General features: G+C 34.0%; 63 protein-coding genes, 1 tRNA gene and 6 pseudogenes (1 of these 70 running past the window's edge). 47 read left to right on the top strand and 23 right to left on the bottom strand.

Translation table 11 applies throughout. The annotated features are described in order from the left end of the window. Positions 1–291, top strand: a pseudogene (locus tag wTKK_RS01840) (5'/3'-nucleotidase SurE); the annotation flags it as partial. On the opposite strand, the gene hisS reads toward wTKK_RS01840, so the two are convergent. Both hisS and wTKK_RS01850 read right to left on the bottom strand, forming a co-directional pair. Then, complete coding sequence (gene hisS, locus wTKK_RS01845) at positions 288–1,511, bottom strand: histidine--tRNA ligase (RefSeq protein ID WP_407511743.1); 1,224 nt, start codon at positions 1,509–1,511, stop codon at positions 288–290. The pseudogene wTKK_RS01840 and the gene hisS sit on opposite strands and share 4 nt — an antisense overlap. Further along, complete coding sequence (locus wTKK_RS01850) at positions 1,508–2,080, bottom strand: NifU family protein (protein ID WP_407512203.1); 573 nt, start codon at positions 2,078–2,080, stop codon at positions 1,508–1,510. Before wTKK_RS01850 ends, hisS begins: the two co-directional genes overlap by 4 nt. An 85-nt stretch (positions 2,081–2,165) precedes the next feature. Here wTKK_RS01850 and wTKK_RS01855 point away from each other — a divergent pair, with 85 nt between their 5' ends. The 12 genes and pseudogenes from wTKK_RS01855 to wTKK_RS01910 all read left to right on the top strand — a co-directional run bounded on the left by wTKK_RS01855 (position 2,166) and on the right by wTKK_RS01910 (position 15,078). Further along, the gene (locus wTKK_RS01855; protein WP_407511744.1) at positions 2,166–2,501 is read left to right on the top strand and encodes a J domain-containing protein; all 336 of its coding nucleotides are present in this window, start codon (positions 2,166–2,168) and stop codon (positions 2,499–2,501) included. Between the two features lie 109 nt (positions 2,502–2,610). After that, positions 2,611–3,609, top strand: a pseudogene (locus tag wTKK_RS01860) (ankyrin repeat domain-containing protein). A 275-nt stretch (positions 3,610–3,884) separates the two neighbouring features. Beyond that, the gene (locus wTKK_RS01865) at positions 3,885–5,057 is read left to right on the top strand and encodes an ankyrin repeat domain-containing protein (RefSeq protein WP_407511745.1); all 1,173 of its coding nucleotides are present in this window, start codon (positions 3,885–3,887) and stop codon (positions 5,055–5,057) included. A gap of 30 nt (positions 5,058–5,087) precedes the next feature. Beyond that, a complete protein-coding gene (locus wTKK_RS01870) occupies positions 5,088–6,314 on the top strand; it encodes a cytochrome b (protein ID WP_407511746.1) in 1,227 nt (408 codons plus the stop codon). Continuing rightward, positions 6,314–7,075: a cytochrome c1 gene (locus tag wTKK_RS01875; protein ID WP_211907501.1), complete on the top strand. Its 762-nt coding sequence runs from the start codon at positions 6,314–6,316 to the stop codon at positions 7,073–7,075. Before wTKK_RS01870 ends, wTKK_RS01875 begins: the two co-directional genes overlap by 1 nt. Positions 7,076–7,161: 86 nt before the next feature. After that, positions 7,162–9,096: an excinuclease ABC subunit UvrB gene (uvrB, locus tag wTKK_RS01880; RefSeq protein ID WP_407511747.1), complete on the top strand. Its 1,935-nt coding sequence runs from the start codon at positions 7,162–7,164 to the stop codon at positions 9,094–9,096. A 305-nt stretch (positions 9,097–9,401) separates the two neighbouring features. Continuing rightward, positions 9,402–10,595 carry an MFS transporter gene (locus wTKK_RS01885; RefSeq protein ID WP_407511748.1) on the top strand — a complete coding sequence of 398 codons (1,194 nt, stop codon included), beginning with the start codon at positions 9,402–9,404 and terminating at the stop codon, positions 10,593–10,595. A 38-nt stretch (positions 10,596–10,633) separates the two neighbouring features. After that, on the top strand, positions 10,634–10,933 hold the full coding sequence (locus tag wTKK_RS01890; protein WP_407511749.1) for an integration host factor subunit alpha: 300 nt from the start codon (positions 10,634–10,636) through the stop codon (positions 10,931–10,933). Continuing rightward, positions 10,930–11,256, top strand: coding sequence for a MerR family transcriptional regulator (locus wTKK_RS01895; RefSeq protein WP_407511750.1), 327 nt, complete (start codon positions 10,930–10,932; stop codon positions 11,254–11,256). The genes wTKK_RS01890 and wTKK_RS01895 overlap by 4 nt, the downstream gene beginning before the upstream one ends. Before the next feature lie 52 nt (positions 11,257–11,308). After that, the gene (locus tag wTKK_RS01900) at positions 11,309–11,899 is read left to right on the top strand and encodes a murein hydrolase activator EnvC family protein (protein ID WP_407512204.1); all 591 of its coding nucleotides are present in this window, start codon (positions 11,309–11,311) and stop codon (positions 11,897–11,899) included. Between the two features lie 4 nt (positions 11,900–11,903). Then, entirely contained in the window at positions 11,904–14,363 is a 2,460-nt protein-coding gene (leuS, locus tag wTKK_RS01905) for a leucine--tRNA ligase (protein WP_407511751.1), read from the top strand. 109 nt (positions 14,364–14,472) lie between these two features. After that, positions 14,473–15,078 (top strand): hypothetical protein, encoded by a 606-nt coding sequence (locus wTKK_RS01910; protein ID WP_407511752.1) that lies wholly within the window; start codon positions 14,473–14,475, stop codon positions 15,076–15,078. 99 nt (positions 15,079–15,177) lie between these two features. Here the strand turns inward: wTKK_RS01910 and folD are convergent, their stop codons facing one another. From folD to ndk, 6 genes are all read right to left on the bottom strand, one after another. After that, on the bottom strand, positions 15,178–16,065 hold the full coding sequence (folD, locus tag wTKK_RS01915) for a bifunctional methylenetetrahydrofolate dehydrogenase/methenyltetrahydrofolate cyclohydrolase FolD (protein ID WP_407511753.1): 888 nt from the start codon (positions 16,063–16,065) through the stop codon (positions 15,178–15,180). Continuing rightward, positions 16,049–16,624, bottom strand: coding sequence for a UbiX family flavin prenyltransferase (locus tag wTKK_RS01920; protein WP_407511754.1), 576 nt, complete (start codon positions 16,622–16,624; stop codon positions 16,049–16,051). The genes folD and wTKK_RS01920 overlap by 17 nt, the downstream gene beginning before the upstream one ends. Next, complete coding sequence (locus tag wTKK_RS01925; protein WP_407511755.1) at positions 16,617–16,874, bottom strand: DUF2312 domain-containing protein; 258 nt, start codon at positions 16,872–16,874, stop codon at positions 16,617–16,619. Before wTKK_RS01925 ends, wTKK_RS01920 begins: the two co-directional genes overlap by 8 nt. 9 nt (positions 16,875–16,883) lie before the next feature. Continuing rightward, the gene (locus wTKK_RS01930; protein ID WP_029237684.1) at positions 16,884–18,161 is read right to left on the bottom strand and encodes an HlyC/CorC family transporter; all 1,278 of its coding nucleotides are present in this window, start codon (positions 18,159–18,161) and stop codon (positions 16,884–16,886) included. A gap of 68 nt (positions 18,162–18,229) precedes the next feature. Beyond that, positions 18,230–19,408 (bottom strand): aspartate aminotransferase family protein, encoded by a 1,179-nt coding sequence (locus tag wTKK_RS01935; RefSeq protein WP_407512205.1) that lies wholly within the window; start codon positions 19,406–19,408, stop codon positions 18,230–18,232. Between the two features lie 129 nt (positions 19,409–19,537). Further along, positions 19,538–19,957 (bottom strand): nucleoside-diphosphate kinase, encoded by a 420-nt coding sequence (gene ndk / locus wTKK_RS01940; protein WP_407511756.1) that lies wholly within the window; start codon positions 19,955–19,957, stop codon positions 19,538–19,540. A gap of 114 nt (positions 19,958–20,071) precedes the next feature. Here ndk and wTKK_RS01945 point away from each other — a divergent pair, with 114 nt between their 5' ends. From wTKK_RS01945 to wTKK_RS01955, 3 genes are all read left to right on the top strand, one after another. Then, positions 20,072–20,890, top strand: coding sequence for a hypothetical protein (locus tag wTKK_RS01945; protein WP_407511757.1), 819 nt, complete (start codon positions 20,072–20,074; stop codon positions 20,888–20,890). After that, complete coding sequence (gene hemH, locus wTKK_RS01950; RefSeq protein WP_407511758.1) at positions 20,887–21,840, top strand: ferrochelatase; 954 nt, start codon at positions 20,887–20,889, stop codon at positions 21,838–21,840. The genes wTKK_RS01945 and hemH overlap by 4 nt, the downstream gene beginning before the upstream one ends. Before the next feature lie 61 nt (positions 21,841–21,901). Further along, positions 21,902–22,702 (top strand): hypothetical protein, encoded by an 801-nt coding sequence (locus tag wTKK_RS01955; RefSeq protein ID WP_407511759.1) that lies wholly within the window; start codon positions 21,902–21,904, stop codon positions 22,700–22,702. On the opposite strand, the gene gshA is transcribed toward wTKK_RS01955, so the two are convergent. Then, positions 22,699–23,853, bottom strand: coding sequence for a glutamate--cysteine ligase (gshA, locus tag wTKK_RS01960; RefSeq protein ID WP_407511760.1), 1,155 nt, complete (start codon positions 23,851–23,853; stop codon positions 22,699–22,701). The two genes, wTKK_RS01955 and gshA, sit on opposite strands and share 4 nt — an antisense overlap. Positions 23,854–23,938: 85 nt before the next feature. Here gshA and hslV point away from each other — a divergent pair, with 85 nt between their 5' ends. After that, complete coding sequence (hslV, locus tag wTKK_RS01965) at positions 23,939–24,493, top strand: ATP-dependent protease subunit HslV (protein WP_407511761.1); 555 nt, start codon at positions 23,939–23,941, stop codon at positions 24,491–24,493. Between the two features lies 1 nt (position 24,494). Continuing rightward, on the top strand, positions 24,495–25,946 hold the full coding sequence (gene hslU, locus wTKK_RS01970; protein ID WP_407511763.1) for an ATP-dependent protease ATPase subunit HslU: 1,452 nt from the start codon (positions 24,495–24,497) through the stop codon (positions 25,944–25,946). A gap of 70 nt (positions 25,947–26,016) precedes the next feature. On the opposite strand, the gene wTKK_RS01975 is transcribed toward hslU, so the two are convergent. Further along, positions 26,017–26,889, bottom strand: a complete 873-nt coding sequence (locus wTKK_RS01975; protein WP_407511764.1) for an FKBP-type peptidyl-prolyl cis-trans isomerase — start codon at positions 26,887–26,889, stop codon at positions 26,017–26,019. Further along, positions 26,882–27,664 (bottom strand): polyprenyl synthetase family protein, encoded by a 783-nt coding sequence (locus wTKK_RS01980; protein WP_407511765.1) that lies wholly within the window; start codon positions 27,662–27,664, stop codon positions 26,882–26,884. Before wTKK_RS01980 ends, wTKK_RS01975 begins: the two co-directional genes overlap by 8 nt. Before the next feature lie 127 nt (positions 27,665–27,791). On the opposite strand from wTKK_RS01980, the gene acpP reads away from it, so the two are divergent. From acpP to thyX, 4 genes are all read left to right on the top strand, one after another. After that, positions 27,792–28,052 carry an acyl carrier protein gene (gene acpP / locus wTKK_RS01985; RefSeq protein WP_407511766.1) on the top strand — a complete coding sequence of 87 codons (261 nt, stop codon included), beginning with the start codon at positions 27,792–27,794 and terminating at the stop codon, positions 28,050–28,052. A 6-nt stretch (positions 28,053–28,058) separates the two neighbouring features. Continuing rightward, positions 28,059–29,330 (top strand): beta-ketoacyl-ACP synthase II, encoded by a 1,272-nt coding sequence (gene fabF, locus wTKK_RS01990; RefSeq protein WP_407511767.1) that lies wholly within the window; start codon positions 28,059–28,061, stop codon positions 29,328–29,330. A gap of 228 nt (positions 29,331–29,558) precedes the next feature. Then, positions 29,559–30,845, top strand: a complete 1,287-nt coding sequence (gene murA, locus wTKK_RS01995) for a UDP-N-acetylglucosamine 1-carboxyvinyltransferase (protein ID WP_407511768.1) — start codon at positions 29,559–29,561, stop codon at positions 30,843–30,845. Beyond that, a complete protein-coding gene (gene thyX / locus wTKK_RS02000; RefSeq protein ID WP_407511769.1) occupies positions 30,838–31,671 on the top strand; it encodes an FAD-dependent thymidylate synthase in 834 nt (277 codons plus the stop codon). The genes murA and thyX overlap by 8 nt, the downstream gene beginning before the upstream one ends. Positions 31,672–31,695: 24 nt before the next feature. Here thyX and wTKK_RS02005 read toward each other — a convergent pair whose 3' ends face one another. From wTKK_RS02005 to wTKK_RS06225, 4 genes and pseudogenes are all read right to left on the bottom strand, one after another. After that, on the bottom strand, positions 31,696–32,028 hold the full coding sequence (locus wTKK_RS02005) for a hypothetical protein (protein ID WP_407511770.1): 333 nt from the start codon (positions 32,026–32,028) through the stop codon (positions 31,696–31,698). Positions 32,029–32,154: 126 nt separating this feature from the next. Beyond that, positions 32,155–32,334 (bottom strand): hypothetical protein, encoded by a 180-nt coding sequence (locus wTKK_RS02010; protein ID WP_407511771.1) that lies wholly within the window; start codon positions 32,332–32,334, stop codon positions 32,155–32,157. 192 nt (positions 32,335–32,526) lie between these two features. After that, entirely contained in the window at positions 32,527–32,868 is a 342-nt protein-coding gene (locus tag wTKK_RS02015) for a hypothetical protein (protein WP_407511773.1), read from the bottom strand. 113 nt (positions 32,869–32,981) lie between these two features. After that, positions 32,982–33,931: pseudogene (locus tag wTKK_RS06225) on the bottom strand (IS5 family transposase). Between the two features lie 114 nt (positions 33,932–34,045). Here wTKK_RS06225 and wTKK_RS02035 point away from each other — a divergent pair. From wTKK_RS02035 to wTKK_RS02070, 8 genes and pseudogenes are all read left to right on the top strand, one after another. Further along, a complete protein-coding gene (locus tag wTKK_RS02035; RefSeq protein ID WP_407511774.1) occupies positions 34,046–34,453 on the top strand; it encodes a hypothetical protein in 408 nt (135 codons plus the stop codon). A 98-nt stretch (positions 34,454–34,551) separates the two neighbouring features. Beyond that, entirely contained in the window at positions 34,552–34,740 is a 189-nt protein-coding gene (locus tag wTKK_RS02040) for a hypothetical protein (protein WP_407511775.1), read from the top strand. Between the two features lie 323 nt (positions 34,741–35,063). Next, positions 35,064–35,624: a hypothetical protein gene (locus wTKK_RS02045; protein ID WP_407511777.1), complete on the top strand. Its 561-nt coding sequence runs from the start codon at positions 35,064–35,066 to the stop codon at positions 35,622–35,624. Between the two features lie 127 nt (positions 35,625–35,751). Then, on the top strand, positions 35,752–35,994 hold the full coding sequence (locus wTKK_RS02050) for a hypothetical protein (protein WP_407511779.1): 243 nt from the start codon (positions 35,752–35,754) through the stop codon (positions 35,992–35,994). 79 nt (positions 35,995–36,073) lie between these two features. Then, positions 36,074–36,340, top strand: a complete 267-nt coding sequence (locus tag wTKK_RS02055; protein WP_407511781.1) for a hypothetical protein — start codon at positions 36,074–36,076, stop codon at positions 36,338–36,340. Positions 36,341–36,966: 626 nt separating this feature from the next. Beyond that, positions 36,967–38,095 (top strand): annotated as a pseudogene (locus wTKK_RS02060) (IS481 family transposase). A gap of 66 nt (positions 38,096–38,161) precedes the next feature. After that, the gene (locus wTKK_RS02065) at positions 38,162–38,296 is read left to right on the top strand and encodes a hypothetical protein (protein WP_407511782.1); all 135 of its coding nucleotides are present in this window, start codon (positions 38,162–38,164) and stop codon (positions 38,294–38,296) included. A 172-nt stretch (positions 38,297–38,468) separates the two neighbouring features. Further along, positions 38,469–39,716 (top strand): IscS subfamily cysteine desulfurase, encoded by a 1,248-nt coding sequence (locus wTKK_RS02070; RefSeq protein ID WP_407511783.1) that lies wholly within the window; start codon positions 38,469–38,471, stop codon positions 39,714–39,716. Between the two features lie 48 nt (positions 39,717–39,764). Here the strand turns inward: wTKK_RS02070 and rodA are convergent, their stop codons facing one another. Both rodA and wTKK_RS02080 read right to left on the bottom strand, forming a co-directional pair. Beyond that, entirely contained in the window at positions 39,765–40,868 is a 1,104-nt protein-coding gene (gene rodA, locus wTKK_RS02075) for a rod shape-determining protein RodA (RefSeq protein WP_407511784.1), read from the bottom strand. 45 nt (positions 40,869–40,913) lie between these two features. Next, positions 40,914–42,362, bottom strand: a complete 1,449-nt coding sequence (locus wTKK_RS02080) for a proton-conducting transporter transmembrane domain-containing protein (protein ID WP_407511786.1) — start codon at positions 42,360–42,362, stop codon at positions 40,914–40,916. A 64-nt stretch (positions 42,363–42,426) separates the two neighbouring features. Here wTKK_RS02080 and wTKK_RS02085 point away from each other — a divergent pair, with 64 nt between their 5' ends. The 13 genes and pseudogenes from wTKK_RS02085 to wTKK_RS02145 all read left to right on the top strand — a co-directional run bounded on the left by wTKK_RS02085 (position 42,427) and on the right by wTKK_RS02145 (position 50,550). After that, complete coding sequence (locus tag wTKK_RS02085) at positions 42,427–42,732, top strand: NADH-ubiquinone oxidoreductase subunit NDUFA12 family protein (RefSeq protein ID WP_407511788.1); 306 nt, start codon at positions 42,427–42,429, stop codon at positions 42,730–42,732. A gap of 2 nt (positions 42,733–42,734) precedes the next feature. Next, positions 42,735–43,190, top strand: coding sequence for an outer membrane lipid asymmetry maintenance protein MlaD (mlaD, locus tag wTKK_RS02090; protein WP_407511789.1), 456 nt, complete (start codon positions 42,735–42,737; stop codon positions 43,188–43,190). A 239-nt stretch (positions 43,191–43,429) separates the two neighbouring features. Further along, on the top strand, positions 43,430–43,630 hold the full coding sequence (locus wTKK_RS02095) for a hypothetical protein (protein ID WP_407511790.1): 201 nt from the start codon (positions 43,430–43,432) through the stop codon (positions 43,628–43,630). A 45-nt stretch (positions 43,631–43,675) separates the two neighbouring features. After that, on the top strand, positions 43,676–43,759 hold the full coding sequence (locus wTKK_RS02100) for a hypothetical protein (protein ID WP_407512209.1): 84 nt from the start codon (positions 43,676–43,678) through the stop codon (positions 43,757–43,759). Positions 43,760–43,836: 77 nt separating this feature from the next. Then, positions 43,837–43,908 (top strand): hypothetical protein, encoded by a 72-nt coding sequence (locus wTKK_RS02105; RefSeq protein WP_407512210.1) that lies wholly within the window; start codon positions 43,837–43,839, stop codon positions 43,906–43,908. A gap of 119 nt (positions 43,909–44,027) precedes the next feature. After that, a pseudogene (locus wTKK_RS02110) lies at positions 44,028–44,498 on the top strand (transposase). 225 nt (positions 44,499–44,723) lie between these two features. Continuing rightward, positions 44,724–46,052 (top strand): annotated as a pseudogene (locus tag wTKK_RS02115) (IS4 family transposase). Positions 46,053–46,263: 211 nt separating this feature from the next. Further along, the gene (locus wTKK_RS02120) at positions 46,264–46,506 is read left to right on the top strand and encodes a hypothetical protein (RefSeq protein ID WP_407511791.1); all 243 of its coding nucleotides are present in this window, start codon (positions 46,264–46,266) and stop codon (positions 46,504–46,506) included. Between the two features lie 10 nt (positions 46,507–46,516). Next, positions 46,517–46,678, top strand: coding sequence for a hypothetical protein (locus wTKK_RS02125; protein ID WP_407511793.1), 162 nt, complete (start codon positions 46,517–46,519; stop codon positions 46,676–46,678). A gap of 124 nt (positions 46,679–46,802) precedes the next feature. Then, a complete protein-coding gene (locus tag wTKK_RS02130) occupies positions 46,803–48,329 on the top strand; it encodes an acyl-CoA carboxylase subunit beta (protein ID WP_407511794.1) in 1,527 nt (508 codons plus the stop codon). Positions 48,330–49,556: 1,227 nt separating this feature from the next. Next, complete coding sequence (locus wTKK_RS02135; protein ID WP_407511795.1) at positions 49,557–49,811, top strand: hypothetical protein; 255 nt, start codon at positions 49,557–49,559, stop codon at positions 49,809–49,811. 268 nt (positions 49,812–50,079) lie between these two features. Beyond that, positions 50,080–50,238, top strand: coding sequence for a hypothetical protein (locus wTKK_RS02140; protein ID WP_407511797.1), 159 nt, complete (start codon positions 50,080–50,082; stop codon positions 50,236–50,238). Between the two features lie 81 nt (positions 50,239–50,319). Continuing rightward, positions 50,320–50,550: a hypothetical protein gene (locus wTKK_RS02145; protein WP_407511798.1), complete on the top strand. Its 231-nt coding sequence runs from the start codon at positions 50,320–50,322 to the stop codon at positions 50,548–50,550. 689 nt (positions 50,551–51,239) lie between these two features. Here the strand turns inward: wTKK_RS02145 and wTKK_RS02150 are convergent. After that, a tRNA-Thr gene (locus tag wTKK_RS02150) sits at positions 51,240–51,312 on the bottom strand. 19 nt (positions 51,313–51,331) lie between these two features. Between wTKK_RS02150 and wTKK_RS02155 the strand changes: the two genes are divergently transcribed. From wTKK_RS02155 to pdxH, 3 genes are read left to right on the top strand one after another with little or no spacing between them, the layout of a single operon-like run. After that, positions 51,332–51,475, top strand: a complete 144-nt coding sequence (locus wTKK_RS02155) for a hypothetical protein (RefSeq protein WP_407511800.1) — start codon at positions 51,332–51,334, stop codon at positions 51,473–51,475. After that, positions 51,441–52,256 carry a bifunctional DNA-formamidopyrimidine glycosylase/DNA-(apurinic or apyrimidinic site) lyase gene (gene mutM / locus wTKK_RS02160; protein WP_407511802.1) on the top strand — a complete coding sequence of 272 codons (816 nt, stop codon included), beginning with the start codon at positions 51,441–51,443 and terminating at the stop codon, positions 52,254–52,256. Before wTKK_RS02155 ends, mutM begins: the two co-directional genes overlap by 35 nt. Positions 52,257–52,271: 15 nt before the next feature. Further along, positions 52,272–52,865 (top strand): pyridoxamine 5'-phosphate oxidase, encoded by a 594-nt coding sequence (gene pdxH, locus wTKK_RS02165; protein WP_407511804.1) that lies wholly within the window; start codon positions 52,272–52,274, stop codon positions 52,863–52,865. Positions 52,866–52,978: 113 nt separating this feature from the next. On the opposite strand, the gene wTKK_RS02170 is transcribed toward pdxH, so the two are convergent. From wTKK_RS02170 to trmD, 4 genes are all read right to left on the bottom strand, one after another. Further along, positions 52,979–53,776, bottom strand: coding sequence for a phosphoribosylformylglycinamidine synthase subunit PurQ (locus tag wTKK_RS02170; RefSeq protein ID WP_407511805.1), 798 nt, complete (start codon positions 53,774–53,776; stop codon positions 52,979–52,981). Then, positions 53,773–55,026 carry a phosphate ABC transporter permease PstA gene (gene pstA / locus wTKK_RS02175; RefSeq protein ID WP_407511807.1) on the bottom strand — a complete coding sequence of 418 codons (1,254 nt, stop codon included), beginning with the start codon at positions 55,024–55,026 and terminating at the stop codon, positions 53,773–53,775. The genes wTKK_RS02170 and pstA overlap by 4 nt, the downstream gene beginning before the upstream one ends. A gap of 252 nt (positions 55,027–55,278) precedes the next feature. Next, positions 55,279–55,656 (bottom strand): 50S ribosomal protein L19, encoded by a 378-nt coding sequence (rplS, locus tag wTKK_RS02180; RefSeq protein ID WP_407511808.1) that lies wholly within the window; start codon positions 55,654–55,656, stop codon positions 55,279–55,281. Further along, positions 55,653–56,351, bottom strand: a complete 699-nt coding sequence (gene trmD, locus wTKK_RS02185; protein ID WP_407511810.1) for a tRNA (guanosine(37)-N1)-methyltransferase TrmD — start codon at positions 56,349–56,351, stop codon at positions 55,653–55,655. Before trmD ends, rplS begins: the two co-directional genes overlap by 4 nt. Before the next feature lie 65 nt (positions 56,352–56,416). On the opposite strand from trmD, the gene purC reads away from it, so the two are divergent. Further along, positions 56,417–57,139, top strand: a complete 723-nt coding sequence (gene purC / locus wTKK_RS02190; protein WP_407511811.1) for a phosphoribosylaminoimidazolesuccinocarboxamide synthase — start codon at positions 56,417–56,419, stop codon at positions 57,137–57,139. Here the strand turns inward: purC and purM are convergent. Next, a protein-coding gene (gene purM, locus wTKK_RS02195) for a phosphoribosylformylglycinamidine cyclo-ligase (protein ID WP_407511813.1) crosses the window boundary here: on the bottom strand, positions 57,136–57,671 show its 3' portion. It continues 502 nt past the right edge of the window; the window shows 536 of its 1,038 coding nt (coding positions 503–1,038); its start codon lies beyond the right edge, outside the window; its stop codon occupies positions 57,136–57,138. The two genes, purC and purM, sit on opposite strands and share 4 nt — an antisense overlap.

The raw sequence follows: 57,671 nt of genomic DNA on the forward strand, positions 1-57,671 counted from the left end.
AGTATAAATTTTCCTGCTACAGAAAAAGTGAAAGGGGTAGAGTTTGCTGAACAAGGTGAATATAACATTGATGGTGATTTAACTTTTACTGAAAACTTGAATGGTTCTTTGAGCTTAAATTGGTCTCGAGAGCACTCAGGCAGTGGTAGTATAAGTAAAATAAAAGGAGGTTTTATTACTATTACACCAATAAAATTAGATTTTACAGATTATGATATATTAAATGCTATGAAAAATTCTTGTGCAGAGGAATTTTCTTCTATAGCTAACACTCCTATTGCTTCTGATTAGATATTTTCTACGATTTTATCTCGAGCAATCATTTTTTCTTCACCTGTGTCCATGTTTTTAATTTTTAAAGTTTTACTGCTTAGCTCTTCATCACCAAAGATTAATACAACTTTTGCATTTGCTTGATTTGCTTTTTTCATTCGGGTTTTTAGAGTTCCACTATGTTCATAAGCTACGTATAAACCATGCCTGCGTAATTCATTTGCAAGTATTAGAGTATGTTCTCCAGCCTCTCTACCAATTGGAATTAGGTAAATAGGTCGCTCTTCTTTCGGAGAATAATTGATTAACTCCATTATGCGTTCAATACCTCCTGCAAATCCTATCGCTGGAGTGTGTTTTCCACCTACTGAAGATACTAGATTATCGTATCTTCCACCGCCAAAAACTGCCCCTTGTGCACCTAAATCTTCTGTGACAAATTCAAATACTGTGTGACAATAATAGTCTAGACCTCGAACTAATTTGCTATCTACAGTGTAAGGTATGCCAAGAGCTTGCAGTCCATTTAACACCTGGTCAAAGAAATATGAAGATTCTTTTGTATAATAATCACTGATTTTTGGTGCGTTAGAGATTATTTCTTTATCTTTCTTATCCTTAGAGTCTAATATTCTGAGTGGATTTTTAATCAATCTATTTTGACTATCTTCTGATAGGTCATTTTGAAACTTTTTTAAATACGATATCAAAGCTTCTCTATATTTAGTTATTGTTTTACCATCGCCCAAAGAATTAATTTCTAGTTTTACATTCCTATTGATGCCAAATTCAGTTAGTAGGTGCTGAGCAAGTGATATCAATTCAATATCAACTCTCAGATCTTCTATACCAAAAACCTCAAAATTTATCTGATGAAATTGTCTTTGTCGTCCTTTTTGTGGTCTTTCATAGCGGAATGTAGGTCCTGTTGAGAATAATTTTATTGGTGTTTGCAGTTTTTTTTCAATGAGTAACCTAACAATAGCTGCAGTGAACTCAGGACGCAGAGTTATGCTCTTTCCCCCTTTATCAATAAAAGTATACATCTCTTTAGTGATAATATCTGAGCTATCACCTAAAGTCTTTGTAAAGACTTCTGTGTATTCAAATATCGGAGTTTGAACAGTTAAAAAGCCGTATAAACTTGAGATTCTATTTGCTGTTTGCTCTATGTATTTAAATTTATACCATTCATCATACAGAAGATCTTTCGTTCCTCTAACTGTTTGATTAGTCATAGCATAGTCTCTATACCTAAAACTTCTGGTATGTGATAGCTTATCATACTCTGCACTCCTTGCTTTAAGGTAATTGCAGCACTTGGGCACCCAGAGCAAGCTCCTTGCAGTTCAACGTAAACTATTCCGTCTTTATAGCCACGGAACTTGATATCACCACCATCTTGAGCAACTGCAGGTTTAATATAACTCTCCATCAATTCTTTTATTCTATTTACAATTTCTATATCATTTTCATTAAAGAATTCTTCCTCTAGCATTTTATTATCACTTACTCCTTCTTTATCAAAAGCTTTTCCACCAGAAGTAAAGTGATCCATAATTGTAGTTAAAATTTCCACTTTTACTATATCCCAATTCATTCTATCCGATTTTGTTACCGAAATAAAATCATGACCAAGAAATACTCTTACAACATGTTCTATTTGAAAAAGATTTACTGCTAGTTTGGAGTTCTTTATTTCATCTGCATTTGAAAAATCAGCTGTTTCTCCTTCGCTCAGAATTTCAAAACCAGGAAGAAATTTCAGCGTGTTTGGGTTTGGTGTTTCTTCAATCTGGATAAACATGTTATTTACCATGACAATTATAATTGTTACTATTTAATCATAAAATGATAAAAAAATATACATGTCATTCATCTTCTTCCTTTTTTTGATATTCACAATAATCACGTTTGTTTTACCTAGCGTTGTTGTATTATTTCTCTTTTTGGCAAAGAGAAATAACATAAGTTTTATGATGAACTCTATATTAAGTAAGTTTTTGAACGAATTTAACAGCAGTAAAAGTTACACCAAAAATTACACTGGTGATAATATGTCCAAAGATGAAGCATTAAAAATACTGGGGCTGAATTCTGAGGCAAGCCAAAATGAAATCAATAAGGCATACCAAAATTTAATGAAAATGTTCCATCCAGACAAGGGAGGATCGGAATATTTTGCACAAAAGTTAAACGCAGCACGTGATAGGTTGATGAAGACCTAATTTTAACCATTGTTTTCTCTTTAAATTTTGCTTGTACATATTAAGTTGCATGATATAAAGCCCGAACATTATTCTTTAGGAGCTATTTGATGAAAAAAAACTTGAGAGATTGAAAAAGAATTTATTTGCGGCTATAGATGAGATTAATATTAAGAAAGTTAAAAGATATGTTAAAAAGGCAAGATATATAAATAAAGAAAAAGAGGTTATTAATGGTAAAAAAGATGGTATGTCACCTATACATCTTACTGTTTATAAAGGTAGCTTAGAGATAGTGCGGTTTTTGCTTAGAAATAATGCTAATATTAATGCTGTTAGTGATGGATGTCTTGTTCCTTACTCGTACATTACTACCATGAGTAGCAAAACAGAATAAAATGATATATCATTGTACTAGTAGTACCACTTCCCAAGTAACGCAAGGTTTTACAGCTTTACACTTAGCCTTTTTTTTATTTTCGATTAGATATCGGGAATCTTCTGCTCAATAATAACATTATTAATGTTATTATTAGAAATGCAAATGGCAAAACGGCATTTGAGGTTGTACCAGGTTATGAAAGTCTTTGCAGTGATGGCTGTGACATGAGCAAAATATACTTAGATTTATCAAAATTTCATAAAAATAATTGTACAGAACTATTACTCTCTGCTAGAATAAGTGATAGGTCAGAATTAGAAGCTGTTGATACTCCAGATTATGTGCCAAGAAGTGCAGTAAAACCTTTTTCTTTTGTTAATAGTATATTTAGTTGGTTAATCACTGCCAAACTCGATGGCTTATTCAGCAGTGCTCCTACTTTACTTCCTGCACAGCAATCTGTTGATCACTTAGATGGTAGCCCGATTGGTTCTTCACAAGTTGATTTTAATGGAACAGTTCTACTAACTGATGTAATGATCAGAAAGTTCACAGGGAAAAAATACTCAAGCCCACTAGAAGATTCACTTCTCACAGTAGAAGAAGTTAGAGAAAGAAAGCTTAACACTATAGAAAAAAAACTTCGAGACAGCACTGAGTAAGTGTGAAAAAAAACTTTATCAATGTCCTGAAAGTTCATTAAGTAATTTAATGATATCTAAAGGTATGCATCAAAAGTCCCTTTAAATCAGTTAAAATAAGCACTCAAGCTTGAGTGCTTATTTTCGTATAATCCTCTTTAAGTTTAAGCTCTTACATGTTGGGAATAAGCTGCTACGAAATTTAAGTAAATTAACGAAACTTATAGCGTTTTGTACAAAAACTAAATGTAGCATGGTACACACAATGAAAAAAATAATCTCTTGCGTTGTGGAATTTCTTTAGCTTTACATATAGATTTTGCTAGTATATGCATAAATTATGTGGTATACAACCAGAAGTTTTGCTCTTTAGGAGGAGTTATGGTTACAAAAGCAGAAGTTGAAAAATGGAGAGACGGGCTACGTTCTGCAGTAAGGGAACATGATTTTCAAAAAGCTGAGAAGTATATTAGAGAAGGAAAGAGACATACTGCTAATGTTGTTAACTATAAAGATAGAAATGGTAACTCACCTTTATCGATTGCTGTTAATAAACAAGATTTAGAGATGATGAGGTTTTTAATTGAGAATGGCGCAGGTGTTAATATTGAGGACTTTTTTCGTGTGCCTCCTATATACTATGCTATTACAAGGGGCACCACAGAAATGATAGAGCTTCTAATCGATAAAGGAGCAAGCATTAGTGGTTATTTTTCATATGCTGATAAAAAACGTACTCTCGTAGGTTGGGCTATAGACAAGAATAGTCCGCAAAAAGTGGAGGTCTTACTTAAACATGGTGCTAGCCCAAACGGCAAATTTGATCTTCTTGCTTATTCACAAAATTCATGCCTACATGCTGCTGTTGAAAAAAACTACTCAATAATAGTTGAGCTTCTTATTGAATATCGTGCTGATGTCAATGTTCAAAACGAACAGGGACAAACACCTATATATTTGGCTATTAGTTCAAAACTTCCAAAAATAATTAAGATATTATACGATAATGGTGCTGATATTGGTAATGTTAAGAATATAAGGAACGAGACACCATCAGATTATGTTAAGTTATTTTATCCAGGTAAAACGATAAAAGAAATTGCTGCAGAGGCAGAGAGTATCAATGTAAATCCAGATCCTGCAACAAGCAGTGGAGTAAGGCCTTCTTCTTTTGTTAATAGTGCATTTAGTTGGATGGAAACTTCAACAACTGCTGCACTCAGTAGCTTGTTTCAGAGTGTCCCTGCTTTACCTCCTGCACAGCAATCTGTTGCACATTTAACTGGAAGCCCAATTGATTTTTCGCAAGTTGATTTTAATGGAACATCTCTGCTAGCTGACGTGGTAATCAGAAAGTTTACCGGGAGGAAATATTCAAGACCATTGGATGATTCACTTTTGACATTGGAGCAAATTAGAGAAAGAAAGGTTAGTGCTATAGAAAGGGATATTAAGATGGCAATTAGTGAGTTTGAAAAACTTGATCAATGTCCTCGAAGTTTATTAAGCAATTCAACAATATCTAAAGGTGTATGTCATCAAAAATCCCTCTAAATCAGTTAAGATGAAAAAAAACTTTAAGTTATGGAAGATGATAGCAAGAAAGAAATAACAGAAGAAAAAGGTATATCAGGTTGGATAGAGTATAGACTGCCTATATTTTCTTTTCTAAAACATGCTGCTTCTTATCAAGTACCAAAAAATTTAAATTATGCTTGGAATTTTGGTTCTTTGGCTGGTATAGCACTGATTTTGCAGATAATAACAGGTATATTTCTTGCCATGCACTACACTCCGCATGTTGATCATGCATTCAATAGTGTGGAGCGTATAATGCGTGACGTAAGTTATGGGTGGCTGATACGTTATACTCATGCTGTTGGGGCGTCACTCTTCTTTATGGTGGTCTATGTTCATATCATGCGTGGATTATATTACGGATCTTATAAGAGACCGCGAGAAATGGTGTGGTTTATTGGCATATTTATATTTTTTGCAATGATGGCAACTGCCTTTATGGGATATGTTCTTCCATGGGGACAAATGAGCTTTTGGGGTGCAACAGTTATAACTAACTTATTTTCAGCCATACCTTTGATTGGCAACAAAATAGTTATATGGTTGTGGGGTGGTTTTTCCGTTGATAACCCAACACTTAATCGTTTTTTTGCCCTTCATTATCTTCTGCCCTTCATTATTATTGCTTTAGGTATGTTGCATGTTGTTGCTCTGCATAGATTTGGCTCTAATAACCCAAGTGGAATAGAAGTAAGGTCAGGTAAGGATACTATTCCTTTTTATCCTTATTATATAGCAAAGGACTGCATAACTTTTGGTTTATTTTTTATAATTTTGTTTGGATTTGTTTTTTATGCCCCTAATTATCTTGGTCATCCTGATAATTATATAGAAGCTGATCCTATGGTAACTCCAGTACACATAGTACCAGAGTGGTATTTCCTACCTTTTTATGCGATGTTGCGCTCAATTCCAAATAAGCTTATTGGTGTACTCACCATGTTTGGATCTATTTTAGTTTGGTTTCTTTTGCCTTGGCTTGATAAATCAAAGGTTAAAAGTGGTGCTTATCGCCCGTTATTTAAGAAATTTTTTTGGGTTTTTGCAATAAATTTTGCATTTCTTGCTTGGCTTGGGGGGCAGGAAGTTAAAGAGCCTTATATTACTTTAAGTAGGCTCTCAACTCTTTATTATTTTTCGTATTTTGTGATAGTTTTACCTTTACTTAGTAAGTATGAGAAACCAAAAAAATTACCAAAAACAATAAGCGATTCCGTTCCGGAGATGAAGTGATGCTGTTGGTTAAAGTTGCTGTATTTTGTATATTATTTCTCACTAATTCTTTGTCTGCAGAGGAGTTTAAACCTTTACCAAATAAGAAAATCGACTGGAGTTTTGATGGAATTACTGGATCTTTCGATAGAGAGTCAATTCAGCGTGGCTATAAAGTATACAAGGAAGTCTGTGCTGCTTGCCATTCAATGAATAGAATAGCGTTTCGTAATTTGCAAGATGTTGGTTTTTCTGAAGAGGATGTAAAACAAATTGCAGCCTCTTACCAAGTTAAAGATGGTCCGAATGATTTGGGTGAAATGTTTGATAGACCGGGAGTGTCTTCGGATTATTTTATTGCGCCTTTTGATACAAAAGAAGCAGCTGCAGCAAGCAACAATGGAGCAATTCCACCGGACCTATCATTAATTGTCAAAGCAAGACATGATGGTGCAAATTATGTCTATTCACTACTAATTGGTTATCAAAACGGTGAACATGATGAGAATGGTTTATATTTTAATCCATATTTTTCGACAGGCAGATTAGCTATGGCACCACCACTCTCTGAAGGAATGGTAGAATATGATGGTACAAGGCAAGCCACAGTTGAAAATATGGCATATGATGTGGTAAATTTCTTACAATGGGCAGCAGAGCCAGAACTGGAGCGCCGACATAAACTTGGGCTAAAAATAGTGACATATTTTATAACTTTGACGGTATTTTTTGTTCTCACTAACAATAGAGTTTGGAGCCAACTCTATAAAAAAGGAAAATAGAACTTCATTTACGCTCGTTTTTATACCTTACTCATAATATCGTGTGTATTATGTAATGATAAATATATTATGAAAGTATAGGGATTATGGCATTTCGAATAGTTACAAATTTTCAGCCAGCTGGGGATCAACCACAAGCAATAGATAGTTTAGTTGAAGGACTAAATAACAAAAAAAGAGATCAGGTTTTACTTGGAGTAACTGGCTCTGGAAAAACTTTTACTATGGCAAATGTTATCGCAAGAACAAACAGTCCTGCGTTAATTATGGCGCATAATAAAACTTTAGCGGCACAGCTTTACGAGGAGATGAGAGGATTTTTCCCCCACAATGCTGTTGGATACTTCGTTTCTTATTATGATTATTATCAGCCTGAGGCTTATTCGCCACAAACAGACACTTATATTGAAAAAGACTCTTTAATAAATGAAAGAATTGATATGCTACGCTATTCTGCTATATGCTCTCTTTTGGAGCGTAGGGACACGATTGTAGTTGCGAGTGTTTCTTGTATATACGGTCTTGGTTCGCCTGAGAGCTATCTCAGCATGACCTTGACTTTAAGTGCTGGAGATAAGATTCATGTTAATGACTTTCTGAATAATTTAGTTAATCTCCAATATAAACGTTCTGATGTCAGATTTGAGCGAGGATATTTCAGGGTGCGCGGCGATATTATTGATATATTTCCTGCCTATTATGAAAATAAAGCTTGGCGTTTATCATTGTTTGGTGATGAAATAGAGGAAATTTCTGAGATTGATGCCATGAACGGCAATATTATCAGACGCATAGATACAGTCACCATTTTTCCAAATAGCTATTATACTACATCACGTGAGACTCTTTTGCAAGCAGTTCAATTGATTAAAAAAGAACTACATGAACGCCTGGATTATTACTATTCACATAACAAAATTGTTGAAGCAAAACGCCTTGAGCAGCGTACTAATTTTGATATTGAAATGATGATGGCAACGGGAGTGTGTAAAGGTATTGAAAATTATTCGCGTTATCTTTACGGAATGAAAGCTGGAGATCCACCGCCTACATTGTTTGAGTATTTACCTAAAGATGTAATTTTATTTGTTGATGAAAGCCATGTAACCGTTCCCCAGATAGGTGCAATGTATAGCGGTAATGAAGCACGTAAAAAGAAATTGATAGATTATGGTTTTAGGCTACCTTCTGCTTTTGATAACCGTCCATTAAAATTGGAAGAGTGGGAGGCAATACGGCCACAGACTATTTACGTTTCGGCTACTCCAGGAAAATATGAATTAGAAAAGACTAATCACGCATTTATAGAGCAAGTTATCCGCCCAACAGGACTGACAGATCCCATCTGCATCATAAAACCAACAGGGAGTCAGGTTGATGATGTGATTCATGAGGCACAAGTGACGATAAAAAAAGGGTTTTGTATTCTAATTACCACATTGACAAAAAAAATGGCTGAAAAGCTAGCTGAGCATATGAGTGAGCTCAGTATGAAAGTAACTTACCTACATTCAGATATTGGTGCACTGGAAAGAATTGAAATTATATGCAAATTAAGATCTAAAGAAATAGATGTTCTTGTTGGCGTTAACTTGTTGCGGGAAGGTCTTGATATTCCCGAGTGTGGATTGGTTGCAATTTTAGATGCTGACAAAGAAGGGTTTTTACGATCAGAGACTTCGCTCATTCAAACGATAGGTCGTGCTGCACGCAATGTTGAAAGCAGAGTAATTTTATATGCAGACAAAATTACTAATTCTATGGATCGTGCACTGAAAGAAACTGAAAGGAGAAGAAAGAAACAGACAGAGCATAATACACTCCATAACATTGTACCAAAAACTATAATAAAGCCTATATCAAATACTTTACAGGAAAAAGTGGTAGTTGAGAATTTTAGTCAGGATGATCTAAATAGTCTGAAAAAGCAAATGTTGAAGCATGCTGAAAATTTAGAGTTTGAAGAGGCGGCAAAAATAAAAGGTATTATTGAAAGATTTAATAATAGACCCGTTGCATAGCTAGAAAAAAGATAACTAATTAATAGTTAAACTGACTTTGATTTACCAACAATTGAAAGAACATCATTCGAGTGGCAGAAAAACGAGCCAGTTCATGATAATTTCAAATTTTCACCTTTTATCTTATAGGTAATGATTGTTGAACTTATTTCTTGCTCGAGATTATGTACAGACTCTAACAAATTAAATCTCACAACAAATTTGTTGCTTCATAGCTTTTATATCATACTATAGTTGCAATTGTTTTAACAATAATCATAGCCTAAAAGAGGTTTATTATCAATGGACTATTTATAAAAAATCTTATGGAAAATAAAGCCTGTTTCATTTGGCTCATCAGTAACTTGATTGTTGTATTCAGCAACATGCAAATAATCTACACCTTTATAAGCGTGAATCTTGAAAAAGAACTTGAGCTAACAATCGCGCAAGTTGCACTAGCTAATTCAGCATATACTTGGACTTTTGCTATCTCACAATTTTTTAGTGGGGCAATGTTTAATGTTTTTTCCAGCAAAAAAATTTATTTTTTCTCATTGTCAATTATGCTCTTTGGTTTTTTTGTCCTTATCAAGAGTGACAATTTTGCCCATTTAATTTTATCTCAATTTTTGATCGCAATTGGAGCATCGTTTGGTTTTATTGGCGCTGCTCATGTAAGTAGCACATATTTTCCCCTTACTCAATTTGGACTGATGTTCTCACTAGTGCAGACAATTTCAAGTCTTTCTGCTTTGATGATTCAAATGTGCTTCTCTAGCTTGCTTGCCGAAGGTGCAGATTGGAAAAATCTTATTGTATGTGTAATATTATTTGGCGTATCGATATTTGTACTTATATTTTTTTATCCGAAAGGACTTTCAAAAAAAAATTGGGGGGAATACACAATAAAGAGCTCTATAAAAACAGTAATATGTTCTGTACTAACAGTGCTAAAATTAAGAGATATCTGGATAACCTCAATAGTGGGTGCTATTACTTTTGGAACATTTTTAGCTCTTAATATGATGTGGGCACCAAGGTTACTAAGTAACTTAGAACTCAATACAATGGAGTTAGGTGTGGCAACTGCAATATCGTGGCTTGGTCTTGCAGTTGGTGCTCCAATTGCAGATCTAATCTCAAATCTATTTAAAAATAGAAGGCACGTAATCTCTGCTTTTGCTACATTGCAAAGTATTTCAGCTATTATTTTACTGTGCGGCAATTTAGCAGTTCATATTATATACTTTTGTATGTTAATGTTTGGTTTTTTTGCAGGAGGACATATGCTTAATTTTACTGTTGGTAGTGAGATTGTTGAGCAGAAGTATATTAGCACATCATCATCCATTATCAATGGATTTATGTTTGTTATGAGTGGAATTTTAGTGTCAATTTTAGCACTTTTTTCAGATCATCAAATGGCGCTTTTCACAATATTTGCAATGTTAACATTTGCTAGTATTTTTAATTATGCTACAAAAGAAACATACTATAAAATACAAGCTGAATCTTGAGTCAATTGTTATATTATGTTAACATGCTGTAATAAATTATGACAAAAAAAGACACAACAGTAACTAAGGCAACAATAGCTGAATGTATAAATCAGGAAATTGGATTATCGAAAGAAGACTCTATTGCAATAATAGATGATATATTGGATGAGATAAAAACGAGCTTAGCAAAGGATGGAATAGTAAAAATATCTTCATTTGGAACATTTTTGGTTAAAAACAAGAAAGAAAGACCAGGAAATGTACCAAAGACATCGGAAAGGGTAGTAATTCAAGCGAGAAAATCAATTTCTTTTAGACCTTCAAAAAGAATAAAGAAATTAATAAATAACCGATGAATAAGGGGAAATTATTTTACACAATTGGAGAAGTAGCTGAAGAACTACATTTGGAGCGGCATGTTTTAAGATTCTGGGAAAGTCAATTCCATCAAATTAAACCCATAAAACGGAAGGGAAGAAGACTGTATGATCATAAGTGTATAGAGGCAATAAAAAAAATAAAATATATGCTATATGACAAAGGATATACAATAAAAGGAGTACAAAAGGAATTTGGTAACGATGTAAGAATTGATCATTATTCAAGAAATTTGTTGCAAGAACTTATCGATTTAAGAGACTATTTGACTGATAAAATAAATGAAGAAAGTAATAAATAGACGAAAAATACTATAAAGTTTTGTGAAAGTTGATATATTTAAAGATAAGTGTATGTGTCGTATAGCATTGTTCTTTATATTATCAGCAATACTGGTAAGCTGTGGCCTGCAAAAACCTGCACCTGTACTACTTAAAGGCGAAGAGTTTTATGGGAAAAGAGACCTAGAGTACACAAGGGAGTATCATTTGATTAAAGAAAATGTTGATTCTTCGCTGCGAAAAGAAAGTAGAAAAACCTTTGTAGATAAGGTATATAACAATAGTGCACAAAGCATGTGTAAATTTGTAATACCGGTTAAAGGTGCAGTTACCTCTTCTGATAAAATATGTCAAGATGGCATAAAAATTACTGCTCAAAGTGGAACAAAGGTTATTGCTTCTGCACCTGGCAAAGTAATATACGTGGGCAAAGGTCTGAGGTGGTACGGAAATTTAATTATAGTGGAACATAAAGACAATTACATGACTATGTACTCCTATTTAAAAAACATACAAGTTGAAATTGGTGATAAAGTAAAACAAGGTCAAGTAATTGGATCTGCAGGTAAATCAAGCACACAAGATAAAGATCCGCAGATGTGTTTCACAATAAGGCATAATGGTCAAGCAGTCGATCCTTTAGTACATATAAACTGTGATTGAATTTATGAAATATGATTTTAAAAAAGTTGAAAAATTCTACCAAAATAAGTGGGATTTTTCTGTAAGCAAAGATAGTAAAAAGAAGAAATGTTACGTGTTGGAAATGTTTCCATATCCATCTGGTAAGATTCATATGGGTCACCTGCGTAACTATGTAATAGGAGATGTTATAGCACGTTACAAGAGAGCTAATGGATTTGAGGTTTTGCACCCAATTGGCTGGGATGCGTTTGGATTACCAGCTGAAAATGCAGCAAGAGACAATAATATTAACCCTGCGGCGTGGACAAAAGAGAATATAGACAATATGCGTGCACAGCTAAAATCTATAGGTCTTTCCTACAATTGGAATCACGAGCTTTCCACATGTGAGCCTGATTATTACAAACACGAACAGAAATTTTTTCTGGATTTTTTAAAGTATGGTCTTGCCTATCGAAAAGAGTCGTGGGTTAATTGGGATCCAGTGGACCAAACAGTGCTTGCAAATGAGCAAGTGGTTGATGGAAAAGGATGGCGATCAGGTGCAGTTGTTGAAAAACGTAAGTTATTCCAATGGTTTTTAAAGATTACTGATTTTGCTGAAGATTTGCTTCATTGTCTGCAAAGTTTAAAAAATTGGCCAGAAAAAGTCAAAACTATGCAAGAGCGCTGGATAGGAAAATCTGAAGGGGCAACTATAGATTTTGAAATAGTTGGCCTGAATAAGAAATTAAAGATTTTTACAACTTCTCCTCATACTTTATTTGGAGCTTCTTTTCTTGCAGTAGGAGCACAGCACCCTATTGTAAAAGACCTTAAGGACAAAGAAATAAGAGACTTTATTGATAATATGAAGGCAAAGGGGGAGAATGATGAAAAAATTGGAATTTACACTAGACTGAACGTCAGGCACCCATTTCTCGACAAGGAATTACCAATTTATATAGCGAATTTTGTGTTGATGGAGTATGGAGAAGGTGCGATTTTTGGTTGCCCTGCACATGATCAGCGTGATTTTGAATTTGCACAGAAGTATGGTTTAACGATTATTCCTGTAGTTTGTGAAGAGACCACAGAGATCTTAAAAGAACCGTACTTCGGTGATGGAGTGATGTTCAATTCTGAATTCTTAAACGGACTAATGATTAATGAGGCAAAAAAAGTAATCATAAAAAAACTTGAAGAAAAAGGAATAGGTAAGAAAACAATAAACTATCGTCTACACGATTGGGGAATTTCAAGGCAACGTTATTGGGGATGTCCTATACCTATTATACATTGTAAAGATTGTGGAATTGTTCCAGTTCCAGAAAAAGACCTCCCTGTTGTTCTACCAACGGATGTAGAATTTACAAGTGGTGGTAATCCCCTGGATAAGCACCCAACCTGGAAATTTGTTGATTGTCCAAAGTGCGGAAAGCAAGCAGAACGTGAAACTGATACATTTGACACTTTTTTTGAATCTTCTTGGTATTTTGCTGCATTTTGCAGTGAAAATAAATTGATTAATAAAGATGCTTGTAATCGTTTTATGCCTGTTGATTATTACATAGGTGGAATAGAACATGCAATTCTACATTTGCTTTACTCAAGGTTTTTCTGCCGTGCTTTAACTAAATGTGGCTATTTTGACGTTAAAGAGCCTTTCTCTACTTTAATCACTCAAGGAATGGTCTGCCATATAACTTATAAAGATGAGAATGGCAAATGGCTCTTTCCCGAAGAAGCAAAAAAGTTGATTGCGAAGGGTACTAAGATCCAAGTTGGAAAAGTCGAAAAGATGAGTAAGTCAAAGAAAAATACAGTTGACCCAAACTTTATCATAGAAAAATACGGTGCTGATACTGCTCGTTTGTTTGTATTATCCGATACCCCCCCAGAAAAAGATATGGAATGGTCTGATGATGGCGTGGAAGGTTGTTTTCGCTATATAAATAAATTGTGGCGTATGGTAGTGCAACTTAGGACCGTAAACATACACTATGATAATGAAAACATTGTAGGTAAACTACTAGAGTACAGAAAAAAAATCCATAAACTATTGCAAGGGTTTACAGATGACTTGGAAAACTGCAGATTAAACTGTGTGGTAGCAAAGTTTCGTGAAGCGACAAATTTAATAGCTGAAATAGACGTAAAAACTGGAAAATCTCTTATTGATGAAGGTATATGCATACTAATCAGAATAATTGAGCCATTCATGCCACACCTGGCTGAAAATTTATGGCAAAAAATAGGAGGCAAGGGCATGCTATATATGCAACCTTGGCCAAAAGCTGATGAATCACTACTAATTGATAATATGGTGACTGTAGCAGTGCAGATCAATGGAAAGTTACGTGCGACCATCGAAGTGGCAACTGATTTACCTCAAGAAAAATTGAAGAAAATAGCAACAGATTCTGTATCTAACAAAATCGATCAAAGCAAAATTCGCACTATATATGCTGTGCCAAATAAGGTAGTAAACATAGTTATATAAAAATTTTGAGTAGCATGTCCCTAATTTCGCAGTTATACTTTTTTTAATATGAAGTTATATCTTTTTTAATATAAAGGATATATACTTGTGCATTATATATTTTTTTTGTATGGGTAGTTATATGAAAATAAAAGGATTGTGTGTTTTAGCTGTGTTGCTCACTTCATCTCTAGCAGGTACAGCTAGTAATAGTGCAAAAGAGCAGTGCTACGCAGGTTTAAACTTTAGTGGTGGATGGGGTGCTGGATTAAAAATAAAACCTGGCTTAGTTTCTGGTTATAATTATGATAAAAGCTCTAAGTTTGAACTTGAGATTCTCACCGACGTAAGTGATATGTTTGGTGCAGCAGACAAGAAAATGGGAGCTAGTTTGTTGGCAAATTACCTTTACTATCCTGATCTTGAAATTGATCCTGTTAAATTATATGCTAGTATAGGTCTGGGTGGATATATTCGAATATTGCCATCTTTTGGTCTTGGTGAGGATACAAATGCAGTAAATTCAGCTGCAACTGTAGCCGCAGGTCAAAATGAAACATTAGATAAAATACTGGGTGCTATTTCCTATAAAGTAAAGTTAGGTGTTGATTGTGAAATTATTCCACAGATAGTTAGCACAGTTGCTATTGCTGCAAGCGGTCAATTAAGTGGCTTTAAACCACCTATGAAAAAACCAGATGCAATCATAGAAGTAGGTATACGTTATAATTTTTAAGCTATGAACACTTTGAATCCTTATATACAGTTGTATGCTCGGTGCTATATATGTGCTATTTGCAAAGGTGTTCTTTTTATGCTAATATTAAGATAAATCTTAAGCAACAAAATTAGAGGGATCAACTTCCCGCTGTAAGCAAGCAGCAACTACAGTGTTTATCATAAGAAATGCTATTGTCATCGGGCCAACTCCACCAGGCACTGGAGTAATAGCTTTGACTTTTTCTTTTACTCCGTCAAAGTCAACATCACCCACAAGCTTACTTTGATTTCCTATGTTAATGCTATTTATGCCAACATCAATCACTATTGCACCTTTTTTTATCCAATCTGGTTGAATAAAATTTGGCTTTCCAACTGCTGCAACTACTATATCCGCCTTAGAGCAATAATCAGCTAAATCGCTACTTTGTGAATGCAAGATGGTAACAGTGCAATTTTCTTGCAACAATAGGTGAAACATTGGCTTACCCACAATATTTGATCTGCCAATGATTACCGCATTTTTACCTGATAGATTATTTTCAACTGACTTAATTAAATGCAAAGAACCTTTGGGAGTACAAGGTATAAGACAATCTTTTTCACCTTTAACTAACCTGCCAACATTCTCATCATGAAAGCCATCTACATCTTTTTCAACACTTACTGCATTAATTATTCTGCTTGCACTGATGTGTTTTGGTAAAGGTAACTGAACTAAAATTCCATGCACAGATGAATCTTCATTTAATGTATTAACTTTTTTAATCAATTCATCTTCTGAGATACTATCAGACAAAACAATAGTTTCAGAACTTATGCCTATTGATTCTGCTTTTCTTTGTTTATTACGAACGTAGACCTGACTTGCTGGATTGCTACCCACAAGAATTACTTTAAGACAAGGAAAAACATTATACTCTTTCTTTAAAATATCAATTTTTTTTGATAGCTCCTCACAGAGATCATTTGCTATTTTTTTACCGTTAATAATAATTGACATTTCCTTGCCACTCCTTGAAGTCAGGTAATACAATATCAAATAAATTCAATACTTTACCAACAGCATGATTTACAATATCATCCAAAGATTTTGGTTTAATATAAAAAGCAGGCATCGGCGGAGCAATAATTGCTCCCATCTCCGTTAGTTTTAACATATTTCGGAGATGTCCAAGATGTAGTGGAGATTCTCGCGCCATAAGAACTAATTTTCTTCTTTCTTTTAGAGTTACATCTGCAGCCCTTGTTAATAGATTGGAAGTCACCCCCGATGCTATTTCAGACATTGTTTTCATAGAACATGGAGCAATAACCATACCTGAGGTTTTAAATGAGCCGCTTGCTATTTTTTCTCCTATTTTTTCTTCAGAATAGTAAAAATCTGCAAGCGATATAATATCTTCAAGTTTTTCTTTAATCTCATGAGCTATAGTTATTTTTCCAGTGCTGCTGATCACTAAATGAGTTTCATGATTGGTATTTTTTAGTGCCTCTAGAATCCGTACACCGTAAATAGAACCAGATGCTCCACTTATTCCAATTACAATCCTACTATTCACCTTCGTAATTCATTCCCAATGCACGTTTGTAGGTATCAAGTAATATTTCCTGTTCCTCCCTGTCATCATCATCCATCTTCCTTAGCCTAACAATCTGTTTCATCACTTTTATATCCCAACCTTCATCTGCAGCTTTTGCATATACATCACGAATGTGATCTTGCACATCCCTCTTTTCTTGTGCAAGTTTTTCGATTCTCTCTATATAGCTCTTCAAATCTTCAGCCGTTATTTTTACTTTATCTTCCATAGAAACCAACTAATTAATTGCTACTACAGTATTATCAGTTTTTACTTGTACTTCAATCATAGTAATAATATTTTTATCTTTTTTTAAAATCTTAAAGTAAAAACCGTACATGGAAAACTCTTCATTTTCTTCAGGAATGCGCTCTATCTCGTTTACAATCATACCTGCTAGAGTTGTAGCTTCTTCATCAGGAAGATCCCAATGTAACTGTCTATTAATATCCCTAATAGTAGATTTTCCTTCTATGTGATACATATTATCGGATATCTTTTTTATAAAATTCTCTGTGATCAAATCATGTTCATCTGAAATTTCTCCAACTATTTCTTCCAGTATATCCTCAAGAGTTACGATTCCCTGTAGTGCTCCATACTCATCAATAACAAATGCAAGGTGTTTCCTGTTTTTACGGAAGTTGTGAAGTTGTACACTGAGTGGCGTACTTTCTGGTATAAACCAAGGCTTTGACATAACTTTGGCAATCTCTATTTTATTATCCTTTTCACGCAAGGCATTTATTAGATTTTTCACGTGAACCACTCCAACAATATTATCTGGTTCTTTTTGCCACAAAGGTACTCTGCTATGGCTACTGGTTAAAATCTCTCTTATTAACTCTTCTTTGTTTCGATCTATATCAAGAGAAAATAAGTTTCTCCTGTGGGTCATAATTTGTGATATTTCTGTCTCAGCCAAATCAAGTATACTATTTAGCATATCTAAATCCTGTTGTAACATAGTGCCCTCACTGCGGTGAAGAGTAATCATATTACGCATTGCATCTGCTGCAGATATTACCTCCCTATTCTTATGAAGCCCACATAACTTCAGAATGATATTGACAATAAACTGAATGCCTAATGTCAATGGAGAAAGAACCTTGACAAAAAACAGCATAAAATATGCAGAAAGTAATGTAAATTTTTCAGGATTTTGCATGGCGTAAGTTTTTGGTAAAACTTCACAAAATAGCAAAATACAAAACGTCATCATGAATGTTGAAAGAAATATGCCCTCACTCCCAAAAGAATTTATAAATATTACTGTAAACAAAGCAGAGCAAGTAATGTTAATAATTGTATTACACAGTAATATTGTTCCTATTGTTAATTCTTTTTTACCTAACAAAAGCTCTATTATCTTGGCTTTTTTGTTACCTTCTAGCTTTAGTTTATTCACTCGGGATCGGCTAATTGAGGTTAACCCTATTTCTGCTCCTGAGAACAAAAACGATAAAATCAATAAGAAAAAAATTGCTGACAATACTGAGATCAATAACCAATCCATTAAAGTATGATGTTATTGCGATATAGAAACAGAGTTAATTTTATATGTTGTAAGAAGCATTTGCAAGTCTATATATCTTTAATATAAAAAAATAAATCATGAAATATATCACACACTGCATTCACATGCATATTCTCAACAACAAGTGGAGGAGTTATTCTTAATACCCTATTATTTAAAATTTTAGTCATCATTAAGCCTTTGTCAAGAGATTGTTTAACAATTTTATCAGCCAAAGGTAGTCTAAGCTCTATCCCTATCAATAAACCCTCCCCACGAACTTCTGAAACGATCTTCGGAAATTCTTCAGTCAAAGGCAACAACTTTTCTTTTAGATATTTACTGACCTTCTTAACATGGTCAAAAAAGCCTTCCTTTAGCATTACATCTAGTACTGCATTACCCACAGTCATGGCAAGTGGATTACCTCCATAAGTTGACCCATGAGTTCCTGGAGTGATTGCTTCTGCTATATAATCTTTTACTAAACATGCAGCCAGAGGAAATCCATTACCCATAGCCTTCGCACAAGTGAGCATATCAGGTTCAACTCCTATATTTTGATAGTAAAATAGAGAGCCAATCCGTCCATATCCGCATTGCACTTCATCAAAGCATAAAATTATTCCTTGAGCTTTTGTTATCTCTCTTACTTTTTTAAGATACTCTACGTCCAATGGATGTACTCCGCCTTCACTTTGTATGGGCTCTAAAAATATGGCAGCTGTTTCGCTATTGATTTTCTTTTCTAATGCTTCAATGTTATTTCTTGGAACTTTATCAAAACCAGAAAGGAGTGGAGCAAAACCTTCGCGTGATTTTTCATTTCCCCCAGCTGAAATTGCAGCAATACTGCGGCCATGAAAACCTCCTTCAATTGTAATGATGTGATTGCGCTTTTCTTGTCCATTTAAGTAGAAATAGCGGCGAATAAATTTAATTGCAGCTTCTGTTGCTTCAAGTCCACTTGAGCAGAAAAAAACTTTATCGGCAAAGGTAAGGTCTGTTAAACGCTGAGCAAGCCTTTCCTGCTGGGGAATAGTAAAAATATTAGAGCAGTGCCATAATGAATCCAGTTGCTCCTTCAGTTTATCTGTAATATATGGATGACAATGCCCTAGAGAGGTTGTAGAAATTCCTGCAGCAAAGTCTAAATATTTTTTACCATCCTTATCGAAGAGATATACTCCTTCTCCTCTAACTATAGAAGCTTCAGATCTATTATAAGCGTTAACAACATGACCCATATGATCCATTTTAAATATTATCTATAGTGCATGAAAAAGCTTTCCCTTAATGTTGCTTAAACTAAAAATTGAGCTAATATTATACAGTTCAACATAAAACTCAGAAATTTAATATGTAAAAAAGTAAAACTATACCAATTCACATTCAGCAAAAAAGAAAGCTATTTCTCTATGAGCGTTTTCTAGACTATCAGAACCATGCACTCTATTTTCACTAATATCATCAGCAAAATCACCCCTAATTGTACCTTTATCTGCCTGCTCTGGATCTGTAGCACCCATGATTTGTCTGTATCTACAGACTGCATTTTCACCGATTAAAACTTGAACTATCACAGACCCAGAAGTCATAAATTCCACCAACTCTCCAAAAAAAGGCCTATCCTTATGAATTTCATAAAACAGTTCTGCTTGTTTTTTTGTCAGCATCATCATTCTTTGTGCTATAATTTTTAGTCCAGATTTTTCAATGTAAGAATTTATACTGCCTGTAATATTACTTTTTACTGCATCAGGTTTTAATATCGAAAGTGTTCTCTCAATTGCCATGTTATTTCCTTATATTAAGATCGTATACTTATAGACTTATTTTATTATAAACTTTGATTTGATAAAAGCAATTTTTCACTTATAGTTAAGAATAAACTGTCAAGGAGGTATTTTATGGGGTGTTGTAATAAAAAAAACAACAAACCAGTAGATCCCGATGTTAAACAATCAATTGAAACTACACTTAATGCTAAAGAATGGGTTAATCAATTAAAGTCATCAATTTTTTGTGGGACAAAAGGATTTTTAACTTTTAATTTGGCATTTTTGAGTTATTTAGAGTACAGCTTACACAATAATACAAAATTAAAAGAAGGCGCTGTTTTTGCAATGAAAAGGAACACTATCCCATTTTTCGAAATGGCTATCATAGTGCCATTTGTTTGTCTTGCATTACCATCTATGATAGGTGGGATGAACCTCATGCGTTGTGCGCTTATATGTGCTGTATTGATGATTGCCACGTGTTTTTTTGTGAGAACTACTTGTCAATTGCGTGAGAAATTAATGGAAAAGATCACTAACCATAGTAGAAAAGAAATAGATGAGCAATTTGAGGAAGACACTATAAAATTTCCTGTTTTTAATAGAAACAGACAGCATATTGAGTATAATTCTCCTAATCAAGGACAAATAATGAATGAAAGTCCTAGCTCTCTCTTTGTTAAGGTTTTACTTTTTCCGCTTATGGTCCCTTTGAAGGCCCTACAAAGCTGCATAATGATATCTTTGGCTGCTGTTCAACTTCTTGAAGCAGTGCCAAGTTTTTGTGTTGATGTGGTTTTCGATAGAGGCTTTGCATCTACAAAGAGTAACATGAAGAGATCTGCTCATCTACTGCATGCCAGTGTAAGAAATTTATTGCCTGTAACTAAACTTGATGAGTGTGTAGCTGATTTTATAGGCAAACCTGAAGAAAGGTGCTGTCAGTGAAGAAGGCAGTAATCTTATTTAACCTAGGAGGACCTGATTCATTAAGTGCGGTACGCCCTTTCTTATTTAATCTTTTTTACGATAAAAGAATAATAAATCTACCAAATCCTTTTCGCTTCCTTTTAGCAAAGTTTATCTCCAAAAGGCGAGAGAGTACTGCACAAGAAATATACGAGCACATTGGAGGTAAATCACCAATCTTGGAGAATACGAAAGCACAAGCTGATGCTTTAGAACTGAAATTAAATAAAAATGGAAACCATGTATATAAGATATTCATCTGCATGCGTTATTGGCATCCATTCGCTGATGAAGTTGTTAAAAGCGTAAAGCAATTCGACCCTGACGAAATCATTCTGTTACCACTATATCCGCAATATTCAACCACCACAACTCTATCATCCATCGAGAATTGGCAAAAAAATGCCAAACTGGAATGTAACACAAAAACAATTCACTATTATTATGACAATGAAGACTTTATTGAAGCTCATGTTAATCTGACGTCTAAATATCATAAATTAGCTAGCAAAATCGGTAAGCCAAGAGTCCTATTCTCGGCTCATAGCTTACCTCTTAGTATCATTAAAAAAGGCGACCCTTACGCTTCACAGATAGAAAAAACAGTAAAATTAATAGTAAAAAAATTGAATATTGAAGATCTTGATTGGGGAATATGTTATCAGAGTAAGGTTGGCCCTGTAAAATGGTTGGAGCCTAGCACTGAAAGTGAGCTATCACGCGCAAAAGACGATAATATACCTGTAGTTTTATCACCTATATCTTTTGTTTCCGAGCATTCTGAAACACTGGTTGAACTTGATATAGAGTATAAAGCAATTATCAAAGATGGATATTACTTTCGCGTACCAACTCTCAGTACTGATCTCTTATTTATCAAGTGCTTGGCCGATTTATGTTTAGATCACTCTCAAAGTACTGATTTATAGCACTTTTCTTTTTAGATTCTTATAGTATAATATTAAAAAGTTACTATTCTACTATCTACTTATGCCAAAAGGTAAGCCAAATACATTTATAGAAAGTATACATGACGCTCACAATCATGATATTAGAAAGATGTATTGTATTGCAGTAGGTTTAACAGGCATATTGTGTAAAATTTCATTGCAATTCTGTTGCGAGTTTATTGATAACAACAGATCCAATATTTGTACTATATTAGATATTTCTCAGTTCATAAAACTACCAGCATCAATAATACTTGCTCTTCACTTTGGTCTCAATTTAGCTGGATATAAATCTAAAAAACTTCAGAATGGTAAAGGGGGAAATGAACCTAAAAAACCAGTACAGGTTTTGGGTAGCTTAGCCTTCTTGGCAAACTGTGTAATAGGAATGTTGATGCAGACAAACATCGTTCATTTCTTAGCTAGAGACAACAAGGATGTAATAAGTTATATTAGCTTAACATCAGCAGCTCTATTTCTATTTTCAGAATGCATAAACTGTTATTATACATGGAAGAGGTATCTAGATAATAAGGATTCTGAAAAGTCTGCTAAATATGGTAAAGAAGTTATTTTTAGCACATTCGCTTTATCATTGGGCTTGTTAAGCTTCATATTAAAAAGAATGGAACTTCCAACCATACCAATAGACTTGGGTGGTGGAATAATCTATAATTTCAACTTAACCGTTACGGTTAGTTTGATGCTAAGCATAGCATATCTAGTATCAAACATCGATAAGTTTGTCAATCAACCTAATAATGGTACTGATCGTCCTACTGGACTTGATGACGCTCACCATATTCAGCATAATGGCAGCATTGTAGAAATTAATTATTAGAGATGAAAAGACTTAATTTCTACTGCCAATGCTAGCACTGCTAATTTGCTAACAATATTCCAAAGTGGCAAAGTTTTATTTTCTTGGCCGATGTCATAAAATTCACAGTCAGTGGAATTCAAGCTAGAATATACATCTTTCCTGCTATTACATCGGTATAAGTAACATGTTGGAGTATCTCCTATATAGTATATTAGCGGTTCTGCAGAACTACTTTTAAATATGTCAATAGTTGGTACACCTTCTTGCATAATAACACTATTGATTGCTATTCCTTCTTTTATCTTTTTCATTTTATGACGCTTTTTTTTATTGAGATTTAATATTTCCTTTCCACTTGTTGCTGTTATAATGCCCATTCCATATGTGCCATTGCTTGCTTTGATAAAAACGTAAGGTTGTGTTTTTATTTCATATTCCTCATATTTTTTTTGCACTAGAGATAATATTTGGTCAACTTTAGTCGCTACTGCTCCTAGTGATGAATCATCATTAAAGTCAACTCCATTACAGCTTTCTGTAAGCACAGAAATAAGCCATGGGTCGATTTTAAATTCTCCACAAAATTCGGACACTAATTTTTGATAGATTTCAAAATATTGAAATTTCTGCCTACTGTGCCAGCCATATAATGGACTTGGCACTATCTCTTGTTTTACGTTTTCTAGCGTGTCTGGAATGTGGCTCGTCATATCACGGTTCAGTATAACAACATCAGGCACAAATCCTGAAGTTGTCTTCAGCAAAGAGTTTTCTTTCACAACAGTTTCATACTGTTCTATTAAATTGTACGTTTCATTATGAAAGAGGCCAATTCTAGTTTCAAAACCTGCGAGTTGCAGTACCTGTTCTATGGCAAATACATTTTCTATATACATTTTATTTCGTGTGTAATTCTCCGGTATTATCAGGGCCTTCTTATATTGTTTTGTTTCGAAGTAGCTTTTTATCAATTTTGCTGCTATCCCTTTTGATACTTCACTTAGGTTATTAAACCCTGCAGGAAATAAATTGGCGTCTACTGGAGCAATTTTGTAGCCTGAATTCCTAAGATCTATAGAGCTATAAAATGGTAATGTAAAACCATTAAATTTTGTTTTGAACCAATTATTTATATCTTTTTCCAGATTTGGATGAATTATGTTTTGCATCTACACTTTAAATGTTATAAGAAAAGTACTATATTATAGGTTATAATCTTAATATAATATAACTAATTAAAATAACAAAAAAAAAATGATTCATCATGACAGCAGTAAAATGTATGGTACTACTATACTGTCAATTAGAAGAGACAAAAATGTAGTAGTCATAGGTGATGGGCAAGTCTCGCTAGGCCATACCGTTATAAAATCTGGAGCAAAAAAAGTTAGGCGTCTTTCTGGTGATTCCGTAGTTGCCGGTTTTGCTGGAGCAACAGCTGATGCATTTACTCTCTTCGAAAGGCTAGAATCTAAACTTGATAAGCACCCAGGACAGTTAATGAGAGCATGTGTTGAACTTGCAAAAGACTGGAGAATGGATAAATATCTAAGAAAATTAGAAGCTATGATGATCGTGGCAGACAAGTCCATTTCATTGGTCATTACAGGAACGGGTGATGTTCTTGAACCTGAAGATGGCATTTCAGCCATTGGCTCTGGAGGAAATTTTGCTTTATCTGCAGCAAAAGCTTTGATTGACGTTGAAGGAATATCAATAGAGGAGATTGCAAAAAAGGCTATGAAGATAGCTGCCGATATATGTGTTTATACAAACCATAATCTAATTATCGAAAAAATAGAGGAGTAATATGTCAAGAACTTTGTGTGCTAATTTTTCTAGTCAATCTGTAGTGGTTCAGTTTGATAATAATGATGACTGTAATGAGAAAAATAGCCTCTATAAAAATGAAGGTACAGGAAGTAGTAGCATTCAAAGCTCACAAGCTTTATTAGATGATCTACCACCACAGAAGATAGTTAAAGAATTAGACAGATTTATAATCGGGCAGGATGATGCAAAGCGTGCTGTTGCTATTGCACTCAGAAATCGTTGGCGTCGAAATAAAGTCCCACTTCCACTACGTGAAGAGATTATACCTAAGAATATACTCATGATAGGCCATACGGGAGTTGGTAAAACTGAAATAGCTCGCCGTTTAGCAAAGCTTGCTGGTGCACCTTTTATAAAAGTTGAAGCAACGAAATTTACTGAAATAGGATATGTTGGACGTGATGTTGACTCGATAATACGTGATTTAGTTGACGCAGCAATAGTTTTAGTTAAGGAAAAAGCACGTAAAGCCTTAACTAAAAAAGCTCTAGGTTTGGCTGAAAAGATAATAGTCAACTCAATGGTTGGTGAAGATGCAACCGAGGAAAGCAAAAAAGTTTTCAGAGAAAGACTGAGAAATAAGGAATTTGAAGATGGAGAAGTTTCTATTAACGTCAGGGAGAGCAAGGGTATGTTACCCACTTTTGATATACCTGGCATGCCAGGTGGGCAAATTGGTGTGATGAACGTAACAGAAATCGTGGGCAAGATGTTTAATGGGAGCAAAAAAACAAAAACTATTACAGTTAAAGTGAAGGAAGCACGTGAAATATTGATTAATGAAGAAAGCGAAAGGTTAATGGATGAAGACAAGATAGTCAAAGAAGCGATTGATCTTGTTAGCAATGAAGGTATAGTGTTTTTAGATGAAATAGATAAAATTGCAGCACGTACAGAAATAAAAGGTGAAGTCAACAGAGAAGGAGTGCAGCGCGATCTGTTACCATTACTTGAGGGAACAACTGTTTCAACTAAGTATGGCCCCATAAAAACAGACTATATATTATTTATTGCATCTGGTGCTTTTCATTTATCTAAGCCATCTGATCTTTTACCAGAATTACAGGGTAGATTGCCAATTAGAGTGGAACTTAAGGCACTTGCTCAAGAGGATCTAATAAAAATATTAAAGGAGCCAGAATCTAGTTTGTTAAAACAGTATATAGCGTTAATGAAAACGGAAAATGTAACACTTGAGTTTACTGATGATGGTATAGAGACTATAGCTGAAATAGCATTTACAGTTAATAGAGAAGTGGAAAATATAGGTGCAAGAAGACTTCATACTGTCATGGAGAAGCTTTTGGATGAAGTAAGTTTTATCGCTTCTGAAAAAAATAATGAAAAATTTGTTATAGATAGCAAATATGTAAGAGATAAACTAGAGTCAATTTCAAAGCAGCTTGATTTATCTAAATTTATACTTTAGAGGAAGACGACTTTAAGTAATATAGAGCATTCAAGAGGTTCTATTTTTTCTTACTTCGTAATTCTTTAAGCTATTTTTCAATAGTAGAATTCAAGCTTAAATCAATTATTGCAATATCACAATCTCTCCCTTTTGTTGACATATCAGTTAAAAGATCAGGTGGAGAAATAACTGTTCTTTTATTACCAGCTCTCATTCCTACAACTCCAAGTTCTATAGCAAGTGGTATTTTTTTGTCACCAACCTTAAACTGCACTATTTGATCTTTGATTATATACTCACCATTATGTCTCTTTATGCTATATTGAACTGATATCTCATCGCCACATTTTACTTGTTTTCCAGTTTTGTTAATTAAGTCATTAAAAATCATCAGGTTATTTACTGAATCGGGATATTTATCTTTTACTTCAATCAGTTTGATGTAATAAGAGTTAAAACTCATTTTGTTTTCATCAGCAGCAATAGTAACTACACGCTCCCCACCTTCTTTCATACCTATTACCCCTAAACTCACTTCTTTTAAGTAATCCTGACCTATTTTCAAATTGACATCAGTCGGAAGTAGCGTTGCTAGGTTGTTGGAGACTTTGTACATTTGTAGCAGAACCTCTTGGCCACAGAAAACTTTACTGCCACTGCCTTCAGTAATTTCATAAAAGTTTATCATCTCTTCTGCTTTTTGCTGTGTTATTTCTTCTAAATATTCTGCTAACCCATGCTTTTCAATATAACGATCAAGAGCTGATTCAAGTATCGGCCTGACCAAATAACTTGCTATCATCTGTGTCAAACCACCACGTGTAGCATTTATTTCGTAAAGCTTTTCCCTTCTCTCTGGTTTATCTTTGTTTATATAAACAATCGTAATTATAAAAGCAGAAGCTAAAGCGAAAATCATTACTACAGAGATAAACATTTGTAATATAATTTTTCTAACCATCTTTTTTTACTTGATTCAATAAATCATATAAGCCATTAGTATTACCTGAAAGCTTACCTAAATTATCTGAGGCCTGTTTAAAGAGACTATCTATATAATTTTCCATTTCATTTTTGCCAAGCACGGACATCAAATTGTTTGTTTTGTCTTGCTCATAATCTTCGATATCATCCTTGGATTGAAAAATAAGCCCTAGATTTATTCCATAGTTGTATAATGCTTCCCGCTCCTTGTCTGTACCGCCTCCTATTATAGCCCCTATTTCACACGAAGCTGCAAATAGTTTTGCAGTTTTCATCAAATGAATTTCTTTTATTTTGTCAAAATCTACACCTATATCTAAAATCTGCCCTCCCACCATTCCCTTCATTCCTATTGCTTGAGAGAGCACTTTTATGATCTCACAATTTAACAAAGATAATACCTCAAAAGCCAGGGTAAGTAATGCATCTCCGGCCAGTACTGCTGTTGCTTCACCAAATTTTTTGTGGCAGCTTGGCTGGCCTCTGCGGGTGTCACTGTTATCCATACATGGCAGATCATCGTGAATTAGGGAGTAAGCATGAATAAATTCAATTGCTGCTGCTGCTGTTATTGCTTTTTCAACCTTTATGTTGAATATCGACGAAGATGCTATAACTAAAAAAGAACGTATATGTTTTGCAGGAGCAAGAAGGACATAACGCATAGCTGATATAAGTCTATTCTCGCTATTTTCAGGTAAGAGCTTATTCACTTCTACAACAAGCAAATTTTTTGTTGTTTCATCTAGCATTTTTAAATTTATCAACTATCGAGTGCTAAGAGATAGGAAGCTTTCAATAGTTTATATAATCATAAAAGCTATTGCAAACATCAAAATTTCTTATAACATCAGAGAATAGGTTATTTTTTAGTAAGAAATGAGCGAATTAGCAAAAAGCACTAGGGAAGATATAGAAGAAAAAGTAAAGAAGATTATACTAGAGCACATCAGTAAGGATATAGAGGGATTTGGTAGTTCTTCAAAGCTTTCAGACCATGGCACAGATAGTTTAGATGCAGTTGAAATAATTATGGCAGCTGAAGAAGAGTTTGGTATAGAGATTCCTGACGAAGATGCGCAAAAAATGGAAACTATGGAACAGATAGTTGAATATATAGTAAACAAAGCAAACAATTGATGTTGAATGAGGAGAAGAGTAGTAGTTACCGGTGTTGGGTTAATTACTCCACTAGCAGCAGATGTTAATAACACCTGGTCAAAGCTGAAAGAAGGTAAATCTGGCATCAAAGCAATCAATATAGATAGGTTCGACTCTTCTGATCTTGCTTGTCGAGTTGCAGGGCAGGTGCCTGTGCAATCCGATAACATTGAGCATTATTTTAATCCACTAGATTATATTTTTGAGAAAGACCTAAAAAGAACAGATCGTTTTATTCACTACGGAATTGCAGCAGCTGTTCAAGCAGTAGAAGATTCACTAATTTTGGAAAGTAAAAACATTAATAAAGAGCGAATAGGTGTAGCTATTGGTTCTGGTATAGGTGGTCTTCCATCGATTCAGGAAAATGTAATTACCATGCAGGAGAAGGGGCCTAGACGTGTTAGCCCACTTTTTGTTCCTGCAAGTCTAATAAATTTGATATCTGGTCATATTTCTATTAAATACGAATTTATAGGTCCAAATGACTCAGCAGTAACTGCATGTGCAACAGGTGCGCATGCGATTATAAACTCAGCAAGAGCTATAAAACTCGGTGAAGCTGACATTATGATTGCAGGCGGAGCAGAAAGTGCGTTATGCAGAGTTGGAATTGCAGGTTTTGCATCGATGAAGGCGCTATCAACTAAATTCAATGATAATCCTGAAGAGGCCTCAAGGCCATGGGACGAAGAGCGTGATGGATTTGTCATGGGCGAAGGGGCAGGTGTATTAGTTCTGGAAGAATATGAACATGCAAAAAAAAGGGAAGCAAAAATATATGCAGAACTCACTGGATATGGGTTAACAGGAGATGCGCACCACATCACAGCACCACATCCAGAAGGAAGAGGCGCACTTAAGGCAATGGAACTTGCTTTAAGGAGTGCACAAGTAAGCCCAAGTCAAATTGGGTATATCAATGCACATGGGACTTCAACAACACTTGGGGATAAAGTTGAAGTAATAGCAATGAAGCAGTTATTCGGTGACTATGCCTATAAAATACCTGTTTCCTCGACTAAATCTTCTATAGGACATTTACTTGGTGCCGCAGGAAGTGTTGAAGCAATATTTAGTATCCTTGCATTAAACAATGGAATTGTTCCACCAACTTTAAACCTACACAAACCTTCAGAAGGGTGTGATTTAAATTTTGTACCACTTAAAGCTCAAGAGCATAAAATTCAATATGCGCTTTCTAATTCATTTGGTTTTGGTGGTACCAACGCGTCTCTCATCTTTGGAAAGGTGTAGTTAATTATGCTATTTTGAATCGACTACGAAAATTTCATTCGAGTAGCTAAAACTAGAATCCAGTTAAATTGGTCAGCATAAAAGTAATGTTGAAATATAACATTTTGATGATGATGAAGAAATGGATCCCAGTTTCAGCCACTCGAATGACAGAAGAAGAAAGATCAAAATTTTGCCTTTTACCGCTAACCTATTATACTTACTTGATAAGTTCTATCGCTTGATTAAATGCATAAAATATTAGTAAGAAGTAACCACAAGCCCTTGATTGGAAAAATAAAGATTAATGGTTCAAAGAATGCAGTCTTGCCAATAATGGCAGCAAGCTTGTTTAGTAATTCTTCAATAACTTTGCATAACGTACCTGATTTAATTGACGTGCATTTGATGTCTGAGCTGCTTAAGAGTCTTGGTGCAGAAGTAAATTTTATATGCAATAAAGACTATAAAGCAAATCACACTTTGGAAATTGACTGTAGCAATATCAATAACTATTTAATACCACATGAAATTGCAAGCAGAATGCGAGCATCTTTTTTAATGCTAGGTCCAATGCTCAGCAGATTTGGTAGAGTTTTAACAGTATTTCCTGGTGGATGTAATATTGGAAAACGTCCTGTTGACATTCATATTAAGGCACTTGAAGCAATGGGAGCTAAAATTGAAATTGATAGCTGTAATATAACTGCAACAACAAAGCGGAAATTGCAAGGCAAAGAAATAACATTTGAAAAAGTGAGTGTTGGTACAACAGAAAATATAATAATGGCAGCAACACTTGCAGAGGGAGTAACAATAATAAACAATGCTGCAATCGAGCCGGAAGTTCTTGATTTAATAGAGTTTCTGAAGATTATGGGTGCCAATATTGAAGTTAATAATACAAAAATCACAATAGAAGGTGTTGAAGCATTAAATGGGTGTGAGCATAAAATAATACCAGATCGCATAGAGGCCGGTACTTATGCTTTGGCTGCTGTCATTACCGACGGCGAGCTAAAGTTAGAAGGAGTAAGTTTGTCTGATATAGAATGTATTGCAAATGAATTGAAGACTATAGGAGCCAGAGTTGAGTTACATGATGATGGTATTATTATTTCTAGAAAAAATGGCTCTATTAAATCTGCTCACGTTGCAACAAATCCATATCCCAACTTTCCCAGTGATATGCAACCACAACTAATGTCTGCAATGTGCATTGCAGATGGAATATCAATCATTGAAGAGAACATTTTTGAAAGTAGATTTGCACATGCAAATGAGCTAAGAAAATTAGGCGCTAATATCAGCATCGAAAAAAGTAAAGCTACTATAAGTGGAACAAATAGCCTATATGGAGCTAATCTGCATGCCAATGACTTAAGGTCAACAGCAGCTTTAATTCTTGCTTCTTTGGTAGCTAAAGGAGAAACTACAATAAATAACTCACATCATTTATGGAGAGGCTATGAAGCGATGGACGAAAAACTCAATTCGTGTGGAGCCGATATTTCCTTGAGGACATGTTATGAATAAGCGAACTACAGTAAAAGAGATAGATGAAATTCTATACGAAGAACATAAGGTGTTAGATCATGGATTTGTTCGAGTAATTGATTATATGGGCTCTGATAGCGCCATAGTCCAAGCTGCTCGCGTTTCTTATGGAAAGGGCACGAAACAGATAAATCAAGATGAGGCGCTTATAAAATATTTGATGAGAAATCATCATACAACTCCATTTGAAATGTGTGAAATTAAGTTTCACGTGAAACTTCCAATTTTTATTGCAAGACAGTGGATAAGACATAGAACTGCAAATGTGAATGAATATTCCGGAAGGTATTCTATACTTGATAATGAATTTTATATACCAGAACAGGTTGCAAAACAATCTGATAATAATAAACAAGGCAGCGGTGAAGCTTTTGACTCAAGTGCTTCAAAAGAAATAATAGATTCTCTAATAAATGATTCTAATTTAGTATATTCTCATTATGAGAAATTTATTCAACAGGGCCTTGCAAGGGAAATTGCCCGAACCAATCTAACACTTAATTACTATACTCAGTTTTATTGGAAAATAGATTTACACAACCTTCTTCACTTTTTAAGGCTTAGAGCCGATCAGCACGCCCAATATGAAATTAGAGTCTATGCAGAAGTTATGTTGGACATAGTGAAGAAATGGGTCCCGCTGGCCTATAATGCTTTTGTTGAATATTCGCTAAAATCAGCCTGCATTTCAAAAACTGGTCTTGAAATAATTCGCAAGCTAATAAAAGGAGAAAATGTTGCGAGAGAAGAAAGTGGCATTGGTAAAAGAGAATGGAATGAGCTGATGTCTATACTTGGTAAATAGCCAAAAAGATCGAGTTATGTCCTTTCACATACTTGCAGGTGTGAGCAACAATTTATTCGTACCTTTATCAGCTGATATATCAATTATTTTTGAATTTATTCTTTCCATTGTTTCGTAAAGCTTTTCGGCTTTCTTTAACATTAGTGTTGCATTTCTAAGCATAATATAAACTTGGCAATAATCTGCAAAATTTTCAATATACATATCATATGAATAACGGTTTACAGCAAGTTCCATTACCCTACAAACTTCCTCTAATGTAAAATTGGTAGCTCCTGTATCAGGACAAAAGCCAACCGCTCCTTTATTAGGGTCAAAAAATATGTATTTATCATTCTCTGCTTTATATACCAACATAGAATACCCCTCATCCTCAATGACATCTTCTTCATTACAAGCATAGCAAAAATAACTAAATTCTAAGTAGCATCCTATCTCTACATCATTTAACGCACATTTGATTTGTTCTTGCTCAGTATAGATCTATAGTTCTATTGAAGATAAATTATTATTTAATTCCTTATATATTATGTCATCATAATAAAATTGATCTCCTTCTCGCTTTTCAATGCTCTGAACATCAAGAATAGGTAAGAATTGCGATAAAAACTGCATCATTAATAACTTTTTCGTTTGTTCTTTTTTTTCATCAATATAATTCATAAAATCTTGTTCAGATATGATATTATCAGACTCGAGAAATGCAACAAAATCTTTCCTATTCTCTAATTTTACAAAAGTAATAAAGTAACTTAATGAGTGATATAGCCCTTTTTTTTGGGATCAAAATCTAAAATTTCTTCAAATCTATCTTTTAATTGTACAATTTAGGTATACTATCTGACATAAAAGTATTCAAATTAAATTCAATAGCTTTCTCACTTTCAAATAACTTATTATATTGTTCTTCAGCTGATAAATCCGGTGCTTTGTATACATATCTACCATTTCTCTACGTATACCTTCTATATCTTTAATTATACCTTGTTCTACATTTTTACTGATAGAAATTTGGTGCTTTCCTTTATTGCCAAGTTGATTTAAAAACTCCGCAATTTTCTGTTTTGAGATTCTTATTTCAACTTGTCCATTTTCTCTATCTTCAGTTTTACAAAACACTTTAACTCTAGGATGTTCCTTATCAGTATAGACTTTTAATACAATAGATTGAGCAATGCGATTAACATATTTTGGCATATTATTTATTATATAAAAAAGTAAATTACATAGTAGGTGGTGTCATGCAAGTAGCTGACACTGGGATGGCTTTGTTGCATCACTCTTCGGATAATAGGTAACGTGGAATAAATTCATGAAGCTATCTCAAATTTAGCCATACCTATATCAGTAAATATGTTCAATAAGTAGCACTTAATTAACAGCTCTTTTTCATGATTTACCTCTGATTTATTTTTCAAGCTAAACACAAATATTTGCTTCAACCTATAGAAAAAGACTTCAATATAAGACCGTGCTCCATACTTAATTTTTTTCTTCCATTCATTAATACCATCTTCATAATTCTCATATGACCTAATTCTACTAATATACTCGTTTCCTTCTGATAAGTAATCAGCTAAACAAATTTTAGTATCCTTTCTAGGGCGAATAATAGGCACAATATTGTATTTTCTGCATTCTTTATACACACTTTTTATATCATAAGCCGCATCTGCTCGAATAGAACAAATATTATACTTATCACTGACTTCTTCTCACATATCACAGACCGGCAAATAGTCTACAGCAACACTACTAGTGTAGTTCATGCTTATTGCTTTCTTATCATTCACGTTTAAAACAACATGTAGTTTTCTTACTTGACCATAACCACTGTATTTTCTTTTTCGAGTATTAAGCTTACTGTGCCCACCGTTATTATTGTAGATACTAACTCTAGTGCTATCTACGGCAATTTCAATATTTTCAAAATCATCTTTATTGGCTCTATTGTCATCAATCTTCAAATTAAGCTTTTTAAATCTTCTGGAAGCTTGTGTATAGCTGATAATCTTAAGTTTTTTTGCCTATTTGTACCATATAACCTTTTACAAAACCTACAGCTTGCCTCAAGCCAATTCTAAAAAGATGAACTATTATGTGTATTAAAATCACAACCTTATCACTATAAGTAGTATTGCCACCTGCAACTTTTGGACTATTTTCATACCAATTTTCTATAGCTTGATTAACAAAATGAAAAATATTTCCTCTTTTTTTTGAGAAATTCGTTATATTCTCTTTGGTTGCTTACTCTCACTTTTTACAGCATAAGTTATGCTTGTTTGGAAAATGCCTATTCTACAACAAAATTCGTTAGTAGTCATATATTGAAAAGCTTTTCTTCTTACAATAACCTCTACCAACACTAGCTATGCAACAAAGCCAGCCCGGTATAGATGGATTAAAAGGAGATATTGGTCCTAAAGGATTAGACGGAGCTATGGGAATAAAAGGTGATACGGGTGAAAAAGGAGAACCAGGTGCGAATGGGTTGCAAGGACCTAAAGGTCAAGTTGGTAGATCTGGTCTTAAGGGTATGCCAGGTCCACAAGGTCCAAAAGGAGATACCGGAGCTCCAGGTGCGAATGAATTGACAGGTTCCAAGGGAGAAGATGGAATAGGTGCTACATTAGCTGATCAGTTTTTACGTGAGATAAGAAAAGCAAAAAATGAAACTCTGGATGCTAAAAAAGCAGAAGAGGCAGCTAAAAATGCTTCAGAAGGTTTTGCTAAACAAGCTAAAGATACGGAAGATAAGGTTAAAATACTACACAATTAAACAGCAAATCTTACAGGAGAAGCTGAAGATTCTGCTGATCAAGCACTTCAATCCGCAGAAAATGCGGAAGAGTTTCATAGTAGCGCAAAAGATATGTTTTGACAACAAATCCTGCAGATCAAGTTTGTAGTGCACGCAGAAGAAGGAGGGAAACTAAAAAATCATCAGTGACAAGCGGAGCAAGCAGACCAACTTCATTTATATCTCAAGTAATAAATTTCTTTTACCCTGCGATAGGACAGGACGAATATAAAGTAAAAAATGAAATACAGGAAGTGGCAAAATAATAGATGCAGCAGATGTTGTAACAAAATTTGAAGAAGTATTGGGAGCAACAGCTTTGAAATGTGGCATTTCAAAGAAAAGTCTAAATTTTGATCCAGTGGAACTGCAGTCAACTATTATCAATAAGTCATTCTAGTAAATGTTGTTTGCTTTTAAAGATCATATGGAAAAAAAGATTAAAAGACAATGAGCAGCAAAGAGCTTTCGTTAATACTGAAAATAGTGGCAAATAATGAGCAGCCAAGGAGTTTTATGAGTTATGTCTCTCCTCCTAGTAGCCTCAGTGCTATTAATCAGCAAGTTGTCGGTTATTTAAGGTAATATCATGGAAAAACATATATTTAAAATAGAGGATAAAAACCCGCTCTATAAAAAATTGATTAAACTTCCTGATGAATATTATATATTAAACAAAAATAGTAAGGTTATCTATTCACATATTGGTACAATTAAAGTAGAGAATATTAATGGTTTAAAGTTAAAGAAGCAGGGAGATAAAATATCTTTATACGAAGGAATTTTACCCCTGCAGGCAGAAAGATCTGATGAAAGTGGAAACTCTATTAAAGAGGATCTTATTGTAGAACAAGAAGCTATAATAAGTACAAATAGAAACAACATTATAGAAAAGCTTGAATCAAAACCTATCTTGATTTTGCTTTACAACATAAAAGATAGTCCTGACTTTGGCCTCAAATTGTCTGGTAGAGATATAACTGGAGTACTCAATTGTATCAATTTAAACGATGAAAATGACCCAGTACTACAAAAAATTCAAGAAGAAAAAGGTGGACTTTATTTTACAATAGAAGGTGATTATATCTATATATCAGATGAAGAAGGAAAACGTCTTCCAGTATGTGAAGATGGTAGTTGCTATAAGTAGCAATACACAAAAAATGAACATGATATATTAGAAATCAGTGAGATATCAACAATAATAAAAAAACTTAACTAAAACTGAGCAATGCAGTGCATCGGAAGCAACAGCTAAGGCAGAGCAGAATTTTACTTTGCAGCAAGGAGAGAAGTTATCGGACAATATCTATCAAGCAGATATCATGTTAAACGTTAAACTTGTGGCTACTTTACCGAAAATAGGTTACTGCATGCTTGATGACCAATTGGTCATACATAATCACGTTACAGAAGAAGAGATAAAAATTCCTAGAGACTTTCATTATCTTAAAGTAGTCAAGTCCAGTAGTAATGATGATTATCAATTAACGTTTTGTAATTTCTTAGGTAATAGGTAATAAGTTTTTGAACATAAAAAGTACGATTCTCAATACTCAAATGTTCCAAATAAATATCAATTATATAAGTTTAAACTGTATGAAAAAGGAATATAAGCCAGATTTCTGGAAGTTACTTAACGATAAACCATCGTTTTTTATTGTGAAAGGAACTACTAATCAAGATTCTTCAGGCCACTGCCCAGCTGATGTATTTGAATTAACAAAAAGTGGAAAAGGTAAGAAAATGACTACATTAATTGATCAATTTGGCTCTTTCAATAAAGAGGGTAAGTTCCAGTATTGTGATTACCATACAAAAGCAGACTACAATGTTTATGATTCTTATAAAATTAATAAAGAGTAAAAAACAACAGATGAATTTCTCTTCAATGATGACATAGTCCTTTATACTATTCCAGAGATATTTTAATCGCATACAAGGTATATTATAATTGTTTCAATTAATTGTTTTTAAAATTGAATCCAGTAGACTTTCAAGCAGCGTAAATGTATTCTTTTTAGTTTAGATTCGCTAGCATTTTACCGCTCGTTAGTACAGCAGTGGTTTTGTAATAGAACACAAGCTACAAAAACTTAAGGAAAAATGGGTCAGTGCTTGACACTGGCATCTAGTTCTTTCCATCAAAAATGATGTAAAGTGTTCACCAATTTAGTTGGATACCAGTACTGATATGATATTATGAAGACCTAGCAGTTTATGACGGTGTCATTCCAGTCTGGAATCCAGCTTTTTTGTAATTTTATTAAAAATATTGCATAGTTATTTGTTCAAAATTAATTCTTCTGGATCCCAGTACTCGGATGATAAGAAAAGAAACACTGGTTTCAATATTTGCATGCATCTGAACAGATACAGATGGCTAAAATATTGAAGAAAGTATAGGCGTCAAAGTGTAATAGTTTAGATTTGATCTGACAGATTAATAAAGTAAGATAAAAATATAAATAAATTTTAAAGGAGTGTCAGACATGAGTACAACACAAGAAAAAATACTAGAACCAAAGTTGGGGTTGCTAGAACTTGCAAAGCAATTAGGAAATGTATCCCAAGCGTGTAAAGTAATGGGATATTCAAGGGATACATTTTACCGCTTCAAAGAGCTATATGAAACAGGAGGGGAAAAGCATTATATGAGATAAACAAAAGCAAACCATTACTTACCAATAGAGTACCAAAGGATACAAAAGAAGCAGTAGTTAAAATAGCAGTAGAGTTTCCAGCATATGGACAAGAAAGAGCAGCTAATGAATTAAAGAAAAAAGGAATTCTAATATCTGCTAGTGGTATAAGGTCAATATGGCAAAGAAACGATCTCGAAAATTTTAAAAAGAGATTGAAAGCCCTGGAAGCAAAGGTGGTCCAAGACGGTATAATTTTAACGGAGGAGCAAGTTGCTGCTTTAGAAAAAAAACTAGGGAACAAAAAGAAGCCAATGGCGAAATTGAGACACAACACCCTGGATACTTAGGTAGTCAAGATACCTATTATGTAGGCAATATCAAAGGTATTCGAAGAATTTATCAACAAACTTTTATTGACACCTACTCTAGAGTGGCCTTCGCTAAGCTTTATACGGAGAAAACTGCTATCACAGCTGCAGATCTTCTCAATGATAGAGTTATACCATTTTTTGATGAACAGAAAGTTCCATTGCTACGCATTTTAACTGATCGTGGTACAGAGTATTGTGGTAAACCAGGTAGTCATGCGTACCTGTTATATTTGGGAGTAGAAAATATTGATCATTCTAGAACCAAAGCTTATTCTCCACAAACTAATGGTATATGTCAAAGGTTTCATAGAACTATGCAAGATGAATGTTACAATATTATCTTTAGGAAAAAGATTTATAGTACTTTGGAGGAGCTTCAGTTAGATGTCGTCATTGGTTGCATTCTTATAACAGAGATAGAACTCATTCCAGTAAGTATTGCTATGCCTATGCAGACCTTTTTTGATAGTATGAGTATTGCTTACCAAAAAAAAAATATTGATAACATTAAAACAGATTCTGATATCAGTTTTGAACTCGTCAATTCTTCTGTCAGATCAAGTCTAAATTATTATACACAGCAATTGCATTGTCAGGTGTTCTAATAGCAAAAGCACTTTCTGCAACTGTAATAGTTACAGCTGAGTCAAAACCCCTCTACACCAATAGCAGTGGATAAAACTGCAGCTATAGCGCTAGTAGTTGGCAGTGCCATATATGCATTGTCCAAGCCTGATACTCAAGTTGATAAACCAGTCTTAACAAATGGACAGCAAGAAACTGCTGGCGCTAGTAGGGTTGCCTAGCGCATATTTGACCTAGCTGCATAAACACTGATCATAGGAAATGACATTACAGGGAGACTGGAATAACGTAGGAGAGAGCGCTGACAACTTTCGTTTAGGCAAGATTATATCTTGAAAAAATTAAGCTTTAGTGCTATTAAATAGTTGTAAATTTTGTTTCTTTGGTAGCTTTATGAATGTTGAAAGTGAGAAAATACATGATACTAAAATAAAATTACCAATATTTCTCGATTATCAATCTACTACTAAAGTAGATCCTCGTGTTTTAGAGGTGATGATACCTTATTTTGGTGAGTTTAGTAATGCACACTCTCGTAGCCATTCATTTGGTTGGACAGCTGAGGAAGCAGTAGAAAAAGCAAGGAAGCACATTGCTGACTTAGTGAATGCAGACAGCAAAGAAATCGTCTTTACCTCGGGTGCAACCGAATCAAATAACATGGCTATCAAAGGTGTTGCTCATTTTTATCAGAATAAGGGAAATCATATAATAACTGTCTGCACAGAGCATAAGTGCGTTTTAGATTCTTGTCGACATCTGGAAAATGAAGGCTTTAAAGTTACATATTTGTCTGTTAAGCAAAACGGAATTATAGATTTGTTGAAACTTGAGGAGGCAATCACTGATAAAACAATTCTGATTTCAGTGATGATGGCAAATAATGAAATCGGAGTAATGCAACCTGTCAAAGAAATTGGTGCAATGTGTAGAAAGCATAATATATTTTTTCATACAGACGCTGCCCAAAGCTTTGGAAAAGTTCCAATAGACGTAAATGAAATTAACATTGATCTTATGAGCCTTTCTAGCCATAAGATTTATGGACCTATGGGAATAGGTGCATTATATGTCCGTAGAAAAAATCCTCGTGTTAGGTTGACGCCAATAATTAGTGGTGGTGGGCAGGAGAGAGGCATGCGCTCTGGAACAATTCCTACTCCCCTTGCAGTTGGTTTTGGTGAAGCGGCACGTATCGCTAAAGAAGAAATGGAAATAGAAGCAAGCAAATTAGAAGAGTTGAGAGATATTTTGTACAATAAAATAAAAGAGGTATTTCCTGATGTTGTTTTAAATGGTGACTACGAAAATAGGATTCCAGGTAACCTTAACCTAAGTTTTCCTTATGTTGAGGGTGAGTCTCTTATCATGGCAATTAAGGATTTAGCAGTAAGCTCTGGTTCTGCATGCACATCCGCATCTCTTGAACCTTCTTATGTCATAAGATCACTAAACAATGGCCACGATCTTGAGCATTCATCAATTAGATTTGGCCTTGGCCGATTTACAACTAAAGATGAAGTTCTATACGCAGCAGATCTTGTTACTAAAAATGTTGGACGGCTAAGAGAGATGAGTCCTCTTTTGGAAATGGTACAAGAGGGAATAGATTTAAGCACCGTAAAATGGGACTCTCATTGAAGAATAAGACGTTAACCATTAGCGGAGTGATGGTTGTCTAAGCTCTTTCTATCGGTGAAATCGGAAACTTAGCTTTAAGTCTTTTGTAGACACCACGGAACTAAGTAGCAATCCTATACATATTAAGCTCGCAGCAGTTGTGCTTCCGCCATAGGATAGAAATGGAAGTGGGTCACCTATTATAGGTAATAGGCCTATTGTCATTCCGATATTTATAAAGAAATGAGCACCAAAAAAGGCGAAAACCCCGATAGATATTAACTTAGAAAAGTAATTTTTTGACCTGTAAGCAATGGAGAATATTATAGCAAGCAATGTGGTATAGAGTAAAATCAAAGCCATGCTGCCTAAGAACCCCCATTCCTCACTAAGTACCGCAAAAGCAAAATCTGTGCGTTTCTCTGGCAAAAATCCAAGTTGAGTTTGACTCCCATTAACAAACCCCTTACCAAACAAACCTCCTGAACCAATAGCTATTTGAGATTGCTGTGCATTATAACCTATTCCAAGTGGATCTAATGATGAATCCAAAAATGATAATATCCTTTGCTTGTGATAAGGGCGCAAAAAAGGACAAATAGCTGGTATTGCGAAAATGCCAAGCGTTCCAAAAATTATTAAATGAGGTCTTTCCATTATTGCTGTGAATATAATTGATGCTCCTATAAACAATATTATTACAGCTGTTCCTAAATTAGGTTGCTTCAATACAAGGAATAGAGGTAAGAAAATAATTATAAGTGGCTTAAATAAACTTTGAAATTTCATCATTTTATACACACTTTGTTGATTAAAATAACGAGCAAGTGCAAGTATTAAGACCACTTTTACAAATTCTGATGGTTGTAAACTAATTGACCCAATTCTTATCCATCTCGTTGCACCCATTATATGCGAGCCAAAAAAATTTACTGCTAACAGCGCAATTACTGCTGCTATGTAAAAAAAATAAGCGTTCTTCAAATAAAAATCTAGCTCTATAAATGACATAGCTATAGCAAGCAAAAGGAAGAAAGAGAATATAACCAATTGGTGAATTGCAAATGGAGCCCACTTTCCTCCAGCAGAAGAATATTGAACAACAATGCCAACGCAAAGCAGAGCTATTACGTTCATGACTAATAATAAGTTAATCTTCTTCAGCTTATCCACAGCGAAAACTTTACAGACTTTTAGATAAAATAAAACATAAGAAAATCAAAAAGCAAATTTATTAATTACCAACCGAATTGGATTACTATATATCCCAGTTATTACCGTTAAAATTGCCATAAATAGTAGACAAAAGAGCATAAGCAATGGTACCTCATTAAGTGTCATTTCAGTGTTTGATGCTGCGCTATTTTCAAAATACATTTTCTCTACCAACCTCCACATATATATTAGTGCAAGAAAAGAGCCACCAGCAAAAACTGTAAGGGAAATCCATGCATGAGATTCAAGAATTGCTTGCATCATATACCACTTACTTACAAAGCCATTTGTCAATGGTACACCGATTAATGCTAAACTAAGTAGAGTAAATGCGATTGTTGTACAGAGCATTGACTTTTTTAGTCCTGACAAATTTTCTATCTTTGTCATACCAAATTTATAAGAAATACACCCTGCAACCATGAATAAAGACGTTTTTATCATGCTATGATTTACTATGTGAAGAACTGCTGAAAACAAACCTGATTTTGAATTTAAACCCAGCATTAAAAGTATATAGCCAATCTGACTGATACTGGAGTGAGCAAATAGTCTTTTTATATCTTTTTCGATTATTGCAGATATTGATCCAAATACAATAGCGCAAAGTGCGAGGATAATTATCACATTGTGCAGTGGTAAGAAAAAATTTTGCTGAAAAATATTGTAAAAGATTCTGATAAAAACATATATCATCACTTTGGTTACTGTACCTGAAAAGAATACGCCAATGAAGCTTGGTGCTCCACTATACGCATTAACTAGCCATTTACTGAGTGGAAAAAGTGCCATTTTGATTGAGAGACCAACAAAAATGAATAATGTACCAAGTCTTATGATGTTATTATCATATAATGGTACTATTCTTTCAGCCATGTCAGACATGTTGAGCGTTCCGGTCATAGAGTATAAAAGGCCGATGCCAAACAAGTAAAATGTTGCTCCTACAGTACCACTAATGAGGTATTCAAATGCTGCAACTAAAGCTTTCTTATCCCTTCCCATGGAAACTAAAACATAAGAAGAAAGAGATGAAATTTCCAAAAAAACATAAAGATTGAATATGTCGTTTGTTACTAGAATCCCGAGTAGTCCGCTTAAGCACAGTAGAAATAGAGAATAAAAACCAGTGATCTTGTTTTTGCTAATTTCTTTTTCGTTAATATAAAAGCTATAAAGCACGCTAATAAGGGCTATAAAATTCACCAAAGTTAGAATCAAGGAGTTCAATATGTCGATTCTCAACTCTATTCCGTATGGAGGAGCCCAATCTCCAAGATAATAAGTTATAATTTCACCATTGTATGTTTTTACTAGCAACATTAATGAAATAAAGAAAGTAGCTGCCGTTGTAAAAAAAGAGATAAACCAGGACACCCCATGTTTCCTGGTAAGAAAGCAGAACATCGATGCAATTATTGGTATAATAACTTGTAGAATTGGTAATTGCATTAAACTGTTGTTAATACATCGTTAAAGTATTAGTATATATAATACTTTTCGTTTTAATACCTTTATGTTATCTAAAATTTATAATTCAGTAACAAACTTATTAAGGAAAAAAGGTGAACTTATAGGTAGGGATGAAAACGGAAATTCTTACTATGAGTCAAGTAAAGGGAAAAGATGGGTAATATATGGTAATGTTTCTGAGCCTACAACAATTCCTCCAGCATGGCATATATGGCTGCATTATACTGATAATGCAGTACCAATTAATAATAATACAGGAAAAACTCCTAATTTAACGGGTACAAAAGATGCATACTACCCAAATCAAAAGGTGAAAAACTACTATGAAAGCTGGAATCCTAGTAATTAAAGATGCGAAGGTCAAATATACTTGAAATAATTTCTGGATCATTTGTATTAATTTTCACCATTTTTCTTGTCTTCTTCGCTATTAATAAGCTATCTTACATAAAGAGAAACTATAAGGATTGCTATAAAATACATGGCCTTTTTACTGATGCTAACGGTGTAGAGGTTGGTGATAGTATCAAGGTCTCTGGTGTAGAAATCGGAAGCATAACTGGCGTATCGCTCGACAAAGCTACCTACATAGCACGAATCGATATGTGCATAAGCAGAGACATAAAGTTGCCAATTGATAGCTCAGCTCTAATCTCTAGCAGTGGGGTTTTTGGTAGTAAATTTATTAATATATCACCTGGTGCAGATCCTAAATTAATTTCACACGGTGGTAAAATAGCACATACTCAAGCTGGAGCAAATATGGGTGGAATAGTGGATAAAATTATTGGCATGTTTACAAAGTGAGAATAAGAACACATAAGCCAACTTGGCCTATGTACAATTAAGGTATTTTTCTATCAATAGCTTGAAGTTGTTCAGCATTTGAATTATCAAGATTTCTGCTAGTTTTTACATTCCTAATAATCTCAATAAATGCTTGTACTTTCAGTATAGGAGTGTTTTTTTACGTACTTAGGGAAGTGTTAAATAAACTGTATCAAACCGAGAAGCAACAATAAAATAGAAAAAATGGAGGTTTGACAATGAGTCAAGCAAACAGAACTACCGGTTTGGTAGACTATTTAGAAATAAATATCTTATCGTCTATACGAGAAGGAAGACTATTGACGGGAAGAGATGGTACATTAACACCGTTTGTAAAAAGGCTACTGGAAGCGATTCTGGAAGGTGAAATAAAAATCACTTGTCGGCTTAAAAGCGAAGAAAATAACCGAAGAAATTGAAGAAATTCAAAGACTTTACGGACAAGTGTAGGTTCATTTGAGTTATTGACACCAAGAGATAGGGAAGGAAGCTTTGAGCCACAAGTAGTCAGAAAAAGGCAAACAACCGAACTTGAAGCAAAGGTTTAAAGTACATATGCCATTGGCATGGTATATAGAGATATAAAATATCTGTAGCAGAGATATCAAGTATTACTGATAAATTATTGCCTGTAATCAATGATTGGCGTAGTCGTCCACTGCAATCAGTGTATCCAATAGTGTTTATGTTTTTTTAAGGTCAAAAAAGATAGGTATTGCGTAAGTAAATATATGTAAAATATATTGGCAGAATGAAAGGAAAGAAGTTTTGGGCTTTTATATAGCAGAAAGTGAGGGAGCTAACTTTTTGCTAGGGATGTTAAATGACTTAAAAGAGAAAGGAGTAGAAGATATCCTGATTGTATGTGTAGATGGGCTAAAAAGCTTTCCTAAAACAATAAACAGTGTATTTCCTAAAGCAGAAATACAACTATGTATTGTACATCAGATAAGAAATTCATTGAAATATGCATCGAGCAAAGATGTGAAAATTTTCATGAATGATTTGAAAAAATATAACGTGCTGCAAGTAGATAAATTGCCGAAAATTATTTGCTTAAGCTAGAGGAAAAATGGGGAGAAAAATATACTTTAGTTTTGGGAGAATAATTGGGAAAATCTTTCTAGTTATTTTAAATATTCCGGCCCTGTAAGAAAATTAATTTATACCACAAATCCTATTGAAGGGTTACATAGACAGATCAGAAAATTTACTAATAAGGGCTCATTTACTAGCACAAATGCCTTATATGAACAGGTATATTGTGCTATAAAAAAGGTAGGATAAAAATGGGCTATGCCTATACATGATTGGGCTTTGACTACGTCTCAACTTAATATCTTTTTTTTTCTTGTAGGTTAAAAATTGAGTTCAACTAAAAATACGGTTTGACACAGTTTATTTAACCATACGTGTCAAGTTAAGAAGAAGTGAGGTAAAGTTGGTGTAAAGAAAAGAAAAAGAAGATATAAGTTCTCTTAAATTTAACAAACAAAATGGAGAACTTATACAATAAAAAGAATAGTTTGCATCTCAAAAAAGCTCAAAGAATTTTTTAATGAAAAAGCAGATAAAATCTCAACTACAACAGGATTCATAAAAAGTAAAGAGGAAGCTAAAAGGCTCATCGTTTGTAAAAGCCATAGTCTTGGGTAATATAGGGATTGATAATTGTAGTATAGATACAATTTGTCAATTATTGAATGGAGACTCGATAAATATAACAAAACAAGGTCTGGACTTTAGATTTACCAAGGAAGCAGTGGAATTTATGAAAAGAATGTATAATGAGTCTTTAGTTTTATTTAAAAATATCTTAAAGGTTGATTGCAGAATTTTGAAGCACTTTAGAAGTGTTAAGCTATTGGATAGTAGCTATATCAGCCATACCTAATGGTATGGAAAATATATATAAAGGTTATGGTACTAGCTACAGTGTTTATGAAAGTAATACTAAGTATAGAATAAAGTTACAATTAGTTTTTGACTACCTAACCCAGACATTAGAGCAGCTTAATATAACTGAGGGAATAAGGTCAGATCAGGGGTATAGAAGACATTTAAGCAATATATCGAGCAATGATTGACTAATATCTGATTTGGGTTATTTTGTGCCAAGTTCCTTTAAACAAATCAATGGAGCCGGAGCTTATTTTATAAGTCGTTATAAATCTGGTACCAACATATATGGTACAGAAACAAATCAAAAAATAGAGTTATTAGAATGTTTAGAGGATAAATTGTTTCTAGAAAATGAGGTGCTATTAGGAAAAGAAACAAAAATTAAAGTGAGAATTATATGTCACAAATTAACTGAAGAACAGTCTATAATTAGAAGAAGGGCTAATAGGTTAGCAAAATCACATGGATATACATCTTCTCAAAAGAATCAAAAATTGCTGGATTGGTCGATATTCATAACTAACGTTCCAGAAAATAAAATTAGTGCTGATCAGGTATTAATAATTTACCGAGTAAGATGGCAGATTGAATTATTATTTAGATTGTATAAGAGTCACATCAGGCTTGACGAACTTACAGGAAAACCATACAGAGTATGGTGTAAACTATACGCTAAATTGTGCGCAATTCTTATATTTCATGGAATAGTTGGTTGTACAGAACTAAAAAAGAGTACAGAACTTAGTCTAATAAAGGAATTTATTGAGCTTAAAAGGCGAGTTAGACAGCTATTCTTAACATTAAATTGTGTAGTCAGTAAGGTACAAATTTTCCTCAAAAAAACTCGTCTTAACCTGATCAAAATTCTCCTTAAAAGACAAATATAGAAAAACAAGAATATCAACTTTGAGTGCACTAAATTTCCTCATTTTCCCTTAACTTGACGCGTATGGTTTATAGAACAGGAAAAGGCAAAGTGTACAAATGAAGTAGCTGATAAAGTTGTAGCTGATGTGAGGTTGAGAGGAAAAGAAGATAAATCATTTACTGCATGGGTATCGTTAAAAGAAGGCAGAGGTGAGTTAAATTTGATAACTCATTTCCTGGTAAGGCCTTAAAGGATAGTAATCTAAAAATTGGAGCTTTTACATTGGTATCTCCAGACGATAAAAGGTTGGTGCGTGTTTCACAAAGTGATGATTGTGTAAGGCTTTATCAAATACTAAATGAGTCTTGTATAATTAAATTTAACTGGAAAGTGGGTGATAGAGATTGCAGTATTGCTTTAAATATTAGTGGAAATGGTAACGTATTTTGTACTGATTTAAGTGATAATATAAGTCCTGAGGACTTCGAGGAAAACAAAGCTGTAAAAATAAATTGGCTATTATGAGAATAAGAAGATGGATAAATATAATGACATGACTCTAGCAAAATTGGTCTCATTGGCTTCAAACTTACAAGGAATTGAAAAAGAAGTTATAACAATTAATCCATCAACAGGTGTAACAAGTGCAAGTGCACAGAATGTTAGTGAGTCTCAGCATTCTCAAAATATTAAATAGAAATTGCTAGCGCATTAATTATCGTACACATACACCGTTGCATGCAGCAACGGTGTATGTGTATAATCAATAGGATTTGTAAGTTCAATAAAGTTTACAACCAATTTGAAAGTTATTTTACTACATGCAAGACTCTGAAATACTAGAAACTCTAAAGATCAAAACATTAGAAGCCGAAAAAGGAGGAGGTCCTGATAGGGTTAACAAGCAACATGAAAAAGGAAAGCTAACCGCTAGAGAAAGGCTGAGTATATTGCTCGATGAAAATTCATTTCAAGAGTATGATAAGTTTGTGAAGCATCACGCAAATGATTTTGGCATGCAAAATGCTGATTTTTTAGGTGATGGAGTTGTAATTGGCCATGGTACTATATATGGCAGAAAAGTTTTTGTTTATTCTCAGGATTTCACTGTCTTTGGTGGATCACTTGGTGCATCACATGCAAAAAAAATATGCAAAATTATGGATATGGCAATTAATGCCAGAATTCCAATTATCGGACTAAACGATTCTGGTGGAGCCAGAATCCAAGAAGGAGTAAATTCCCTTGCTGGTTACGGAGAAATTTTTCAAAGGAATGTAAATGCATCAGGCGTTATACCACAAATCTCTCTAATCATGGGCCCATGTGCTGGCGGTGCAGTTTACTCTCCAGCGCTAACCGACTTTATTTTCATGGTAAAAAATAGCTCATACATGTTTATAACCGGACCAGATGTAGTGAAAAAAGTTACATACGAGAACGTAAGCTACGAAGATCTCGGTGGAGCAAAAATTCATACGAGTAAAACAGGAGTAGCAGATTTTGCATTCAATAATGAAGTTGAAATGCTACTAGAAATGCAAAAATTCTTCACCTTTTTGCCAGCAAATAATCAAGAGTTGCCAAAAACTTTACCAATCTGCGAATTAATTGATGATGTTGATGAATCTTTGAACACTCTAGTTCCTAGTAATCCTAATACTCCTTATGATATGTATGAACTCATTGAAAAGGTGTGTGATGAAAGGAAATTTTTTGAACTAAAACCCGATTTTGCTCGTAACATCATAGTTGGCTTTGGCAGAATTGGAGGAAATACTACTGGTGTTGTTGCAAATCAACCTATGCACCTTGCAGGATGCTTGGATATTGACTCTTCAAGAAAAGCTGCGAGGTTTGTAAGATTTTGTGACGCATTTAACATTCCCATCATCACACTTATTGATGTTCCAGGGTTTTTACCTGGCACGAATCAAGAATACAATAATATAATACAACACGGAGCGAAACTGCTTTACGCTTACGCTGAAGCGACCGTGCCGAAAATTAGCCTTATCACTAGAAAAGCGTATGGTGGTGCATATATTGTTATGAACTCAAAGCATTTAAAAGGTGACATAAATTATGCTTGGCCAACCGCTGAGATAGCTGTAATGGGCCCTGAAAGTGCAGTTGAAATTATATTTAGGCATGAAAAAGACCAGCAAACGTTAATCAAAGAATATAAAGAGAAATTTGCTAATCCATTTTTTGCTGCATCAAATGGATACATTGATGACATTATAGTGCCAAGTAAAACAAGGCATCACTTTCACAAAGCATTAGAGCTACTTAAAAATAAGAAAGTAGAAAGAATATGGAAGAAGCATGATAATCTTCCTTTGTAACTTTCCTCTCAGTCTTTACTGTAAGGTCTACAGTGCCGTTACACCAAGACTAGCGCTTGGATTACCAATAACGCTATTTTGGGTTCTTTTTTCTACAATATATTCTTACCTTAGCTAAAATTTACTTCCGCGTGTTTTAAATCTGATTATAATTACAATTAGGGATACTTTTAGAGCTCAAAAATTGATCTTTGTCTGCAGACTTTTTTTTATTAAACAATCGAACTCATACAAAAATGTAGTGTTCCTCTTCAGCGTATGTGGGTGCATACACACATACTTGATTTCTGTCGTATGTGCACTGCATTTTTTCTAATCTTTTTTTTCATAGGCGGATTTTATTTTCAGAATTCCAGATACTTGACCTTTACTTTAGCTAATAAAAACCAACTGGTACCTACGGTTTTTATAGCCTCAAAATTTCAATCAAAATTCAACTATTATTCAAAGAAACTTATAGTTATTCTTAGTGTTATTACTGTAGTAACAGCGCTATGATGATAAGAATATGGAATCCTTTATAACTTTCTTCTCATTCTTTATTATAAGGTGTTCCATAATATGGAAAGAGTAAAGTTTTAAAGAGATAATTAAAATTATCCTTATCACCTACTTAGCAATAAATTATGTTTGCTTAATCGTAATTACTTATACTTCTTCAATGTCCTGTTTTATTTATGGCAAACATTAAGCTTAAAAATGTACACAGTCTATTAAATTATATTATTTGTTTTTTTCCTTATATACATTCAGTATATGCATTCTGCTATTGCTTTAGATAACTCTTCATCACATTTAAAAAACTTACCTGATTTTTACCTTTTAGAAAACCTTTTGATAATATAGAAAAAATTATTAGAACTGACAATTTTAGAAGTTTTGATCTTGATAAAAGAAATAAGATTTATACCAATGCTCATAATAGTATCAGTCTTGTAAATATTATTAATAAAATTATCTTAGCTCAAGATCACTTATTCATACTAGAAAGTAAGCTGTATAATATAGTACTTGTTGATAATACCAATCTTAGTAGAACTATAGGTGCTGCAGGAAAGGACTATGTAATTATTGAGGGAAGCTTAAAAAAAATATCAAAGATTATACTAGAGTGACATCACATGAATTAATTCACAGATATATAGGACATATAATAGAGCAAGACAACGATAAGAAAAAGAAATAAAATATAAGTGGTTTTTTGAAGGATTTACGGAATTTTATGGAGTGAAAACCTTACTTGACACGAAACTTATTGATAAAGATGAGTACTTAAAAATAATTAATATTACTTTAATAGAGTATTTTAATTCTTTAATACCTGATATTGATTTCGAAAAAATAAATCAAAAGCATTTACTTGATCAAAACATAAGCATGTTGAGCTATAACAGAGGTTTTACTCTTGCAATGATAATTGATGAGAAATTAAATGAGGTTAGTAATGGAAGGTACAACTTATTAACTATTGTAAATAGTTAATAAGTGAAATAACTTCAAAGCAAGTTAATTTTAATGTTGACTTATTTGCAAGTCATTTAAAACATTACTCACCAGAGTCTCTTATAAAAGATATCATAGCCTCTATAAGAGATTCTAGCATACTTCTCAGTTTGTTACCTAGTAGATTACTCAATAAAAATTGAGCTTTCCAAGATACTGATAAGTATAGTGATATATGCTTTAATTTAACTAGAAGCCTAGAATCACAAAAGATACGTGGGTTAAATTAGGTAGTAACTGCCATAATATGGGACTCAAGGATGGTCAAGAACTAGAATGCTATAGTATTGACTTTAATGGTGGTAATATTAAGTTAAAAGTCCTTGAAAACAAGATAACGAAAGTTATACATTTGAAAGCCAACAAAATAACGAGTAGCACTCCAATATATAAAGAGCTCAGATAAATGCTTGACAAAAGCTATAGTAAACCTAGACTTTGCCATTTTAAGGAGAAATAATTATGGCAAACAATAAAGGAAAACCAATTGGATTTATTATTAGAGCTTCTTAGCGCTAATATCGTCCAAGTTAGTAGTAGTTTCATACTTAAAAGAATAGAAAAGCTTTCAAGTAATTTTCATGGTAGAAATAATCACAGTAGCCATTGTCAGTTTGATAGAGATGATGGAGGGCATGGTAATATATGCTGGGCAGATAAGATTACAGAAAACCTGACTGACAATTATCACAAAAAGGATAAAGAAATTTCTATATAACTTTTACGGTAAAAATAACTACTTTGAACATATTGTCAATTTGATAGGTATAAAGTGAGCGTCCAATACATGTTAGGTTGCTGCGATAAAAAGAGCTTGATTATAGGTAATTATGAAACCCAAAAAAGCTGGTATTATACTTAAAACTATAGAAAGGTGTAATATTAATTGCACCTACTGTTAGTACTTTAATAAAGCTGACCAATCGTGACGCAATCGAGAGCCTCATATATCGATGGAAATGATTGATAAGTTCAATGATCTTATTTCTCAAGGAGAACATGTGTCCCTCATAAGTTTGTTGAATATAACATAAGCAATACTAGTTGGGATAAGTTCTTATCAGATAAATTTTTAATAACTTTTTGAGTGATATGGAAAATAGGCCTGAAGATTGTAAGCAGTGTTGCTATGAAAATATTTGTGGTGGAGGAAGTTATGGTAACAGGTTTAACCCTGCCAACGTAAATTTTAATAATCCTTCAGTATATTGCGAGGGATTTTTGGCAAAGGATTATACAATTTCTTTTAATGCATGGATTTTCTAAAGAAAAATTACGGCAGTTATTATTGAATAGTAATACTGAAAAAGCAGCTTAATGGTAGTGTATAAAAGGTATTTACTAGACGTTTTTCTATAATTTAATTAGCATCTAGAGGGTTGACTTTATGAATATCGTCCTCTAAACTGCCGTTACCAAGATTCGAACTTGGGACCTCGTCATTACCAATGACGTACTCTACCACCTGAGCTACAACGGCAAGTTCACGTATTATGATAATGAATAACATGAAAAGAAATAAGAAAAAAGAAGAAGAGAGAAAAAGATTGGCAAAAGCTTTAAAGCAAAACATTCTAAAAAGAAAAAAACAGCAACAGAGTAGACAAGATGCCAGAACTCCCAGAAGTGGAAGTAATCTCTAACTTCTTATTTGATAAAATCAAAAATAAGAAAATAAGCAATGTGACAGTCAATAATTGTAATTTGCGTGTACCAATGACGAAGAATATTGATGATTTGCTAAAGGGCAAAGTTATAAATGATATCAAGCGTAGAGGTAAATATATAATCTCGAATATAGATGCTAGTATGGCTTTAATCATACACCTTGGCATGAGCGGAAAGCTTATATATGCTGAAGACAATCAAGCACAGAACAAACATAATCATGTGATATTCTTATTTTCTGACAACACTTCACTAATCTTTAATGACCCAAGAAGGTTTGGATTAGTGATTGTTTTAAACAGAGAGCAAGAACTAAATTTTTTTAACAACCTAGGAATAGAACCCCTCACAGATGAATTTGACGGACATTATTTACAGAAGTTGCTAAAGAACAGAAAAGCAAATATCAAATCAGTATTAATGAATAATAAGCTAATAGTTGGCGTAGGTAACATATATGCTTCTGAGAGCTTATTTAGAGCTCGCATATCACCACTTAGGCTAGCACAAGATTTAACATATATAGAGTGCGAAAAACTTGCTATCGAAATAAAAAATACTCTGAGTGATGCAATTGCTGCTGGTGGTTCAACACTGAAAGATTATGCACAACCATCTGGATCTGCTGGATACTTTCAAAATAACTTTTACGTATATGGTAAAGTGCAAAAACCTTGCAGAGTCTGCAACAATATCATAACACTTATACGACAAAATGGTCGTAGCACTTATTTTTGCAATGCATGTCAAAATTAAATTTTATTTTTGCATATGGCACTCTTACCTGAAAAAGATCCTTTTGATTTGTTCTCAAAGTGGTATCAAGAAGTACTTAATTTTCCGTGTAAAGAGTCAACTGCAATGATGCTAGCAACGTGTAGCAAAGACTGCATTCCATCTGCAAGAGTGGTATTACTAAAGGAATATAGTAAAGAAGGTTTTGTGTTCTTTACTAACGTAAACAGTAGAAAAGGAAAAGAATTGACTGAGAACCCCAAAGCTGCACTCGTATTTCATTGGACAGAATTTTCTAGACAAGTACGAATTGAAGGAGAAGTTATGCTTCTAAGCGGCAAAAAGGCTGACGAATATTTCTCTTCTCGAGCACGTAATAGTCAAATTAGCGCGTGGTGCTCAAAACAATCAAGAGTTCTGAAAAATTGGCAAGATTTTGAGCAGGCTATAGAATTGAAAGAGAAAGAATTTCACAATACACAAGTTTCTCGTCCTGACTTTTGGGTGGGATTTTGCGTAATCCCAAAGGTAATTGAATTTTGGCAAGAAGGTGAATATAGGAGACACACTAGGTTTAGATATACTCTTGTTGAGAAAAGCAATTGGAAAGTGGAGCAATTATATCCCTAACGTTAGAGAAAGCTACTCTGCAGATCAAAGATAAGGATTTATTGTCATAACAGGACCTGATCAAGTAACTTTTTATGGCTTAAAAACTTGTTGTATGTAACGTATTCTAATACTTACGCAAAATATTTTAGTGCATTCTCAAATATGAGCATTCCATCACCATATTTTGGCATAGCTACTCCTGAACGTTTACATTTTTCTTTTTCAAGAGGCCAGTTATCCTGCTGAGTAAAAAATATTCCTCTCTCTGGGTGAGGCATTAAAGCTAAAACTCTACCGCTTTTGTCTGACAAAGCTGCCAGGTCGTATATAGATCCGTTTGGATTGTAAGGAAATTGTAAATTTGCATAGTCACCATTTTCATCAACGTAATGCAGTGCAACGGAATTATTTTCAATCAATTGATTTAAAATATCTTGATCCATAAAAAACCTGCCTTCTCCATGAGCAACAGGAAGATATAGCTCACTCAGGCCCCGTAGCCAAACAGAACTACTCTGCGGATTAACTCTCACTCTAATCCAACGACATTGGTAATTACCTATATCATTAGAGGTTAAAGCTAGATTAGAGAATTCTGGAACTAATTTTACTAATATCTGGCAACCATTACATATCCCTATAATAAGCTTATCCTGAGATAAGAAATTTTGAAATTCGTCTAACAAGTTGTTTTTTATACGCAAAGCAAATGCATTACCAGCGCCAGTATCATCACCATAGGAAAAACCTCCTGGAATTGCAAGTATATTGCTTAATTTCAGTTCACTTGGATTATCTATAATATCATTAATGTGAACGATTTTTACTTCAATATTATTAATACCAAGCTTTCTGCTGCATTCCATAAATGCAAATGCAGTTTCTTTTTCGCAATTTAAGCCATAACCAGATAGGATTGTAATTTTCATGAATCAAAAAACTCGAACTTTCTTTTTACAAAATTTGCTATTAAATTCAAAGCAAATAGCATTAACAATAAAGCTATAATTGCAATGGCAGCAAGCTCAATAAATGCAATTTCAGGACTACTTGACCATATGTATATTTGTACAGGTAAAACAGTTGCCGGATCGAAGAAGGATGTAGGTGTATCAGCAATAAATGCTACCATGCCTATCATAAGTAAAGGGGAAGATTCGCCTAAAATCCTTGCAATTGCAAGCACTGCACCATGTATTATCCGTGGCAACGCAATCGGTAAAGAGTGATCCAATATCACCTTGATGTGAGGTGCACCTAGCGCAAATGCTGCATCTTTTATTGCAATAGGAACGTTTGTAAAGGCATTTTTTGTTGCAATAATGATATTAGGCAGCATCATAAATGAAAGAGTCATCCCACCAACAAGCGGTGAAGAACGGGGTAAACCAAATATGCCCAAGTAGAGAGTCAGTCCTACCACACCAAATATTATAGAAGGCACTGCAGCAAGGTTATTCATGCTAATTTCTACAATACTGGTGATTATCCTATTTCTAGGCATAAATTCATAGAGACAGATACCTGACATAATTCCTATTGGCAATGCCAACGCTAAACATACTATAATTATCATTAATGAACCGATAAATGCCCCTAAAATCCCTGCATTCTCAGGCTCACGAGAATCAGACTTAAGAAACAGAGACTTATTAAAAAATTTTCTTACTCTTCCCTTCTCTTTTAACCAATCAAGTAATTTAGCATAATGATCATTCAAGCATTTATTTTTATATAGTGAATTGATCACACTCGATGCGGTAAACCAGATCTCATATTCACCACTATCTTTCACTTTCTTACGAAAAAATTTCTCTAGTTCTTTGTAAGAATCGCGACTTAAAATTTCGTCACTGTCTTTAAAATCAGTTTCTTTAAACACCTTACGTAAAGAATCGTTGAGTAAGCCAATGGACTTATACCGCAAATCACTAGGATTATTTGTTAAAGTAAGATCAGCATTTATTTCAACTGGCAATAAAATTTTCGTCACTGTTAAAGCACTATAAGAGTTAACTAATATACTTAGTAATATACATATAGGACACCCAACTGAGACAATCAGTGCTGTAAAAGAGCAAAAGCATAAAATGCTGTTCTTTTTATTTTTTCTTTTTACACGAGCATGTACGCGCTTAGATTGAAGCAACTTAAGGAAGTTTTTCTTTATTATACCCATTTACTTTTCTTTACATGAGGATTTGAAAAGACTTTCCCATTTTCCAGTGCTTGACACTGAGATCTAACAGGCTTTGCCTGCAAATAATTTTTATATTTCTCATGAAAGCACAAGCCAAAAGGAGAATATGGATCCCAGTGTCAAACATTGCGATGACACCACAGCGGGAGACAAAGTACAGTTGTGCGTCACACATTGGAATAATAAGAGAGGGTTTTGAGATGATACAATCGACATCACTCCCTATTGTATCTACTTAGATTTTTTTTTAACATAAGTAGTACGTTCTTTGATCCTTGCAGCCTTCCCAAATAGCTTGCACAGATAATATAATTTTGCTCTACGGACCTTTCCCTTTCTCATCACTTGTACTGAAATTAATGCAGGAGAGTAAACAAAAAATTGTGATACTATACTTTCTCCATGACTTACCTTTCTAACTGAAAAAGAAGAGTGTAGTCCACGATTTCTCTTTGATATACATACGCCCTCAAATATCTGTATACGCTCACCCATACTATCAACTACCTTAAAAGTGACCTTCAAATCATCGCCAGGACAAAAAGCTGGCATCTCTTTGGATAATCTTTGTATTTGTTGTTCGTTAAATTTTTCAAGCAAGTTTGTCATTTATCATCTCCATTCAACAATTCAGGTCGACGTTCCTTTGTTCTAATATATGACTGTTCCCTTCTCCAATCACTTATTTTTCTGTGATTGCCAGACAACAGAACCTCAGGAACTTTATACCTATTCCACTGCTCAGGCCTAGTATATTGAGGATATTCAAGCATACCGCCACTATAACTAAAACTTTCTTCAGCAACGCTATCGAAATTATTTACTACACCTGGAAGAAGCCTAATACATGCATCAAGAACCACCATTGCAGCTGGCTCACCTCCTGAAAGTATATAATCTCCGATACTCAACTCATGGGGAGTATACACATCAATTACTCTTTGGTCAACACCTTCAAATCGACCACACAATATTGTTACATGAGGAATTTCTGTTAGCTCCTTTGCAATGCTCTGATTAAATTTTGTACCAGATGGAGTCATATAAATAAATCTAGTATTTTTATGAGCAGAAAGCACATTATCAACTGCATTACCAATCACATCTGGGCGCATAACCATCCCTGCTCCACCTCCATATGGAACGTCATCCACAGTTGAATGTTTATCTTTAGCAAAAGAACGAATATTTACTATTTCAAGATTCCATATTTTTTTTTCCAACGCTCTTCCAGCAAGAGAATAGTTCAAAAACCCAGGGAACATTTCTGGAAATATGGTTAATACTGTAACACTAAACGTCATTAGCAAACTTGTAGTAAACTAAGCAGCAGTTTGATATTATCTTATAGTACACAGCTAAATTAATCATGTCACCGAATAAAATCATTTACGAAGGTAAAGCAAAATCCATTATAGCAACTGAAGACTCGTTAAATGTCATACAGCACTTTAAAGATGATGTTACAGCGTTCAACAAGGAAAAACATGAAATTATTGAGGGCAAAGGAATAATTAATAATCATGTTAGTGCTTTTATCATGGAAAAGCTCGAAGAAGCAGGAATTAGCACGCACTTTGTAAGCACTCTAAACGAAAGAGAACAGCTAGTCAAAAAACTCAAGATAATACCTCTTGAGATAGTGGTTAGAAACATTGCAGCTGGCAGCTTTTGCAAACGTTTTAACATCAAAGAAGGTGAGACACTTACATCTCCTATAATCGAGTTTTTTTACAAGAATGATGACCTAGCTGACCCAATGGTGAATGAAAATCACATACTATATTTTGGTTGGTTATCCAATAAAGAAATGGAAGAAGTTAAAACTACAACTTTAAAGATCAACAAAATCTTAGTCGACCTATTTTCAAATGCAAATATATATTTAATTGATCTCAAGTTAGAATTTGGCAAATTGATAAACAACAGCACTAAAATCATTTTAGCCGATGAAATCAGCCCTGATAATTGTAGGCTATGGGATAAAAATACTCATAAAAAGCTAGACAAAGATGTTTTCCGTTTAAACCTAGGAAAGTTAAAAGAAGCATACTCAGAAGTTGCAAAAAGACTGTCAGTAAAGTTAGACTAACTAAATACTACTCTATCAAGTGGAGGCTGACATGCTTCATCAAGTTTTCCAATAATCTCAATTTTTTCTCCACGCTTTTGGAAATGGCTTTCCACATCCTTCATACTATCGGGATCTACAATCAGTACTATACCTATGCCGCAATTAAATGTTTTTAACATTTCTCTCTTTTCTATTTTGCCTTCTTCTTTCAGCCATAAAAATATATCTGGCCATTTCCAAGAATTAATATTTATATCTACAAATAAATTTCCTGAGAGAATTCTTGGAATATTGTCTATTAACCCGCCACCTGTTATATGCGCAATGCCTTTTACCTTTGGCATAATAGGCAACAAAGAATCAACATATATCTTTGTTGGCTTAAGCAATATTTCACCCCAAGATTTATTATTCCATGGAGATATATCATTATAATTTATACCTAAGCTTTTAAAAATATGGCGCACCAAAGAGAATCCATTTGAGTGAATTCCATTTGATTCTAAACCAACTACACAGTCACCTGCTTTCATTATACTACAGTTTGGAA

Source organism: Wolbachia endosymbiont of Trichogramma kaykai, assembly GCF_045765165.1.
Taxonomy (GTDB): Bacteria; Pseudomonadota; Alphaproteobacteria; order Rickettsiales; family Anaplasmataceae; genus Wolbachia.

Coding starts and splice junctions, on each gene's coding strand:
- hslV (WP_407511761.1), top strand. CDS start 23,939: ATGATTCATCATGACAGCAGTAAAATGTATGGTACTACTATACTGTCA.
- wTKK_RS01875 (WP_211907501.1), top strand. CDS start 6,314: ATGCTGTTGGTTAAAGTTGCTGTATTTTGTATATTATTTCTCACTAAT.
- leuS (WP_407511751.1), top strand. CDS start 11,904: ATGAAATATGATTTTAAAAAAGTTGAAAAATTCTACCAAAATAAGTGG.
- pstA (WP_407511807.1), bottom strand. CDS start 55,026: ATGGGTATAATAAAGAAAAACTTCCTTAAGTTGCTTCAATCTAAGCGC.
- hslU (WP_407511763.1), top strand. CDS start 24,495: ATGTCAAGAACTTTGTGTGCTAATTTTTCTAGTCAATCTGTAGTGGTT.
- acpP (WP_407511766.1), top strand. CDS start 27,792: ATGAGCGAATTAGCAAAAAGCACTAGGGAAGATATAGAAGAAAAAGTA.
- wTKK_RS02045 (WP_407511777.1), top strand. CDS start 35,064: ATGGAAAAACATATATTTAAAATAGAGGATAAAAACCCGCTCTATAAA.
- uvrB (WP_407511747.1), top strand. CDS start 7,162: ATGGCATTTCGAATAGTTACAAATTTTCAGCCAGCTGGGGATCAACCA.
- wTKK_RS02055 (WP_407511781.1), top strand. CDS start 36,074: ATGAAAAAGGAATATAAGCCAGATTTCTGGAAGTTACTTAACGATAAA.
- mlaD (WP_407511789.1), top strand. CDS start 42,735: ATGCGAAGGTCAAATATACTTGAAATAATTTCTGGATCATTTGTATTA.
- wTKK_RS01890 (WP_407511749.1), top strand. CDS start 10,634: ATGACAAAAAAAGACACAACAGTAACTAAGGCAACAATAGCTGAATGT.
- folD (WP_407511753.1), bottom strand. CDS start 16,065: ATGTCAATTATTATTAACGGTAAAAAAATAGCAAATGATCTCTGTGAG.
- wTKK_RS01975 (WP_407511764.1), bottom strand. CDS start 26,889: ATGGTTAGAAAAATTATATTACAAATGTTTATCTCTGTAGTAATGATT.
- rplS (WP_407511808.1), bottom strand. CDS start 55,656: ATGACAAACTTGCTTGAAAAATTTAACGAACAACAAATACAAAGATTA.
- murA (WP_407511768.1), top strand. CDS start 29,559: ATGCATAAAATATTAGTAAGAAGTAACCACAAGCCCTTGATTGGAAAA.
- wTKK_RS01935 (WP_407512205.1), bottom strand. CDS start 19,408: ATGGGTCATGTTGTTAACGCTTATAATAGATCTGAAGCTTCTATAGTT.
- wTKK_RS01885 (WP_407511748.1), top strand. CDS start 9,402: ATGGAAAATAAAGCCTGTTTCATTTGGCTCATCAGTAACTTGATTGTT.
- purC (WP_407511811.1), top strand. CDS start 56,417: ATGTCACCGAATAAAATCATTTACGAAGGTAAAGCAAAATCCATTATA.
- wTKK_RS01850 (WP_407512203.1), bottom strand. CDS start 2,080: ATGTTTATCCAGATTGAAGAAACACCAAACCCAAACACGCTGAAATTT.
- trmD (WP_407511810.1), bottom strand. CDS start 56,351: ATGACGTTTAGTGTTACAGTATTAACCATATTTCCAGAAATGTTCCCT.
- wTKK_RS01955 (WP_407511759.1), top strand. CDS start 21,902: ATGCCAAAAGGTAAGCCAAATACATTTATAGAAAGTATACATGACGCT.
- wTKK_RS02010 (WP_407511771.1), bottom strand. CDS start 32,334: ATGAATTATATTGATGAAAAAAAAGAACAAACGAAAAAGTTATTAATG.
- hisS (WP_407511743.1), bottom strand. CDS start 1,511: ATGACTAATCAAACAGTTAGAGGAACGAAAGATCTTCTGTATGATGAA.
- mutM (WP_407511802.1), top strand. CDS start 51,441: ATGCCAGAACTCCCAGAAGTGGAAGTAATCTCTAACTTCTTATTTGAT.
- wTKK_RS01930 (WP_029237684.1), bottom strand. CDS start 18,161: ATGGATTGGTTATTGATCTCAGTATTGTCAGCAATTTTTTTCTTATTG.
- wTKK_RS02085 (WP_407511788.1), top strand. CDS start 42,427: ATGTTATCTAAAATTTATAATTCAGTAACAAACTTATTAAGGAAAAAA.
- wTKK_RS02015 (WP_407511773.1), bottom strand. CDS start 32,868: ATGCCAAAATATGTTAATCGCATTGCTCAATCTATTGTATTAAAAGTC.
- wTKK_RS01870 (WP_407511746.1), top strand. CDS start 5,088: ATGGAAGATGATAGCAAGAAAGAAATAACAGAAGAAAAAGGTATATCA.
- wTKK_RS01895 (WP_407511750.1), top strand. CDS start 10,930: ATGAATAAGGGGAAATTATTTTACACAATTGGAGAAGTAGCTGAAGAA.
- wTKK_RS02155 (WP_407511800.1), top strand. CDS start 51,332: ATGAATAACATGAAAAGAAATAAGAAAAAAGAAGAAGAGAGAAAAAGA.
- ndk (WP_407511756.1), bottom strand. CDS start 19,957: ATGGCAATTGAGAGAACACTTTCGATATTAAAACCTGATGCAGTAAAA.
- wTKK_RS01945 (WP_407511757.1), top strand. CDS start 20,072: ATGGGGTGTTGTAATAAAAAAAACAACAAACCAGTAGATCCCGATGTT.
- wTKK_RS02140 (WP_407511797.1), top strand. CDS start 50,080: ATGGGACTCAAGGATGGTCAAGAACTAGAATGCTATAGTATTGACTTT.
- wTKK_RS01865 (WP_407511745.1), top strand. CDS start 3,885: ATGGTTACAAAAGCAGAAGTTGAAAAATGGAGAGACGGGCTACGTTCT.
- wTKK_RS01900 (WP_407512204.1), top strand. CDS start 11,309: ATGTGTCGTATAGCATTGTTCTTTATATTATCAGCAATACTGGTAAGC.
- wTKK_RS02035 (WP_407511774.1), top strand. CDS start 34,046: ATGCAACAAAGCCAGCCCGGTATAGATGGATTAAAAGGAGATATTGGT.
- gshA (WP_407511760.1), bottom strand. CDS start 23,853: ATGCAAAACATAATTCATCCAAATCTGGAAAAAGATATAAATAATTGG.
- wTKK_RS02005 (WP_407511770.1), bottom strand. CDS start 32,028: ATGTTGGTATATAAAGCAGAGAATGATAAATACATATTTTTTGACCCT.
- wTKK_RS02095 (WP_407511790.1), top strand. CDS start 43,430: ATGAGTCAAGCAAACAGAACTACCGGTTTGGTAGACTATTTAGAAATA.
- wTKK_RS02070 (WP_407511783.1), top strand. CDS start 38,469: ATGAATGTTGAAAGTGAGAAAATACATGATACTAAAATAAAATTACCA.
- wTKK_RS02170 (WP_407511805.1), bottom strand. CDS start 53,776: ATGAAAATTACAATCCTATCTGGTTATGGCTTAAATTGCGAAAAAGAA.
- wTKK_RS01980 (WP_407511765.1), bottom strand. CDS start 27,664: ATGCTAGATGAAACAACAAAAAATTTGCTTGTTGTAGAAGTGAATAAG.
- thyX (WP_407511769.1), top strand. CDS start 30,838: ATGAATAAGCGAACTACAGTAAAAGAGATAGATGAAATTCTATACGAA.
- fabF (WP_407511767.1), top strand. CDS start 28,059: ATGAGGAGAAGAGTAGTAGTTACCGGTGTTGGGTTAATTACTCCACTA.
- wTKK_RS02080 (WP_407511786.1), bottom strand. CDS start 42,362: ATGCAATTACCAATTCTACAAGTTATTATACCAATAATTGCATCGATG.
- pdxH (WP_407511804.1), top strand. CDS start 52,272: ATGGCACTCTTACCTGAAAAAGATCCTTTTGATTTGTTCTCAAAGTGG.
- wTKK_RS01910 (WP_407511752.1), top strand. CDS start 14,473: ATGGGTAGTTATATGAAAATAAAAGGATTGTGTGTTTTAGCTGTGTTG.
- wTKK_RS02130 (WP_407511794.1), top strand. CDS start 46,803: ATGCAAGACTCTGAAATACTAGAAACTCTAAAGATCAAAACATTAGAA.
- wTKK_RS01925 (WP_407511755.1), bottom strand. CDS start 16,874: ATGGAAGATAAAGTAAAAATAACGGCTGAAGATTTGAAGAGCTATATA.
- wTKK_RS02125 (WP_407511793.1), top strand. CDS start 46,517: ATGGATAAATATAATGACATGACTCTAGCAAAATTGGTCTCATTGGCT.